The organism is Streptomyces sp. NPDC006385, from assembly GCF_040612485.1.
Classification (GTDB): Bacteria; Actinomycetota; Actinomycetes; order Streptomycetales; family Streptomycetaceae; genus Streptomyces.
The window spans coordinates 1-57,245 of record NZ_JBEXQG010000056.1 but is presented as its reverse complement, the minus strand read 5'-3'; the positions used below and the strand labels follow the sequence as shown (position 1 = coordinate 57,245).

The 57,245-nt window shown below is 70.8% G+C and carries 49 protein-coding genes and 1 pseudogene; 28 read left to right on the top strand and 22 right to left on the bottom strand.

Features of this window, described 5'->3' with window-relative positions; translation table 11 throughout:
* Positions 1-170 precede the first annotated feature (170 nt).
* Together scy and mce are read right to left on the bottom strand one after the other, a co-directional pair.
* The gene (gene scy, locus ABZ078_RS32420; protein ID WP_356581217.1) at positions 171-4,019 is read right to left on the bottom strand and encodes a polarized growth protein Scy; all 3,849 of its coding nucleotides are present in this window, start codon (positions 4,017-4,019) and stop codon (positions 171-173) included.
* 233 nt (positions 4,020-4,252) lie between these two features.
* On the bottom strand, positions 4,253-4,693 hold the full coding sequence (mce, locus tag ABZ078_RS32415) for a methylmalonyl-CoA epimerase (RefSeq protein ID WP_356581215.1): 441 nt from the start codon (positions 4,691-4,693) through the stop codon (positions 4,253-4,255).
* Positions 4,694-4,841: 148 nt separating this feature from the next.
* Here mce and ABZ078_RS32410 point away from each other — a divergent pair, with 148 nt between their 5' ends.
* The 3 genes from ABZ078_RS32410 (at position 4,842) to ABZ078_RS32400 (ending at position 8,469) form a co-directional block, all read left to right on the top strand.
* A complete protein-coding gene (locus ABZ078_RS32410) occupies positions 4,842-6,044 on the top strand; it encodes an acetyl-CoA C-acetyltransferase (protein ID WP_356581213.1) in 1,203 nt (400 codons plus the stop codon).
* Positions 6,045-6,095: 51 nt separating this feature from the next.
* On the top strand, positions 6,096-7,052 hold the full coding sequence (gene meaB / locus ABZ078_RS32405) for a methylmalonyl Co-A mutase-associated GTPase MeaB (protein ID WP_356581235.1): 957 nt from the start codon (positions 6,096-6,098) through the stop codon (positions 7,050-7,052).
* Positions 7,053-7,197: 145 nt separating this feature from the next.
* A complete protein-coding gene (locus tag ABZ078_RS32400; RefSeq protein ID WP_356581211.1) occupies positions 7,198-8,469 on the top strand; it encodes an MFS transporter in 1,272 nt (423 codons plus the stop codon).
* Here ABZ078_RS32400 and ABZ078_RS32395 read toward each other — a convergent pair.
* A complete protein-coding gene (locus ABZ078_RS32395) occupies positions 8,439-9,131 on the bottom strand; it encodes a PepSY domain-containing protein (protein WP_356581209.1) in 693 nt (230 codons plus the stop codon). The genes ABZ078_RS32400 and ABZ078_RS32395 overlap by 31 nt on opposite strands.
* Positions 9,132-9,281: 150 nt before the next feature.
* On the opposite strand from ABZ078_RS32395, the gene ABZ078_RS32390 reads away from it, so the two are divergent.
* On the top strand, positions 9,282-9,950 hold the full coding sequence (locus ABZ078_RS32390) for a response regulator transcription factor (RefSeq protein ID WP_356581207.1): 669 nt from the start codon (positions 9,282-9,284) through the stop codon (positions 9,948-9,950).
* A complete protein-coding gene (locus ABZ078_RS32385) occupies positions 9,947-11,440 on the top strand; it encodes a HAMP domain-containing sensor histidine kinase (protein ID WP_356581205.1) in 1,494 nt (497 codons plus the stop codon). Before ABZ078_RS32390 ends, ABZ078_RS32385 begins: the two co-directional genes overlap by 4 nt.
* Positions 11,441-11,468: 28 nt before the next feature.
* On the opposite strand, the gene ABZ078_RS32380 is transcribed toward ABZ078_RS32385, so the two are convergent.
* The 4 genes from ABZ078_RS32380 to ABZ078_RS32365 all read right to left on the bottom strand — a co-directional run bounded on the left by ABZ078_RS32380 (position 11,469) and on the right by ABZ078_RS32365 (position 14,122).
* Complete coding sequence (locus ABZ078_RS32380) at positions 11,469-11,945, bottom strand: MarR family transcriptional regulator (protein WP_356581203.1); 477 nt, start codon at positions 11,943-11,945, stop codon at positions 11,469-11,471.
* Positions 11,946-12,046: 101 nt separating this feature from the next.
* Positions 12,047-12,841 carry an AIM24 family protein gene (locus ABZ078_RS32375; RefSeq protein ID WP_356581201.1) on the bottom strand — a complete coding sequence of 265 codons (795 nt, stop codon included), beginning with the start codon at positions 12,839-12,841 and terminating at the stop codon, positions 12,047-12,049.
* Positions 12,838-13,488 carry an AIM24 family protein gene (locus ABZ078_RS32370; RefSeq protein ID WP_356581199.1) on the bottom strand — a complete coding sequence of 217 codons (651 nt, stop codon included), beginning with the start codon at positions 13,486-13,488 and terminating at the stop codon, positions 12,838-12,840. The genes ABZ078_RS32375 and ABZ078_RS32370 overlap by 4 nt, the downstream gene beginning before the upstream one ends.
* Position 13,489: 1 nt before the next feature.
* Positions 13,490-14,122, bottom strand: coding sequence for an AIM24 family protein (locus tag ABZ078_RS32365; protein WP_356581233.1), 633 nt, complete (start codon positions 14,120-14,122; stop codon positions 13,490-13,492).
* 381 nt (positions 14,123-14,503) lie between these two features.
* Here ABZ078_RS32365 and ABZ078_RS32360 point away from each other — a divergent pair, with 381 nt between their 5' ends.
* The 9 genes from ABZ078_RS32360 (at position 14,504) to ABZ078_RS32320 (ending at position 20,738) form a co-directional block, all read left to right on the top strand.
* Entirely contained in the window at positions 14,504-14,848 is a 345-nt protein-coding gene (locus ABZ078_RS32360; protein ID WP_356581197.1) for a DUF3817 domain-containing protein, read from the top strand.
* Positions 14,845-15,141 carry an MTH1187 family thiamine-binding protein gene (locus ABZ078_RS32355; RefSeq protein ID WP_356581195.1) on the top strand — a complete coding sequence of 99 codons (297 nt, stop codon included), beginning with the start codon at positions 14,845-14,847 and terminating at the stop codon, positions 15,139-15,141. The genes ABZ078_RS32360 and ABZ078_RS32355 overlap by 4 nt, the downstream gene beginning before the upstream one ends.
* A 343-nt stretch (positions 15,142-15,484) precedes the next feature.
* Entirely contained in the window at positions 15,485-16,594 is a 1,110-nt protein-coding gene (locus ABZ078_RS32350; RefSeq protein WP_356581193.1) for a SchA/CurD-like domain-containing protein, read from the top strand.
* 46 nt (positions 16,595-16,640) lie between these two features.
* On the top strand, positions 16,641-17,105 hold the full coding sequence (locus tag ABZ078_RS32345; RefSeq protein ID WP_356581191.1) for a cupin domain-containing protein: 465 nt from the start codon (positions 16,641-16,643) through the stop codon (positions 17,103-17,105).
* Complete coding sequence (locus ABZ078_RS32340; RefSeq protein WP_356581189.1) at positions 17,102-18,370, top strand: beta-ketoacyl-[acyl-carrier-protein] synthase family protein; 1,269 nt, start codon at positions 17,102-17,104, stop codon at positions 18,368-18,370. Before ABZ078_RS32345 ends, ABZ078_RS32340 begins: the two co-directional genes overlap by 4 nt.
* Positions 18,367-19,620 carry a ketosynthase chain-length factor gene (locus tag ABZ078_RS32335; RefSeq protein WP_356581188.1) on the top strand — a complete coding sequence of 418 codons (1,254 nt, stop codon included), beginning with the start codon at positions 18,367-18,369 and terminating at the stop codon, positions 19,618-19,620. The genes ABZ078_RS32340 and ABZ078_RS32335 overlap by 4 nt, the downstream gene beginning before the upstream one ends.
* 83 nt (positions 19,621-19,703) lie before the next feature.
* Positions 19,704-19,970: an acyl carrier protein gene (locus ABZ078_RS32330; protein ID WP_356581186.1), complete on the top strand. Its 267-nt coding sequence runs from the start codon at positions 19,704-19,706 to the stop codon at positions 19,968-19,970.
* 1 nt (position 19,971) lies between these two features.
* Positions 19,972-20,430 (top strand): SRPBCC family protein, encoded by a 459-nt coding sequence (locus ABZ078_RS32325; RefSeq protein WP_356581184.1) that lies wholly within the window; start codon positions 19,972-19,974, stop codon positions 20,428-20,430.
* The gene (locus ABZ078_RS32320; protein WP_356581182.1) at positions 20,415-20,738 is read left to right on the top strand and encodes a TcmI family type II polyketide cyclase; all 324 of its coding nucleotides are present in this window, start codon (positions 20,415-20,417) and stop codon (positions 20,736-20,738) included. The genes ABZ078_RS32325 and ABZ078_RS32320 overlap by 16 nt, the downstream gene beginning before the upstream one ends.
* A gap of 60 nt (positions 20,739-20,798) precedes the next feature.
* On the opposite strand, the gene ABZ078_RS32315 is transcribed toward ABZ078_RS32320, so the two are convergent.
* Together ABZ078_RS32315 and ABZ078_RS32310 are read right to left on the bottom strand one after the other, a co-directional pair.
* The gene (locus ABZ078_RS32315) at positions 20,799-21,767 is read right to left on the bottom strand and encodes an amidohydrolase family protein (RefSeq protein ID WP_356581180.1); all 969 of its coding nucleotides are present in this window, start codon (positions 21,765-21,767) and stop codon (positions 20,799-20,801) included.
* Between the two features lie 76 nt (positions 21,768-21,843).
* Positions 21,844-23,475: an FAD-dependent monooxygenase gene (locus ABZ078_RS32310; RefSeq protein WP_356581178.1), complete on the bottom strand. Its 1,632-nt coding sequence runs from the start codon at positions 23,473-23,475 to the stop codon at positions 21,844-21,846.
* 159 nt (positions 23,476-23,634) lie between these two features.
* Here ABZ078_RS32310 and ABZ078_RS32305 point away from each other — a divergent pair, with 159 nt between their 5' ends.
* The 5 genes from ABZ078_RS32305 (at position 23,635) to ABZ078_RS32285 (ending at position 27,984) form a co-directional block, all read left to right on the top strand.
* Complete coding sequence (locus ABZ078_RS32305) at positions 23,635-24,903, top strand: cytochrome P450 (RefSeq protein ID WP_356581176.1); 1,269 nt, start codon at positions 23,635-23,637, stop codon at positions 24,901-24,903.
* Positions 24,900-25,226: an antibiotic biosynthesis monooxygenase family protein gene (locus ABZ078_RS32300; protein WP_356581174.1), complete on the top strand. Its 327-nt coding sequence runs from the start codon at positions 24,900-24,902 to the stop codon at positions 25,224-25,226. Before ABZ078_RS32305 ends, ABZ078_RS32300 begins: the two co-directional genes overlap by 4 nt.
* A 63-nt stretch (positions 25,227-25,289) precedes the next feature.
* The gene (locus ABZ078_RS32295; RefSeq protein WP_356581172.1) at positions 25,290-25,799 is read left to right on the top strand and encodes a MarR family transcriptional regulator; all 510 of its coding nucleotides are present in this window, start codon (positions 25,290-25,292) and stop codon (positions 25,797-25,799) included.
* A 78-nt stretch (positions 25,800-25,877) separates the two neighbouring features.
* Positions 25,878-26,210 carry a DUF3817 domain-containing protein gene (locus tag ABZ078_RS32290; RefSeq protein ID WP_356581170.1) on the top strand — a complete coding sequence of 111 codons (333 nt, stop codon included), beginning with the start codon at positions 25,878-25,880 and terminating at the stop codon, positions 26,208-26,210.
* A gap of 73 nt (positions 26,211-26,283) precedes the next feature.
* Complete coding sequence (locus ABZ078_RS32285) at positions 26,284-27,984, top strand: methylmalonyl-CoA mutase family protein (protein WP_356581168.1); 1,701 nt, start codon at positions 26,284-26,286, stop codon at positions 27,982-27,984.
* A 3-nt stretch (positions 27,985-27,987) separates the two neighbouring features.
* Here ABZ078_RS32285 and ABZ078_RS32280 read toward each other — a convergent pair whose 3' ends face one another.
* Entirely contained in the window at positions 27,988-28,611 is a 624-nt protein-coding gene (locus ABZ078_RS32280) for a TetR/AcrR family transcriptional regulator (protein WP_356581166.1), read from the bottom strand.
* A gap of 204 nt (positions 28,612-28,815) precedes the next feature.
* Here ABZ078_RS32280 and ABZ078_RS32275 point away from each other — a divergent pair, with 204 nt between their 5' ends.
* From ABZ078_RS32275 to ABZ078_RS32260, 4 genes are all read left to right on the top strand, one after another.
* On the top strand, positions 28,816-29,793 hold the full coding sequence (locus ABZ078_RS32275) for a tetratricopeptide repeat protein (protein WP_356581164.1): 978 nt from the start codon (positions 28,816-28,818) through the stop codon (positions 29,791-29,793).
* 661 nt (positions 29,794-30,454) lie between these two features.
* Positions 30,455-31,090, top strand: a complete 636-nt coding sequence (locus ABZ078_RS32270) for a DUF6230 family protein (protein WP_356581162.1) — start codon at positions 30,455-30,457, stop codon at positions 31,088-31,090.
* A 139-nt stretch (positions 31,091-31,229) separates the two neighbouring features.
* Entirely contained in the window at positions 31,230-31,802 is a 573-nt protein-coding gene (locus tag ABZ078_RS32265) for a DUF6114 domain-containing protein (RefSeq protein ID WP_356581160.1), read from the top strand.
* The gene (locus ABZ078_RS32260) at positions 31,792-33,204 is read left to right on the top strand and encodes a hypothetical protein (RefSeq protein WP_356581159.1); all 1,413 of its coding nucleotides are present in this window, start codon (positions 31,792-31,794) and stop codon (positions 33,202-33,204) included. Before ABZ078_RS32265 ends, ABZ078_RS32260 begins: the two co-directional genes overlap by 11 nt.
* Before the next feature lie 335 nt (positions 33,205-33,539).
* On the opposite strand, the gene pyk is transcribed toward ABZ078_RS32260, so the two are convergent.
* The 3 genes from pyk to pta form a co-directional block, all read right to left on the bottom strand.
* Positions 33,540-34,970: a pyruvate kinase gene (gene pyk, locus ABZ078_RS32255; protein ID WP_356581157.1), complete on the bottom strand. Its 1,431-nt coding sequence runs from the start codon at positions 34,968-34,970 to the stop codon at positions 33,540-33,542.
* Between the two features lie 86 nt (positions 34,971-35,056).
* Positions 35,057-36,268, bottom strand: coding sequence for an acetate kinase (locus ABZ078_RS32250; RefSeq protein ID WP_356581155.1), 1,212 nt, complete (start codon positions 36,266-36,268; stop codon positions 35,057-35,059).
* Positions 36,265-38,367: a phosphate acetyltransferase gene (gene pta / locus ABZ078_RS32245; protein ID WP_356581153.1), complete on the bottom strand. Its 2,103-nt coding sequence runs from the start codon at positions 38,365-38,367 to the stop codon at positions 36,265-36,267. Before pta ends, ABZ078_RS32250 begins: the two co-directional genes overlap by 4 nt.
* 333 nt (positions 38,368-38,700) lie before the next feature.
* On the opposite strand from pta, the gene ABZ078_RS32240 reads away from it, so the two are divergent.
* Positions 38,701-39,726: an ATP-dependent 6-phosphofructokinase gene (locus tag ABZ078_RS32240; RefSeq protein ID WP_356581151.1), complete on the top strand. Its 1,026-nt coding sequence runs from the start codon at positions 38,701-38,703 to the stop codon at positions 39,724-39,726.
* On the opposite strand, the gene ABZ078_RS32235 is transcribed toward ABZ078_RS32240, so the two are convergent.
* The 6 genes and pseudogenes from ABZ078_RS32235 to ABZ078_RS32210 form a co-directional block, all read right to left on the bottom strand.
* Positions 39,723-40,346 carry an XRE family transcriptional regulator gene (locus tag ABZ078_RS32235; RefSeq protein WP_356581231.1) on the bottom strand — a complete coding sequence of 208 codons (624 nt, stop codon included), beginning with the start codon at positions 40,344-40,346 and terminating at the stop codon, positions 39,723-39,725. The genes ABZ078_RS32240 and ABZ078_RS32235 overlap by 4 nt on opposite strands.
* Positions 40,347-40,898: 552 nt before the next feature.
* Positions 40,899-41,738 (bottom strand): carbohydrate ABC transporter permease, encoded by an 840-nt coding sequence (locus ABZ078_RS32230; protein ID WP_356581149.1) that lies wholly within the window; start codon positions 41,736-41,738, stop codon positions 40,899-40,901.
* 4 nt (positions 41,739-41,742) lie between these two features.
* On the bottom strand, positions 41,743-42,696 hold the full coding sequence (locus ABZ078_RS32225; protein ID WP_356581147.1) for a sugar ABC transporter permease: 954 nt from the start codon (positions 42,694-42,696) through the stop codon (positions 41,743-41,745).
* 79 nt (positions 42,697-42,775) lie between these two features.
* Positions 42,776-44,167, bottom strand: coding sequence for an extracellular solute-binding protein (locus ABZ078_RS32220; RefSeq protein ID WP_356581145.1), 1,392 nt, complete (start codon positions 44,165-44,167; stop codon positions 42,776-42,778).
* 190 nt (positions 44,168-44,357) lie between these two features.
* Entirely contained in the window at positions 44,358-45,059 is a 702-nt protein-coding gene (locus tag ABZ078_RS32215) for a response regulator (RefSeq protein ID WP_356581143.1), read from the bottom strand.
* Between the two features lie 650 nt (positions 45,060-45,709).
* A pseudogene (locus tag ABZ078_RS32210) lies at positions 45,710-47,314 on the bottom strand (sensor histidine kinase); the annotation flags it as partial.
* Positions 47,315-47,496: 182 nt separating this feature from the next.
* Between ABZ078_RS32210 and ABZ078_RS32205 the strand changes: the two are divergent.
* From ABZ078_RS32205 to ABZ078_RS32190, 4 genes are all read left to right on the top strand, one after another.
* Positions 47,497-48,915 carry a cation:dicarboxylase symporter family transporter gene (locus ABZ078_RS32205; RefSeq protein WP_356581229.1) on the top strand — a complete coding sequence of 473 codons (1,419 nt, stop codon included), beginning with the start codon at positions 47,497-47,499 and terminating at the stop codon, positions 48,913-48,915.
* Positions 48,916-49,246: 331 nt separating this feature from the next.
* A complete protein-coding gene (locus ABZ078_RS32200; protein ID WP_356581141.1) occupies positions 49,247-49,633 on the top strand; it encodes a MerR family transcriptional regulator in 387 nt (128 codons plus the stop codon).
* Positions 49,630-49,962, top strand: coding sequence for a thioredoxin (trxA, locus tag ABZ078_RS32195; protein ID WP_356581139.1), 333 nt, complete (start codon positions 49,630-49,632; stop codon positions 49,960-49,962). Before ABZ078_RS32200 ends, trxA begins: the two co-directional genes overlap by 4 nt.
* Positions 49,963-50,131: 169 nt before the next feature.
* Positions 50,132-52,363 carry a UvrD-helicase domain-containing protein gene (locus ABZ078_RS32190; RefSeq protein ID WP_356581227.1) on the top strand — a complete coding sequence of 744 codons (2,232 nt, stop codon included), beginning with the start codon at positions 50,132-50,134 and terminating at the stop codon, positions 52,361-52,363.
* A 76-nt stretch (positions 52,364-52,439) separates the two neighbouring features.
* Here ABZ078_RS32190 and glgB read toward each other — a convergent pair whose 3' ends face one another.
* From glgB to ABZ078_RS32175, 3 genes are all read right to left on the bottom strand, one after another.
* A complete protein-coding gene (glgB, locus tag ABZ078_RS32185) occupies positions 52,440-55,178 on the bottom strand; it encodes a 1,4-alpha-glucan branching enzyme (protein ID WP_356581137.1) in 2,739 nt (912 codons plus the stop codon).
* On the bottom strand, positions 55,175-56,644 hold the full coding sequence (locus ABZ078_RS32180; RefSeq protein ID WP_356581135.1) for a maltokinase: 1,470 nt from the start codon (positions 56,642-56,644) through the stop codon (positions 55,175-55,177). The genes glgB and ABZ078_RS32180 overlap by 4 nt, the downstream gene beginning before the upstream one ends.
* A gap of 85 nt (positions 56,645-56,729) precedes the next feature.
* Positions 56,730-57,245, bottom strand: a 516-nt coding sequence (locus ABZ078_RS32175) for an alpha-glucosidase C-terminal domain-containing protein (protein WP_356581133.1), incomplete at its 5' end; no start/stop codon positions are given.

The following is a 57,245-nucleotide window of genomic DNA, read 5'->3' as shown; positions in this document are numbered from 1 at the left end:
AATGAGACCGGTGAGGTGATAAGTGGAATCCTAGGGGCCGAAGCGGTGTGTCATCGAGCGGATACGTGTTTGATCTGGAGAATGAGACCCCTTTTGAGTGGCTAACCGTCGGACGGCTTGCCAAAAACTAGGTCAAAGGCCCCAGGAGACACCGGAAACCGCCCGCCGCGCTAGCCGTCTGACGACTTGCCACCCGATCGGGGTGCGCCCACCGTCGCGCCGGCCTTGACCCCGCCGTCCTTGCCCGCCGACGGCGCCTCGAAGGACTCCAACGCCTCCAGGACGTCCTGGACACGGGAGATCTCGGCGTTGATGTCCTCGCGACGGCGCACCAGGACCTCCAGCTCGCGCTTGCCCTCCTCGACCGTGCGCCTGGCCTCGCGGATCGCCTCGGCCTTGAGCTCCTCGGCCTCCCTGATCAGCGTGGAGCGCTTCTGCTCGGCCTCCTTCAGGAGCCCCTCGGCCTTCTTCACGGCGGCGATACGGACCTTGCCCGCCTCGGAGTTGGCCTCCGAGACGATCTCCTTGGCCTTCGCCTGCGCCTTGGCCAGCTGCTCCTCGGCGGCCTTGACGAGGGCGTCGCAGCGGTCGCCGGCCGACTTCATCGTCTCGGCGGCCTCACGGCGGGCCCGCTCGTGCAGCTCCTCGACCTCGGTCGTGATGCGGTCGCGCAGCTCCTCGGCGCGCTCCCGGATCGCGGTGGCGTCCCGGCGGGCCCCGACGAGCAGCTCGTCCGCGTCCGTACGGGCCTTCTCCACACGGGAGTTGCCCTCCACCGTCGCCTCGGAGACCAGCCGCTCGGCCTCCTTGCGGGCGGCGCCCACCATGGTGTCGGCCTGCGCCTCGGCGTCCGCGGTCGTCTTGTGCGCCTGTGCCTGCGCCTCGGTGAGCAGCTTGTCCGCCTCGGCCGTGGTCTCGCTGATGAGCTTGTCGACCTGCTCGGCCGCCTCGGAGCGCCGCTTGTTGGCGTCCTTGCGGGCCTCGTCGAGCGTGCGCTCGGCCTCCTCGCGCGCGGAGGCCACCAGCCGCTCGGCCTGAGCCGCCGCCTCGGCCTTGACCCGCTCGGACTCGCTGCGGATCCGCTCGGCGTGCTGCTGCGCCGCCCCGACCGTCTCCGCGGCCTCGGCGCGCAGCCGCTCCGCCTCGGACGTGGCGTCCCCGACCAGCTTGTCGGCCTTGGCGAGCGCCTCGGCGCGCACCCGGTCGGCCTCCGCGACCGTCTCCGACTGGAGCCGCTCCGCCTCGCTGCGCGCCTCGGTGATGAGCGTGTCGGCCTGCGTCGCCGCGTCCGACCGGATCCGGTTGGCGTCCTCGCGGGCGTCCGCCCGGGTGCGCGACGCGGCCTGGTCCGCCTCGGCGATCTTGTCCGACGCCTCGGTACGGATCCGCTGGGCGTACTCGGAGGCGTCCGAGCGCAGCCGCTCCGCCTCGGCGATCGCCTCCGCGACGGTGCGCTCGGCGAGGGACTTGGCGGCCGCGGCCTCCTCGTGCGCCGCGCGCCGGACGCGGCCCGCGTCCTCGCCGGCCCGCTCCCGTTCGGCGTACGCGTCGGTGCGGACCCGGTCCGCCTCCTCCTCGGCCTCGCGGCGGGTGCGGTCCGCCGCGTGCTCGGCGGCACTGCGCAGCCCGGCGATCTCCTCCTGGGCCTGCTCGTGCAGCCCGGCCACGGAGTCGCGGACCTGCTGGGCGTGCTGCTCGGCCGCCGACACCATCTCGGTGGCACGCCGGTCGGCCTCCTCGACCAGCCGCACCGCCTCGGTCTGGGCCTCCTCGACCCGCTTGCGGGCGGAGGCCAGCAGCTCCTCGCTCTGCTCGCGGGCCCGCTCGCGCTCCTGGTCGGCCTCCTGGCGGGCGGAGCCGAGGAGTTCCTCGGCCTCGCGGCGGCGCCGGGCGGCCTCCTCCTGGGCGGCGGCCAGCGTCTCGGACGCCTCCGTGGCGAGCCGCTCGGCGGCGGCCTGCGCCTCCGCACGGACCCGGTCGGCGGTGTCCTGGGCCTCCGCCTTCAGCCGCTCGGCCTCGGCCGCGGCCTCCGAGCGCAGCCGTACGGCGACGGCCTCGCCCTCGGCGCGGGACGCGGACGCGTCCGACGCGGCCTCGGTGCGCAGCCGGTCGGCCTCCTCCTCGGCCTGCTGCTGGAGCGTGCGGATCCGCTCGGCGGCCTCGGTGCGCAGCCGGTCGGTCTCCTCGGCGGCCTCGCGCCGGATGCGGGCGGCCTCCTCGCGGGCGTCGGTCAGCGCCTGCTCGGCGGCCGTGAGCCGCTGCTCGGCCTCGGACTGAAGCCGCGTCAGCTCCTCGGCGGCCTCCGCCCGGCGGGCCTCTATGGCGCGCTCGGTCTCCTCGTGCAGCTCCCGCGCGGCGCGCTCGGCGTCGGACTTGATGCCCTCGGCCTGCTCGACGACCTCCTCGCGGTGCCGCTCGGCCTCCTGACGGGTGCGCTGGAGGGTCTCCTCGGCCTGGCGGCGCAGCGTCGTCGCCCGCTCGATGGCCTCGGTGCGGACCTTCTCGCTGTCCGTCGTGGCCTTCTGGCGCAGCTCGTCCGCGTCGGCCTTCGCCTTGGACAGCAGCTCCTCGGCGGTCTTGGCCGCCTCCTCGATCTGCTGGACGGCCTCCTTGCGGGCCTCCGCGCGGATCTTCTCGCCCTCGGCCACCGCGTCCGAGCGCAGCTGCTCGGCCTCGCCACGCAGCCGGCGGGCCTCCTCCTGGAGCTCGACCGTCTTGGCGCGGTACTCCTTGGTGTCGTCCTTCGCCGCGCCCTTGAGCTGCTCGGCGATGTCGTGCGCCTCGGAGCGCAGCCGGTCCGCCTCGGCCTCGGCCTCCTTGCGGATCCGCTCGGCCTCCTCGGCGGCGGCCTTGGTGGTCTTCTGGGCGTCCTCCTGCGCCTTGTTGAGGACGTCCTCGGCCGTCTTGGCCGCCTTGGACAGCGCGGTCGCGCTCTCCTCGGCGGTGATCGTCCGGGCCTTCTCGGCGGCCTCGGCGAGCAGCTTCTCGGCCTCGGCGCGGGCGTCGGTGATGACCTGCTCGGCGTCGGCCTTGGTGTTCTCGGCCTCCTTGGTGGCCTCCTCGACCAGCCGGGCGACCTGCTCCTTCGCCGTACGCATGCGCTGCTCGTTGGCCGACTCGGCACTGGAGAGCGTCTTCTCGGCGGCCGTCTTCGCCTCGGCGACCAGCTTCTCGGCCTCGGACTGCGCCTTGCGCAGCGCCTCCTCGGCCTGAGCCATGCGCTGCTCGGCGGCCCGGCTGAGCTCGGTGGCCTGACGGCGGGCGGCGTCCGACTCGCTCGCGGTGGAGCTGCGCAGCTGTTCGGCGTGGTCGGTGGCCTCCTGGGCCTGCGTGGAGGCGGCGTTGAGCAGGCGCTCGGCGTCCGTACGCGCGCGGCGCAGGATCTGCTCGGCCTCCGCGCGGGCCTCCTCGGCCGCCGTCTGCAGCCGCTGCCGGGCCTCGGTGGTGAGCCGCTCGGCCTCGGCGCGCGCGGCCGCCATGGCCTGCTCGGCCTCGGCGCGGGACTCGTCGAGCAGCCGGCGGGCCTGCTGCTCACTGCGGGCGCGCAGCTGCTCCGCCCACGCCACGTTCTCGTTGACGTGCGACTCGACGGTCTGGCGCCGCTCGGCCAGCTCCTGGTCCAGCTGCTGGCGGCGCGTCACCGCCTCCTGGTGCAGCTCGGCCTGGAGCCGGGCCGCCTGCTCGGCGTGCTCCTGGAGGATCCGCTGCGTCTGCGCGCGGGCCTGGCTCAGCTCCCGCTCGGCGTCCTGGCGCAGCTGGTCGGCCTGGATCTGGGCGTTGCGCAGCAACTGCTCGGCCTGATAGCCGATGTCACCGCCGTCGAAGGCAGGCCGGGACATGATGGTGCGCCGCGCCTCGTGCAACTTGGCGCGCAGCACCTCGACCTGGTAGCCGAGGTCCTCGGCGTGCTGGATCGCCTTTTCCCGCTCGGTCTTCAGCCGATCCATCTCGGCCTCGAACCGAGAGAGGTGGTCGACGTCAGCCGCCGGCTCTCGCTCCTGGCGTTCGTAGCCCCGCACTGCGCGGTCCCATCCGTCCCCTGGTCGCAAGTCTCTCCATACGGGCACCGTCCATCCGCCGAACGGGGCCCCCGGGGAATGGTGTCAGATCAACGGCGGAGCACGGGCTGTTGCCCCGACCCTCGTCCCCCGAAACCCGGACCCCGGACGGTCCCCCCGTCGGACGGAGGGGCCGGGTCACCCTGGAGTGAGCGGCGACCGCCCCCAACCCTACCGGCCCATATGTACGAGGGTCAGTGCTCAGGTGACTCAACGGGCGCCGAAGTGACCAGTTCTGTCAGTACGCCGTGGCAATCCTTGGGGTGCAGGAACGTGATTCGTGACCCCATGGAGCCGCGCCGGGGCGCTTCGTACAGCACGCGTACGCCCTTGGCGTGGATGTCGTCCGCGTCCGCGTCGACGTCCGCCGTACCGAAAGCGATGTGGTGGACGCCCTCGCCGTTCTTGTCGAGCCACTTCGCGACGGTCGAGTCCGGGCGGGTCGGCTCGAGAAGCTGCAGGTAGGAGGCTCCGCCGTCGGAGGTGTCGTTGATCTTGAGCATGGCCTCGCGGACGCCCTGCTCCTCGTTGACCTCGGAGTGGAACACCTCGAAGCCGTACGTGGCCCGGTAGAACTCGACGGTCTTGTCGAGATCGAAACAGGCGATTCCGATGTGGTCGATTCGCGTCAGCATGGATTCAGTGCAGCGCTCCGAGGATGGTTACGCAACGTGCGCGCGATCACACCGACGGCCCGGTGACGGCACGGAGTGCCACTCAGTACATTCGAAGTAAACCCTCGTTCACTCCTCGGCCGTACAGGCTGGAAGGGGATCGCACCTCATGTCTTCTGGAAACGGCACGACGTCCGTCATCGTCGCGGGTGCCCGCACCCCGATGGGGCGGCTGCTGGGCTCGCTGAAGTCCTTCTCCGGAGCCGACCTCGGCGGCTTCGCGATCAAGGCCGCCCTCGACCGTGCGGGGATCGGTGGCGACCAGGTGCAGTACGTCATCATGGGCCAGGTGCTCCAGGCCGGGGCGGGGCAGATCCCGGCGCGGCAGGCCGCGGTCAAGGCCGGCATTCCGATGAGCGTCCCGGCGCTCACCGTCAACAAGGTCTGTCTGTCGGGCCTCGACGCGATCGCCCTCGCGGACCAGCTGATCCGCGCCGGCGAGTTCGACGTGATCGTCGCGGGCGGCCAGGAGTCCATGACCAACGCCCCCCACCTGCTGCCGAAGTCCCGCGAGGGCTTCAAGTACGGCGCGGTGCAGATGCTCGACTCCATGGCGCACGACGGCCTGACCGACGCCTTCGAGCACATCGCCATGGGCGAGTCGACGGAGAAGCACAACACGCGCCTGGGCATCACCCGCCCGGAGCAGGACGAGATCGCCGCCCTGTCCCACCAGCGTGCCGCCGCCGCGCAGAAGAACGGCGTCTTCGAGGCCGAGATCACCCCGGTGGAGATCCCGCAGCGCAAGGGCGACCCGGTCCTCTTCAGCAAGGACGAGGGCATCCGCGCGGACACCACCGCCGAGTCGCTGGGCAAGCTGCGTCCCGCGTTCTCGAAGGACGGCACGATCACGGCCGGCTCCTCCTCGCAGATCTCGGACGGCGCGGCGGCCGTGGTCGTGATGAGCAAGGCCAAGGCGCAGGAGCTCGGCCTGGACTGGATCGCGGAGATCGGCGCGCACGGCAACGTGGCGGGTCCGGACAACTCGCTGCAGTCCCAGCCCTCCAACGCCGTCCTGCATGCCCTGAAGAAGGAGGGCCTGGAGGTCTCCGACCTCGACCTGATCGAGATCAACGAGGCGTTCGCCGCCGTGGCGGTGCAGTCAATGAAGGACCTCGGAGTGTCCACGGAAAGGGTGAACGTCAACGGCGGAGCCATCGCCCTGGGTCACCCGATCGGTATGTCGGGTGCGCGGCTCGTCCTGCACCTGGCCCTGGAGCTGAAGCGGCGCGGCGGCGGCGTCGGCGCGGCGGCGCTGTGCGGCGGTGGTGGCCAGGGTGACGCGCTGATCGTGCGGGTACCCAAGGCCTGAGTTCTCCTTTTGGCAGGACCGGTGCAGGACCTCTTCGTGAACGGAGCTGTGATGCAGGACGTCTCCACCCTGGTGGCCCAGGCCAGGGAAGGCCGGCCGCGGGCCGTGGCCCGGCTGATCTCCCTGGTGGAGGGGGCGTCCCCGCAGTTGCGGGAGGTCATGGCGGCGCTGGCCCCGTTGACGGGCAACGCGTACGTGGTCGGCCTGACGGGCTCTCCGGGCGTGGGCAAGTCGACGTCCACGTCCGCCCTGGTGACCGCGTACCGCAAGCAGGGCAAGCGGGTCGGCGTCCTGGCCGTCGACCCGTCCTCGCCCTTCTCGGGCGGCGCGCTGCTCGGCGACCGGGTCCGGATGTCGGAGCACGCGTCCGACCCCGGTGTCTACATCCGCTCGATGGCGACCCGGGGCCACCTGGGCGGCCTCGCCTGGGCCGCCCCGCAGGCGATCCGCGTCCTGGACGCGGCGGGCTGCGACGTGATCCTCGTCGAGACGGTCGGCGTCGGCCAGTCGGAGGTCGAGATCGCCTCCCAGGCGGACACCTCCGTCGTCCTCCTCGCCCCCGGCATGGGCGACGGCATCCAGGCGGCCAAGGCGGGCATCCTGGAGATCGGCGACGTGTACGTCGTCAACAAGGCCGACCGCGACGGCGCCGACGCCACCGCCCGCGAGCTCAACCACATGCTCGGCCTCGGCGAGTCCCGCGGCCCCGGCGACTGGCGTCCCCCCATCGTCAAGACGGTCGCCGCCCGCGCCGAGGGCGTCGACGAGGTCCTGGAAGCCCTGGAGAAGCACCGGGCATGGATGGAGGAGCGCGGCGTCCTGGCCGAACGCCGCCTGGCCCGCGCCGCCCGCGAGGTGGAGACCATCGCCGTCACGGCGCTTCGCGAACGCATCGCCGACCTCCACGGCGACCGCCGCCTCGGGACGCTGGCGGAGAAGATCGTCGCCGGGCACCTGGACCCCTACCGGGCCGCGGACGAGCTGGTGGCCGGGCTGACGCGGGCCTGAAGTCTGGTCAACTTCGCGCGACCGCTGATAAGTTGATCGGCATGTTCCTCTCCTTGGCGTAGGGCGCACACCGAGCCACGGTCCGAGCACTCGCTCCCGTGGCTCCTCGGTGTCCCCCTTTCACGCCTCCTTTCGAGGAACTCGCATGTCTGCTTCCTATGCGCAAGTGCTGCGCATTCCGTATGCCCGCCGCACCTTCGTCGCCGCCCTGATCGGCAGGCTGTCGTACGGGATCGTCCCGCTGTCCGTGATGCTCGCCGTGACCCGGGCGTCCGGGTCGTACGCGGTGGCGGGTGTCGTGATGGCGCTGTTCTCCGGGACCAGCGTCTTCCTGTCGCCCGCGCGGGCGACCCTCATCGACCGGCACGGGCCGCGCCGTGCGCTCGTGCCGATGGCCGGGGCCTACATCGCGCTGCTCGGGCTGTTGACGGTGGTCGTCTGGCGCCCGGGCGCCCCCTCACCGCTCGTCCTGGGTGCCGTGACCGCCGCGGCGGGGGCCTGCACCCCACCGCTGGGGCCGACCATGCGGGCCGTGTGGGGCACGCTCGCCCAGGACCGGGCGCTGGTGCAGCGCGCCTACAGCCTGGACGGCGTCGCCGAGGAACTGCTCTTCGTCTCGGGCCCGTTGCTGGTCGGCGTGGTCGTCGGCTTCGCTCCGCCGGCCCTCGGGATCGTCGTCGGAGCGGTACTGATGGCCGCGGGGACGGCGGGGTTCGTGTCCTCGCCCGCGGTGCGGGACGTACCGCCCGGTGACGGGAAGGCGAAGTCGCGCGGCAAGGGCCGGCGTCGGGTGCTGCGCGGGATCCGGCGGCCCGTGATCGCCGCCGCGGGTGTCGGTCTCGCCCTCGGCGTGGCGGATCTGCTCGTCGTGGCGTTCGCCGAGGGGCGCGGGCACGGCGACGACAGCGTGGCCTGGGTGCTCGCCGCCCTGTCGGCCGGAAGCGCCGTCGGCGGGCTGGCCAACGGCGCCGTCGCCTGGCGTGTCCCGGCCGGTGTCCGGCTGCCGCTGCTGGCGGCGGGTCTGGGACTGGCCCTGCTCGGCGCGGGGCTCGCTCCGGGCCTCGGCGCGCTCGCGGCGCTCATGGCGGTCGCCGGGCTGTTCGTGGCCCCGGCCATCACCACGGCGTACCTGATCGCGGACGAGGCCGCGGCGCCCGAGACCCGGGTGCGGGCCGGAGCCTGGGTCAACACGGCCGTCAACGCGGGCGGTACGGCCGGTGCCGCGGTCGCCGGGCTGCTGGTCGGACCGCTGTCGACGGGCTGGTGCTTCGCGGTGACCGGAGCGGTGACGCTGCTCGCGGCGGCGGCAGCGGCGAGGGGCGCCACCCATGACGGGGGCGCCCCTGAGGAGAGGGGGGACGGGGGTGCCGTACCGGCGGCCCGACGTCAGTCGTCGGCGCCGTCGCGGTCGTCCTGACCGTCCTGGTCGTCGTGGTCGTCGTGGTCCTGGGTGACCTTGCCGGTCTTCAGGTCGACCTTCCACTCACCCTTGGTGGTCTCCACGCTCCAGGCCGCGGGACCGTCGTCGTCGAGGTCGACGTCGGTGACGGTGCCCTTCGCCGCCGCGGCCCGGGCGGCCTCGCGGGCGTCCACGCCCGAGCCCTTCAGCGCGGCGAGGTCCTCGCGGCCGTCGTTGTCGTCATCGTCGTCGTCGCGCTGGGCGCCGAGGACCTTGCCGTCGTCCGCGGCGACCCGGACGTCGTACTCGGCGCCGTCGCCCTTGACGACGTTCACCTCCCAGACGTTCGAGCCGTCGTCGTCCAGGTCGGCCGCGACGGCCGTGCCCGGCGTGTGCTTCAGCGCGGCCGCGATCGCCTCGGCGGCGGTGACCTTGGCGGTGCGGGCCTGCGCGCCGGCCTCGGCGGCGTCGTCGTCCCGGTCGTCGGCGGTGTCGTCGTCCCGGTCGTCCGCCCGGTCCTCCGCGGCGTCGTCCGCGTTGTCGTCCCGGTCGTCGGCGACCCGTTCGTGGGACTGGCGCTGCGCGGGCGCGCTGTCGTCACCGGACGCGTAGGCCGCGACGGTGCCGCCGCCGATCAGTGCCGCGGCGGCGACGGTGGCGATGACGATGTTGCGCTTCATGAGGTTCCCTCCCGGGTGGTTGCGGTTCACGTCGTTCCGTGTCGCTTCGTGTCGCTTGGCTGCGACGGGAACCAATCTGCCGAACCGACGCTGAGGGGAACCTGAAGCCCCCTGAAGAGATCTTCAGCTTCGCTTTGCCAGGCTGTACGCATGCGCCTGCTGATCGTGGAGGACGAGAAACGCCTGGCCCAGTCCCTCGCCCGGGGTCTGACGGCCGAGGGCTATGCCGTGGACGTCGTCCACGACGGACGGGAAGGGCTGTACCGGGCCTCGGAGGGGTCGTACGACCTGGTGATCCTCGACATCATGCTGCCCGGCATGAACGGCTACCGCGTCTGCGCCGCCCTGCGCGCCGCCGGCCAGGACGTGCCGATCCTGATGCTCACCGCCAAGGACGGCGAGTACGACGAGGCCGAGGGGCTGGACACCGGCGCCGACGACTACCTCACCAAGCCGTTCTCGTACGTCGTCCTCGTCGCCCGCGTGAAGGCGCTGCTGCGGCGCGGCGGACAGGGCGCCGGCGCCTCGCCCGTGCACGTACACGGCGACCTCAAGGTCGACACCGCCGCCCGCCGGGTCTTCCTCGGCGACGACGAAGTGACCCTCACCGCCAAGGAGTTCGCGGTCCTGGAGCAGTTCGTGCTGCGGGCCGGCGAGGTGGTGTCCAAGGCCGAGATCCTGGAGCACGTCTGGGACTTCGCGTACGAGGGCGATCCGAACATCGTCGAGGTGTACGTCAGCACCCTGCGCCGCAAGCTGCGCGCCGGGCTCATCCGGACGGTCCGGGGCGCCGGTTACCGGCTGGAGGCGACGCCATGAGAGGCCGTCTGCTCGGCTCCGTCCGGTCCCGGGCGACACTGGCCGCCACGCTGGTGGTCGCCGTGGCGCTGGTCCTGGCCGGGACCGCCGTACTGCTGTCGCTGCGGTCCAACCTGATCGGTCAGGCCGACACGGAGGCGGAACGCACCGCACGGGCCGTCGCGACGGACATCGCGATCACGCCGCCGAACAAGCCGCTGTCGGTGGAGAACGACGAACCCGTCCAGGTCGTCGACGAGGACAGGACCCTGATCGCGGCCAGCGAGGACCTGGAGCGGATCAGCGGCACCGGCACCGGCGCGGTGCGGCCGCAGCCGCGGACGTCCCCCACCACGGCCGCGAGCGCGGGCGACGGCGACGCCGACGACGCCAACGACGCGGACGACGCCAACGACGCGGACGACGACACTGCGGCCGCCGACGACTCGGACGACGACGCCTCCCTCGAACCGGGCGAGATCAGCCAGCACCCCACCTTCACCGACGGCACCGCCACGCTCGACGGCGAGACCGACGACTACCGCTTCGCGGCCGTCCAGGTCGAGGTCAAGGGCAGGGGCCTGCTCACCGTGTACGCGGGCGCGCCGCTCTCCGCCGAGCAGGGCGCCGTGCGCACGGCCATGACCGTCATGCTGATCGGCTTCCCGCTGCTGCTCGGTGTCGTCGCCGGCGTCACCTGGCTGGTCACCCGGCGCGCCCTGCGCCCGGTGGAGGGCATCCGCGGCGAGATGGCCGCGATCACCGCCTCCGAGGATCTCGCGCGGCGCGTACCGGTGCCGGACACGCACGACGAGGTCGCCCGTCTCGCCCTGACCACGAACGAGACCCTGGCCGCGCTGCAGAGCTCCGTGGAGCGCCAGCGCCGGTTCGTCGCCGACGCCTCCCACGAGCTGCGCAGCCCCATCGCGTCCCTGCGCACCCAGCTCGAAGTGGGCGCCGCCCACCCCGAGTTGCTCGACCTGGACGGCGCCGTGCAGGACACCGTGCGACTCCAGGACCTCGCGGCCGACCTGCTGCTGCTCGCCCGCCTGGACGCGGGGGAGCGGCCCAAGGACACGCGGTTCGACCTCGCCGCGCTGGCCCGGCGGGAGGCCGAGGGGCGGGACGGCGTGACGGTGGAGGCACAGCCCGTGGAGGTGGCCGGGTCGCGGGGGCAGGTGGGGCGGGTGCTCACCAACCTGCTGGACAACGCCCAGCGGCATGCGCGCTCGGCGGTCACCGTGACCGTCCGCAGGGACGAGGCCGGGCAGGGCGCGTGGGCCGTCGTGGCCGTCGCCGACGACGGGGACGGGGTGCCCGAGGCCGACCGGGAGCGGATCTTCGAGCGGTTCGTGCGGCTCGACGAGGCCCGCAGCCGCGACGACGGCGGTGCCGGGCTGGGCCTGGCCATCGCCCGCGACGTCGCCGTACGGCACGGTGGCACGCTCACCGTGGGCCGGGCACCGATGGGCGGAGCCCTGTTCGAACTCCGCCTCCCGTCGGTTCAGTAGGTACCGGACGGCACCGGGTCCGCCCGGGTCACGGACGCCCGCGCTGACCGCGCAGGTGCTCCGCGATCGGTTTGAGGGCCTTGTCGAGCTCGGTCAGGGAATCGGGGGACAGCAGGTCGATGAAGTGCCTGCGCACGGACGCCACGTGGTACGGCGCGACCCTCCGCATCGTCTCCATGCCGTGCTCGGTGAGCACGGCGTAGAGCCCGCGGCGGTCGGACTCGCAGTTCTCGCGGCGGACCAGGTTCGCGTTCTCCATCCGGGTGATCTGGTGGGAGAGGCGGCTCTTGGACTGGAGGGTGGCGGACGCGAGGTCGCTCATCCGCATCCGTACGTCCTCCGACTCGGAGAGATTCACCAGGATCTCGTAGTCGTTCATTGTCAGGCCGAACGGCTGCAGGTCCTTCTCGAGCTGGTACGTCAACAGCCTGTTGACCTCCAGGTGGGTGCGCCAGGCGCACTGCTCCGCATCGGTCAGCCAGCGGGTGGCCGTCTCGGTCTCCATGAATGAAGTCTACCTAAGAAGTTGAAAGGCGAACTAGTGAGGGTTTTCTGTGACATGGCTGTGTGCGCACACGTTCGATGTCACACTCCGCAGACTACCGCTCACAGCCCGAAGCGACGCTGGAGGTCTCCCAGCTGTCCGGGAAGGCGCGGTGTCCCAGCCAGTTGTGAAGGGCCTGTGTGCGCCCCGCCGCCGGGCACCCCGGCGTCGGGCGGAACCGACCCCGTGGCCTGCTCGGTCATGAGGGTCTCGGACGACTGGAGCAGTACGGTGCCGGCTCCGACGAACTCGAACTGATGCTCCTCTCCGGAGGCCCCTCCGAGGCCCGTCAGTGCACGTAGACCGCCCATCAGGCCGGTCATGTAGCCATGGTCGTAGTGGTGGCACGGCGACGGGCAGTCGGCCCAGCCGACGAGGGCCTGTGGGTCCACCCGGATCGGGGGTTCCATGAACACCACCGGACCGTTAGATGCGGCCACGAACTTGCCGGTTCCGATGAGTGTCAGAAAACCCGGCACGATTGATTGCTTGAGGGCCAGACTTGGCTGAAAAGCGAGCAGGTTGCCCGAGCGAATGGTCAGATTGCCGTCTTCGAGGTCGTACGAGTTCACGTCGAAGGCCCGGTCAGCCAGCAGCATCTTGCCCGAGCCCTCCGCCACGACCCAGTCGCTCGCGTGCAGAGGCGAATGAAAGGACGTACGGACAAGGCGGTCCAGTCGGCCGTGCCCGATGCCGTTGAACTCCATCGAGCCGTAGTAGGCGATCATCTTCCCCTTCTGCAGGAACCACTGGCTCCCCTTGAGCTCCACGCAGAAGGTGTAGGCGTCGACGTTGTCGTCGGACGGCAGCGTCATGGGGTCGTGGATCGTGGGCCCCGCGCCCGGGTAGTGACTCACAGCTTCTCCTCCGACGCCTGGACGTACACCGCACCGTTGCCGCTGAGCTCCAGCTGGAAGCCCTCGCCGGAGCCGCGGCCGACCATGTCGCGCCAGCCGAGTGCGGTGGACAGCTTGTTGCGGACGTCGCCGTGGTGGGCGACGTAGGCCTGGGGGTCGACGTGGACGGGGCGCTGCGGGGTGATCGGGATCTCGAAGACGCCGCCGTGCGCCATGACCGCCACCGCCCCGTGCCCCTTCAGCGTGGTGGTGAACAGCCCCTGCCCGCTGACCTGCCCCCGGACCATGCCCATGACGCCGCCCTGTGAGCCCAGGAACATCGTGCCCTGCTGGAGGGTCCCCTCGAAGGCGAGCAGACGGTCCGCCTCGACGCACAGGGTGTCCCCGGCGAGGTTGATCACCTGGACGTGGTGGCCGCCGTGCCCGAAGAGGACCGTGCCGCTGCCCTCGACGGTCATCAGCGGGGTGTCCTCGTTCGCGACCCGGCGCCCGATCATCGACATGATCCCGCCCTGGCCGCCTGCCGTGTTGGGCGTGAAGGACACCTCGCCCTTGTAGGCGAGCATGGCCCCGCGCTGACTGAACAGCCGCTGCCCCGGCATGACGGTCGCCTCGACCATCTTGGAGTTGATCTCGCGGAAGCCCATGTCAGACGTCCCCCGCGATCGTGTTCCGCTCGCTCGGCTGTACGTACACCAGGCCGTCTCCCTCGAACCGGATCTGGAACGCCTCGCCGCCGCCCTCGCCCATGAGCGTGCGGAAGGTCACGCCGGACTGGAAGGACTGCCGCAGATCCCCCTGGTGGGCCACGTACGCCCCCGGGTCCACGGTCAGCGGGTACTGCGCACTGACCCGCAGCACCACGGCCGGCCCGTCCGACATGATCGCCGCCTGTCCGTGCCCCTCGACGGTGGTCGTGAACAGACCGTTGCCCTGCGAGGCGCCGCGCAGGCCCGTGAAGCTCGTGCCGGTCCTGAGCCCCGCGTCGGTCGCGAGCAGGTTGCTCGACTCCACGTACAGCTTGTCGCCCTGGAGACTCACCAGGTTGATCTCGGAGGCGCGGTCCGCGAACCAGCACGTCCCGTGCCCCTTCACCTCCATCATCGTCATCTGCTCGCCGGTGAGCTGCCGGGTGACCATCCCCCGGATGCCCTCACCGCCGCCGCTCATCTTCTTGAAGGCCATCTGCCCGTCGTACGCGACCATCGAGCCGTTCTTCGCCTTCACGGCGTCTCCGGTCATGTCGACGGCGAGCACCTTGCTGCCCTGAAGTCGGAACATCGCCACGCAGCGAAGGTAACCGCAGGCGCCCCGCCGCCGACAGATCCCAAGGGTGGACTTCACCCCCGATGGCACCCTCAGGGAGTCCGACGCCAGGCTCAGGGCCTGTCCGGCGATTCCCGCCTGCCCCGCGCCGTCCGGCCCGCGCTCTCCCCGAGCGGGGGCACCCCATCGCGCGCTCCCCCTGCCCAGGCCGGCCGTCGACCCCGGCGGCGCCCCGTCCTCCTCCTCGTCGTCCCCCAGTTCACTCGGCGCCGGCCCCCTCCCGTCCCGACCCCGGGCCCGACCCGGTGTCCGGCGTTTGCCACAATGGGCCGAAGTGCTTGTGCTTGCGTTCACAAGACGATCCGAGCCGACCTACGTCTCTCCCGAAGGTGACCCGTGGACATCAAGACCGCCACCGCCCTCCGCCGCCTCCGTCTCGTCTCGGCCCCCGAGGCGGTGTCGTTCCTGCTCCTGCTCGTCTGCTCGGTGCTGAAGCGGACCACCGACTTCAACGCGGTGCCCGTGATGGGCATGGTCCACGGCGTTCTGTTCATCCTGTACGTGATCTTCTGGGCGGACGCCTGGAACCGCACCAAGTGGCCCCTGAAGACCGCGGCGCTCTACTTCGTCCTCTCCGTCCTCCCGGCCGGTGGCTTCTTCGCGGAGCGCAAGCTCAAGCGCGAGGCGGAGGACGCGGTCATCGCCTCCCGCGCCCGCAAGGAAGGCATCGTCAACGCATGATCGTCGCGTTCTCCGTGACCCCGCTCGGCGTCGGCGAGGACGTGGGGGAGTACGTCGCCGACGCCGTCCGCGTCGTCCGGGAGTCGGGTCTGCCCCACCGCACCGACGCGATGTTCACCTCCATCGAGGGTGACGACTGGGACGAGGTCATGGACGTCGTCAAGCGCGCCGTGGCCGCCGTCGAGGCACGGGCGCCGCGCGTGTCCCTGGTGCTCAAGGCGGACATCAGGCCCGGCGTGACGGACGGTCTCACCTCCAAGGTGGAGACGGTGGAGCGGTATCTGGCCCGATAGGCCGCAGCGCGCCGCGGCGCACGTACGGGAGCCGTACGCCGCGGCGCGTCGTGCTGCCGTGACCAACTCCCGTCGGCGGACGGGCACTCGGGCGTGCCCCTCCGCCGCGGCTCGGCGCACGACCCCCGCCCGGGTCCCGGCCCGCCAGGCGCCTGACGTGGTGTCGGCGGGCTCCGCGTACCCGCATCCGGGCGTGCTCGGCGGGCAGTTCCCTCAATTGGCCCGCGCGGCTCGCGGACCCCGTGGCCCTGACCCACGATGAAGGCTCAGGGCCGAAACCCGCGTTCGCGCAGGTGGAACACGGACGGCCGCCGCTTGCTCCCGCGAAGGAAGGGTCTGCCGGATGACCACTTCGCCCTACACATCCCAGTCGGCATTCGACGGCTCCAGGATGCGCGTCACCCTCCTGGTCGACCTCCACGAAGGCGCCCAGCAGGAGTTCCTCGACGCGTACGAGCAGATGCGCGACCGAGTCGCGTCGGTTCCCGGTCACCTCGGTGACCAGTTGTGCCAGTCCCTGGAGAACCCGTCCCAGTGGCTCATCACGAGCGAATGGGCGACCGCCCCGCCGTACCTCGCCTGGGTGAACAGTGAAGAGCACCTCAAGACGGTCGAGCCCCTGCAGAACTGCGTCCGTGAACTGCGGTCGATGCGCTACGGCATCGTCCGCGAGACCGGCGGCGCCCGCCCGGGCATCGGCGGGCTCCAGTCGGCCCCACGACTCGGCGACGGCGTCGCGCGCCACGCCCTGACCTTCACCGTCAAGCCCGGCTCCGAGTCCAAGGTCGCGGAGATCCTCGCCGGCTACGCGCCGCCCGAGTCCCGCGTCGACGACTCCACGCGGCTGCGCCGCACCACCCTCTTCCTGCACGGCAACCGGGTCGTCCGCACGGTCGAGGTGGAGGGCGACCTGACGGCGGCGCTGCGGCACGTCTCGCGGCAACCCCAGGTGCGGGCCGTCGAGGAGGCCCTCAACCCGCACCTGGAGCAGCAGCGGGACCTGGCCGACCCCGAGTCCGCGCGGGCCTTCTTCGTCCGCGCCGCCATGCCGGCCGTCCACCATGTGGCGCGCGGCGGCCCCGAACCGGACGACATCACCCGCCACGCCCTGTACTACCCGGCGCGGGCGGGCTGCGGGATGGCCCTGGCCAGGCTGCTCTCCCGGCAGGACGAGGCCGCGGCGGCCGACCCGGCGAGCCCCGTGCACCGCAGCACCGTCTTCCAGCGCGAGGACATCGTGGTCCGCCTCATCGACGTACGCGGCGACCCCGAGACCGATCCGGTCCGGGCGCTCGGTGTCCAGGGCCCGCGGAAGGCCGCCGTACTGGCCCGGCTGCTCGACGGCGCCGCACTGGGCGTGACCGAAGCGCCCACGGGCGAGCGGGAGGCGACCCGTCTCCTGACGCACGCCGACATGAAGCTGATCACCGACCGCAGGGCTGCGCAGTCCTGACCGCGCAGGGACCGACACCCCCACCGACCGACCTGGAGACAGAAGCATGGACAAGATGCGCCCGCGCGTCGTGGACGTGAGAGAGATCGAGCCCAACCGCAAGCGCGGCGGTGACCTGCGCACCCTGCTCACCCCTGTCACGGTGGGTGCCACGAGCGGGTTCATGGGCCTGGCCATCATGCGTCCGGGCGAACGCATCAGCGAGCACTACCACCCGTACTCCGAGGAGTTCGTGTACGTCGTCGAGGGCCGACTGGAGGTCGACCTGGATGGCGAAACGTTTCCTCTCCGCTCCGACCAGGGCCTCATGATCCCCATCGACATGCGGCACCGCTTCCGCAACGTCGGTGACGAGGAAGCCCGCATGGTCTTCCACCTGAGCCCGCTCGCACCGAAGCCGAGCCTCGGCCACGTCGACACGGAGGCCCCGGAGATCAGCGACGACGTCAAGCCGTACCCCCTCGTCCAGGAGGAGGGCGGGCAGCCCGAGCGACCCGGGGTCCTGTCGTGACCCGGCGGGTGGCGGTCACCGGCATAGGTGTGGTCGCTCCGGGAGGAATCGGGGTGTCCGCGTTCTGGGACCTCCTCTCGAGCGGCCGTACCGCGACACGTGGCATCACCCTGTTCGACCCCGAGGGACTGCGCTCCCGCATCGCCGCCGAGTGCGACTTCGACCCCCTCGCCCACGGACTCGACCCCGAACTGGTCGCACGCTCCGACCGGTACATCCAGTTCGCCCAGGTGGCCGCCGCCGAGGCCGTGGCCGACAGCGGCGTCGACTTCGGCGCGGAGAACCCCTGGCGCGTGGCCGTGTCCCTGGGCAGCGCGGTGGGCGGCACGACCCGCCTGGAGCACGACTACGTCCTGGTCAGCGAAAGGGGCCGGCGCTGGGACGTCGACCACCGCGCCGCCGAGCCGCATCTGCACCGGGCCTTCTCGCCCAGCACGCTCGCGGCGGACGTCGCGGAGCGGTTCGGCGCCCAGGGGCCGGTGCAGACCGTCTCCACCGGCTGCACCTCCGGGCTCGACGCGGTGGGCTACGCCTTCCACACCATCGAGGAGGGCCGCGCCGACCTCTGCATCGCCGGGGCCTCGGACTCCCCGATCTCCCCGATCACCATGGCCTGCTTCGACGCCATCAAGGCCACCTCGCCCAACAACGACGACCCCGAGCACGCCTCCCGGCCCTTCGACGCCCACCGCGACGGGTTCGTCATGGGCGAGGGCGCCGCCGTCCTCGTCCTGGAGGAACTGGAGCACGCACGGGCGCGCGGCGCCCACGTCTACTGCGAGATCGGCGGCTACGCCACCTTCGGCAACGCCTACCACATGACCGGTCTGACCAGTGAGGGCCTGGAGATGGCCCGGGCCATCGACGAGGTGCTGGCCCACGCGCGCGTGGACCCCACCGAGATCGACTACGTCAACGCGCACGGCTCGGGCACCCGCCAGAACGACCGTCACGAGACCGCCGCGGTCAAGAAGTCCCTGGGCGCCCACGCCTACGACACGCCCATGAGCTCGATCAAGTCCATGGTGGGTCACTCGCTGGGCGCGATCGGCGCGATCGAGGTCGTCGCCTGCGTACTCGCCCTGGCCCGGCAGGTGGTGCCGCCGACGGCGAACTACGAGACCCCTGACCCCGAGTGCGACCTGGACTACGTCCCGCGCACCGCCCGCCCGCGCAGGCTCGACAACGTGCTCTCCGTGGGCAGCGGCTTCGGCGGGTTCCAGTCCGCGGTCCTTCTGAGGGGACCGGCTGGGAGGAAACGATGAGTGGTAGTGGCATACGCACCCGACAGACCGCCGTCACCGGCATCGGTGTGGTCGCGCCCAACGGCCTGCACCCGGACACCTACTGGAAGTCCGTCAAGGAGGGCGCGAGCGTACTGGACCGAATAACCAGGGAGGGCTGCGAGCACCTCCCCCTCCGCGTCGCCGGCGAGGTCCGGGGATTCGACCCGTCGGCGCTCATCGAGGAGACCTTCCTCGTCCAGACCGACCGCTTCACCCACTACGCGCTGGCCGCCGCCGACGCCGCCCTGAAGGACGCGGGGCTGAGCACCACCGCCGCCGACTCGCCGTACTCCGTCGGCGTGGTCACCGCGGCCGGGTCCGGCGGCGGCGAGTTCGGCCAGCGGGAACTGCAGAAACTGTGGGGGCAGGGGTCCCGGTTCGTCGGGCCCTACCAGTCCATCGCCTGGTTCTACGCGGCCAGCACCGGACAGATATCCATACGCAGCGGCTTCAAGGGCCCCTGCTCAGTGGTGGCCAGCGACGAGGCGGGCGGCCTGGACGCCGTCGCACACGCCGCCCGGGCCGTGCAGCGGGGCACGGACCTGGTCGTCGTCGGGGCCGCCGAGGCACCGCTCGCCCCGTACTCGGGGGTCTGCCAGCTCGGGTACGCCGAACTCAGCACGGTCGAGGACCCGGCCCGCGCCTACCGCCCCTTCACCACCGCGGCCTGCGGCTTCGTGCCCGCCGAGGGCGGTGCCGTCCTGATCGTCGAGGACCTGGACCGGGCACGGCGCCGCTCCGCGACCGTCCGGGCCACCGTGGCGGGACACGCCGCCACCTTCACCGGCGCCTCCCGCTGGGACCGGTCGCGGGAGGGTCTCGCGCAGGCCATCCGGGGCGCCCTCGACGAGGCCGGCTGCGCGCCCGAGGAGATCGACGTGGTCTTCGCCGACGCGCTGGGCGTACCCGAGGCGGACCGCGCCGAGGCGCTCGCCCTCGCCGACGCCCTCGGCCCGCACGGCACCCGCGTGCCCGTCACGGCCCCCAAGACCGGTATCGGACGGTCCTACTGCGGGGCACCCCTGCTGGACATCGTGGCCGCGGCGCTGGCCATGGAGCACGGGCAGATCCCCCCGACGCCGGGCGTCTTCGACATCTGCCACGACATCGACCTGGTGACCGCCACCGCCCGCGCGGCCGAACTGCGCACCGCCCTGATCCTCAGCCGGGGCCTCATGGGCTCCAACGCGGCGCTGATCCTGCGCAAGGGCCCCGGAACCTCCGTCTAGAACGGCGGCCGCCCGGCCGGCGCCGTGGACGAGCGCCGGCCCGGCGGCACCGACCCCGCACCCGTACGACAAGGAGAACGCACATGACCACCGAAGTGACCCGACTGACCGTCGAGGAACTGGCCGCGCTGATGAAGAAGGCCGCCGGCGTGACCGTCGACCCGCAGGACCTCCAAGCCCGTGCGGACGCCCCCTTCGCCGAGTTCGGGCTGGACTCGCTCGGCCTCCTCGGCATCGTGGGCGAGCTGGAGAACCGGCACGGCCGGGCGCTGCCCACCGACGCGGAGCGCTGCAAGAGCCCCCGCGCCTTCCTCGACCTCGTCAACGGCACACTCACGACGGGAGCCTGACATGCCTGGACACACCGAGAACGAGATCACCATCGCCGCGCCCCTCGACCTCGTCTGGGACATGACGAACGACCTGGAGAGATGGCCGCAGCTGTTCAGCGAGTACGCCTCCTGCGAGGTGCTGTCCCGCGAGGGCGACACGGTGACCTTCCGCCTGACCATGCACCCCGACGAGAACGGCAAGGTGTGGAGCTGGGTCTCGGAGCGGGTCGCCGACCGCGAGAAGCGCGTCGTCCGAGCCCGCCGGGTCGAGACCGGCCCGTTCGAGTACATGAACATCGTGTGGGAGTACGAGGAGACTCCCGACGGCACCCGGATGCACTGGACGCAGGACTTCGCCATGAAGCCCGACGCCCCGGTCGACGACGCCGGGATGACCGACATCATCAACCGCAACTCGCCCATCCAGATGGCCCTCATCCGCGACCGCATCGAGGAGGTCTCGTGCACCACGCTCTGATCGTCGCCAGGATGGCCCCGCAGTCGGCCCAGGACATCGCCGGCGTCTTCGCGGACTCCGACCGCGGCGAACTCCCGCACCTCGTCGGCGTGACCCAGCGCTCCCTGTTCCAGTTCGGTGATGTGTACATGCACTTCATCGAAGCCGAGCAGGACCCCGGCCCCGCCATCGCGAAGGTGACCGGGCACCCCGAGTTCGTCGACATCAGCAGGCGGCTCGAAGCGTTCGTCAGCCCGTACGACCCGCAGACCTGGCGGAGTCCGAAGGACGCGATGGCGCGGTGCTTCTACCACTGGGAGAGGGACTGAACGACGAAAGCCGCCGCCCGCGCGGAGCAAGCGCGGGCGGCGGCCCTTGTGCGCGGTGCGCTACGGACGGGCGAGTCCCGGCAGCAGCCGCAGCGCGTTCTCCCGGTTGATGTCCCGCAACTGCCGCTCCGACAGGAAGGGGTCGCTGTCCAGCGCGGGCGCCACGCTGTCGGCGATGACATGGGCCGGGGTGGGCGGCCAGTCCGTGCCGAAGAGGATGCGGCCCGGGTCCACCGTGGCCAGCAGGGTGGGCGTGGCCGAGGGGGACATGGGACCGGCCGTGTCGAAGTAGAACCGGTGCAGGTAGTCACGGACCCGGCCGGGCTCGATCGCGGGGGTGAGACGCCCGCCGAAGAGTTCGAGCCGGGTGGCCATGTACGGCAGGAAGCCGCCCCCGTGCGGAAGGATGAAGCTGAGGTTCGGATAGCGGTCCAGGGTGCCGTTCCTGATGAGGTTGATGGCCGCCCGGGTGGTGTCCATGAGGAAGTCGCACACGAAGGGCGGCATCCCCGGCAGTCCCGAACCGCCGTCCTTCCCGCCGGCCGGCACCTCCATGGGGTGCGTGCTGATGACCGCGGACCGGTCGTTCAGCTCCCGCAGGAGACGGTCGTGCGACGCGTCCCCGAGGACCGCGCCGTCCACGCTCGTCCGCGTGCTCACCCCGATGGCACCGAGCTCGTCGAGGCCGTGCCGGACGCTCCACGAGGAGAGCTCCAGGTCGTCGAGGAAGACGGGTGTGAAGAAGGCGAAGCGGCGGGGGTGGCTCTCGACGACGTCGGCCGCCGCCCGCAGGGCGATGCGCGCGCTCTCCTGGCGCTCGGCACGCTCACGGAACCGGCCGAGCATCGCTACGGTCATCACGGACGTCTCGATGCCCGTCTTGTCCATGACCTCCAGTGCCGTGTCCAGGTCCCAGCGGGTCCACCAGGGCAGCTTCTCGCGGTTGACCACGCCTCGTTCCTCGGCCCAGTCCAGCCAGTCCGGGGCGGTGAAGTGGTGGTGGACGTCGACGCGTCCGGCAAGGGTCATAACAACGTCCTCCGTGGGGGTCGGTCGGCGGAAGGCAGGAGAGGTCCAGCCGGGTGGGACGGGGTCGGGCGAGTGGTCAGTCGCGGCAGAGCACGGTCCGCAGCACCTGGGCCAGGACGCGGTCGGCGTCCGGCATCGCCGCGTCCGCCCGCCAGGCGACGAAACCGTCCGGGCGTACGAGGACGGCACCGTCCTCGGCCGTGCCGTGCAGCTCCGCCCAGTCGGCGTCGGCGTCGGGGGCGAGGTCGTGATCGCGTCCCGTTCCCACGAGGTACACCTCGATCGGGACGCCCAGGGTCGAGGCGGCCTTCTCCGCCGCGGTCCGCCACTTCTGCCCCCCGGACCCGGCGAGCAGCACGAAGGAACGCTCGTACAGATCGAGCGTGGAGATCCGGTCGGCGCCTCTCATGACCCACATGTGGGGCGCCCGGCTCCCGGGCTCGCCGCCCAGGTGGAAGGCGTCGGGGACGATCGGCTGCTCCGGCGGGGCGCCCACCACGGCGTTCGACGCGTACCGGTAGCACAGGGCGACGGTCATCAGGTCCGCCGGGTCGTTGTTGCGTCCCGCGGCCGGGCTGAACCCCGGGTGCTGCTCGTCGGCTGCCTGGACGCACGCGCGCGTGCCGGTCGCGAGGGCGACGGGGCGCCGTTCACTCCCGTAGGAGTCCAGCAACGGCAGGCCGGCCCAGCCGCGGAGCACCGCGGCCAGCTTCCAGGCGAGGTTGTGGGCGTCCTGGATGCCGGTGTTGGAGCCGAACGCCCCGGTGGGCGGCATCTCGTGGGCCGAGTCGCCGGCCAGGAAGACCCGGCCCTCGCCGTAGCTGTCGGCGACCCGCTTCGAGGCGTGCCAGGGCGCCTTGCCGGTGACCTCGACGTCGAGGTCGGCGACGCCGACGGCGGCGCGGATGTGTGCCGTCAGCCTCTCGTCGGTGAAGTCCTCCAGGGTCTCGTTCCGGTCGGGATACCAGGGAACGTGGATCACCCATCGCTCCTCGTTGTCCACCGGCAGCAAGGCCCCCTCACCCCGGGGGTCGGTGACGTAGCAGACGACGAATCGTTTCGCCCCGACGTACTCCTTCAGCGCCCGGCTCCGGAAGGTGACGCTGACGTTGTGGAACAGCTCGCCCGGTCCCGACTGGCCGATCCCCAGATGACCGCGGACGGGGCTTCTGGGACCGTCGGCGGCCACCAGGAAGCCGGCGTTCACGGTGTACGTCCCACCGGTGTCCCGGCGCATGATCCGGGCCCGCACCCCGCTCCCGTCATGTGTGAAGGAGAGCATCTCCGAACCGAAGCGGATGTCGGCGCCCTGCTGACGGGCGTACCTCAGCAGCACGGGCTCCAGGTCGTTCTGGCTGCACAGGCACCAGTCCGAGGAGCTGACCCGGGAGACGTCCATGCCGCCGGCGATGTCCCCGATGATCCAGCGGCGCTGCTTTCCGGTGAGGGTGTCCACCTGGAGAATTCCGTCGTTTCCGGCGAGAACGCCGGCCGCCTCCCGAATACGTGACTCCAGGCCGGCGGTCCGGTAGATCTCCATGGTGCGCACGTTGTTGCCACGGCCGCGCGGGTGTGTCGATGTCGCGGCATGCCGCTCCACGAGCATGTGCTCAATTCCGAGGCGCCCCAGGAAAACCGAAGTGGAAAGACCCACCAGGGATCCACCGACGATGAGAACTGGTACAGATTCCGCTTCGTGTCCACTCACGTCGACGATGTTTACCAGGTCGGACTGTCGCCCACACGTCGAGCGGCGACCCGACCCGTATGGCGCAGTGCTGTTTGCGGCGCGGTGCCGTCCGGGAAACCGTGGCATGACCGGCGGAATCCGACCGCCGGAATCCACGCCTACCCCCGGGACCAGTCAATGACGCAAGCGTTCGCATCCGAGGAATCCGAGGCCCTGTCGCCCGAAGAGGCCGCGGCCGCGGCCTCGTCCTGCAGCCGGGAGTTCCGCGCCAATCCGCACCCCGTGTACGCCGCGCTCAGGGAAAAGGCGCCCGTATGCCCGCTGTCGCCGCCCCACGGCGTCGAGACGTACCTCATCACGCGGTACGACGACGCGCGCGCCGCCCTGGCCGACCCCCGGCTCAGCAAGGACATGTACGGTGCCATCGACGCCTACCACCGCATTTTCGGTGACTCGTCGATCGCGCTGGACGACAACATGCTCTTCTCGGATCCGCCGAAACACACCAGGCTCCGGAGGATCGTCGGCAGCACGTTCACGCCGAAAAGGGTGGAATCGCTGCGCACGCGTATCCAGCAGATCACCGACGAGCTTCTTGACCAATGCCCGGCGTCGGGCTCGGTGAACCTGCTCCCGGAGTTCTGCTTCCCGCTTCCGCTCCATGTGATCTGTGAACTCCTGGGCGTCCCGGAAAACGAACGCAAGCAAGCCCAGGAATGGTCCGCCACCGTCGCGCAGACCGGCTTCGGACCGGAGGCGAGAAAGGCGCTGGAAATCGCGGAGGGAAACCTGCGCGACTATCTGGTGGACCTGTGCGCGCGCAAGCGGAACGAGCCGGACGGCGGCCTGCTCAGCGCGCTCGTCACGGCCCAGGACCAGGAGGGCGCCCTCACCGACCACGAACTCGTCTCGACCGCGTGGGTGCTCCTGTTCGCGGGCCACAAGTCGACGGCGTACCAGATCGGCAACGCCGTCTACCACCTGCTCACCCGCCCGGACCAGAGGCAGCTGGCGCTCCGCGACGCGACGTCCCTGACCTCGGCGGTCGAGGAGATCTTCCGCTTCGAGACCTCCGTGGAGAACTCCACCTTCCGCTACGCGAAGGAGGACATCGTGATCCGCGACCAGCTCATCCCCAAGGGCGCGCTCGTCCAGATCTCGATCACCGGGGCCAACCGCGACCCGGAGATGTTCGCCGCGCCCGACGAGATGGACGTCCAGCGCCCGAACGTCCAGGCCACGCACCTCGCCTTCGGCTACGGCCCGCACTACTGCATCGGCGCCCCCCTGGCACGGCTGGAGATGCACACCGCCCTCGCCTCGCTGTTCGGGCGCTTCCCCCGCATGGCCCTGGACGTGGCGCCGGAGGACGCGCGCTGGCTGACCGTGCCGTTCCCCGCCTTCCGCGGGCTGGCGGAACTGCCGGTCGTCCTCGACCCGTCATGACGGGCGCCGCCCAGGCCCCGGAGCGGGTGCGCGTGATCCGGCTGCTGCGCGTACGAGAGGGGATGGAAGCGGACTTCGTCGAGTCCTACAAGGGCGTGCTCGCCGGGGCCGCACGGTTTCCCGGACACCTCGGCGAGCAGCTGTGCCGCTCACTGGACGACCCCGCCCAATGGCTGCTCACCAGCGAGTGGGACAGCCTGGAGGCCATCCAGCGCTGGCGCACCGGTCCCGAGCACCGGACGCTGGTCGAGCCGATGAACGCCTGCCTGCACGACGACCGGTGGACGGCGGTCTTCGAGGTCCGGGAGACGGTGCCCGAGTAAGCGGTCCGACCGAAAGGCGAGACGGGGCTGACCACCATGTGACCGGCCGGTAAGGTCAGTCCCGTGCCGAAGCCGCTCAGTCTTCCCTTCGACCCCATCGCCCGCGCCGACGAACTCTGGAAGCAGCGCTGGGGCAACGTGCCGTCCATGGCCGCCATCACCTCGATCATGCGCGCCCAGCAGATCCTGCTCGCCGAGGTGGACGCGGTGGTCAAGCCGTACGGGCTGACGTTCGCGCGGTACGAGGCGCTGGTGCTGCTCAACTTCTCGAAGGCCGGCGAACTGCCGATGTCCAAGATCGGCGAGCGGCTCATGGTGCACCCCACCTCCGTGACGAACACCGTCGACCGGCTGGTCAGGTCGGGCCTGGTCGCCAAGCGGCCCAACCCCGACGACGGGCGCGGAACCCTCGCCTGCATCACCGACAAGGGCCGCGAGGTCGTCGAGGCGGCCACCCGCGATCTGATGGCGATGGACTTCGGGCTCGGGGTCTACGACGCCGAGGAGTGCGCGGAGATCTTCGCGATGCTGCGACCGCTGCGGATCGCGGCACACGACTTCGAGGAGAGCTGACCCGGGGCCCGAGGCCCGAGGCCCGGGTCCCGGGACCCGGCGCAAGATCTCCCGGAACGGGTGGTTACGCTCGTACGCATGAAGAAGAGCGTCCTGACCCGCTACCGGGTGATGGCCTACGTCACCGCCGTCATGCTGCTCGTGCTGTGCACCTGCATGGTGTTCAAGTACGGCTTCGGCAAGGGCGAGGACGTCACCTTCGCCGTCTCCCAGGTCCACGGCTTCCTCTACATCATCTACCTGATCTTCGCCTTCGACCTCGGTTCCAAGGCCAAGTGGTCGTTCGGCAAGCTGCTGTGGCTGCTGCTCTCCGGGACGATTCCCTTCGCCGCCTTCTTCGTCGAGCGCAAGGTCACGCGCACCGTGGAACCCCTGATTGGCGAGCCGGCGCCGGTCGCCGCCAAGGCCTGACGAACCGCCGTACGCATGCGTACGGCGGTTCTCCCATCGACATTTACTTGGACGTCCTAGTAAATTCGAGGGTATGGACGCTGACGCCATCGAAGAGGGCCGCCGTCGCTGGCAGGCCCGGTACGACGCCGCACGCAAGCGCAACGCGGACTTCACCACGCTCTCCGGCGATCCCGTGGAGCCGGTGTACGGACCCCGGCCCGGGGACAGGTACGAGGGCTTCGAGCGGATCGGGTGGCCCGGCGAGTACCCCTACACCCGCGGGCTGTATGCGACCGGCTACCGAGGGCGGACGTGGACCATCCGGCAGTTCGCCGGATTCGGGAACGCCGAGCAGACCAATGAGCGCTACAAGATGATCCTGCGCAACGGCGGGGGCGGTCTCTCGGTCGCCTTCGACATGCCGACGCTCATGGGCCGCGACTCCGACGACCCGCGCTCGCTCGGCGAGGTCGGGCACTGCGGGGTCGCCATCGACTCGGCCGCCGACATGGAGGTCCTGTTCAAGGACATCCCGCTGGGCGACGTGACGACGTCCATGACCATCAGCGGCCCGGCCGTGCCCGTCTTCTGCATGTACCTGGTGACGGCGGAGCGCCAGGGGGTCGACCCGGCCGTGCTCAACGGCACGCTCCAGACCGACATCTTCAAGGAGTACATCGCCCAGAAGGAGTGGATCTTCCAGCCCGAGCCGCACCTGCGCCTGATCGGCGACCTCATGGAGTACTGCGCGGCCGGCATCCCCGCCTACAAGCCGCTGTCCGTCTCCGGCTACCACATCCGCGAGGCCGGCTCGACGGCGGCGCAGGAGTTGGCGTACACGCTGGCGGACGGGTTCGGGTACGTCGAGCTGGGGCTGTCGCGCGGGCTGGACGTGGACGTCTTCGCGCCCGGCCTGTCCTTCTTCTTCGACGCGCACGTCGACTTCTTCGAGGAGATCGCCAAGTTCCGTGCCGCGCGCAGGATCTGGGCGCGCTGGATGCGGGACGTGTACGGGGCGCGGAGCGAGAAGGCGCAGTGGCTGCGCTTCCACACCCAGACCGCGGGTGTCTCGCTCACCGCCCAGCAGCCGTACAACAACGTGGTGCGTACGGCCGTGGAGGCGCTGGCCGCCGTGCTGGGCGGGACGAACTCGCTGCACACCAACGCCCTCGACGAGACCCTCGCGCTCCCCTCCGAGCAGGCCGCCGAGATCGCGCTGCGGACGCAGCAGGTCCTCATGGAGGAGACCGGGGTCGCCAACGTGGCCGATCCGCTGGGTGGTTCCTGGTACGTCGAGCAGCTGACGGACCGGATCGAGGCCGACGCCGAGAAGATCTTCGAGCGGATAAAGGAGCGGGGCCTCAGGGCCCACCCGGACGGGCGGCACCCCATCGGGCCGATCACGTCCGGGATCCTGCGCGGGATCGAGGACGGCTGGTTCACCGGGGAGATCGCCGAGTCCGCGTTCCGCTACCAGCAGGCGCTGGAGAAGGGCGACAAGAAGGTCGTGGGGGTCAACGCCCACACCGGCTCCGTCACCGGCGACCTGGAGATCCTGCGGGTCAGCCACGAGGTGGAGCGCGAGCAGGTACGGGTGCTGGACGCCCGTAAGGCCGCGCGGGACGACCGTGCCGTGCGAGCCGCGCTCGACGCGATGCTGGTCGCCGCGCGGGAGGGCGCCAACATGATCGAGCCGATGCTGGACGCGGTACGCGCCGAGGCGACGCTGGGCGAGATCTGCGGGGTGCTGCGCGAGGAGTGGGGGGTCTACACGGAGCCCGCAGGGTTCTGACCGCTACGCGGCCGCGCCGATGAGGCCCAGGAGCAGCAAGCGTGTGAAGCCGCGCACCCACTCCTCGTCGGCCGGCTCCGCGCTCACCAGGGTGCGGTGGACCACCGCACCCGCCACCACGTCGAAGATCAGGTCGACCGTGCGCGCGGCTTCCTCCGGATCCGACTCCACGGGCAGCTCGCCGCGCAGCTGGGCGCGCGCCCGGCCCTCCAGGACCAGGCGCTTCTGCCGATCCACGATCGAGGCGCGGATGCGTTCGCGCAGGACGTCGTCGCGGGTCGACTCCGCGATGACCGCCATCAGGCCGCTTTTCGCCTCCGGGCGGGCCAGGATCGCCGCGAACTGGAGGACCACACCCTCGATGTCGGCGGCCAGGGTGCCCCGGTCGGGCAGTTCCAGCGCGTCGAAGAGTTCCGCCACCGCGTCGACGACCAGCTCGTTCTTGCCGGCCCAGCGGCGGTAGAGCGTCGTCTTCGCAACCCCGGCCCGTGTCGCCACGTCTCCCAGGGTGAGCCTGGACCAGCCCAGCTCCACCAGCGCCTGGCGCGTGGCCGCGAGGATCGCCGCGTTGGCCGCGGTGCTGCGGGGGCGTCCTGTGGCCCGTGGGAGCGGCGTGCTGCTCTGCATCCCCTGACCATAAAGCGGCGGTTCCTGTGGGGCCGTGAGGGAGATCACCGGAGAGTGGTGTTCCGGAGGCACCCGGTGCCATTACGCTACGACTCGTAGCGAAACCACTGGCGTGGGGTGGGGACCCGGCGTCGCACCGTGCGGAGCCCGACCAGCTCGCACATCGCTTTTCATTCAGGCGCGCGGACGGGGGAGGATAGACGCATGCAGCCACGGAACATGTCCATGAGCGGAGTCGTCGACCTCGCCGCGGTGAAGGCGGCCCAGGAGGCCAAGGCGAAGGCGGAGCAGGCGCGCGCCGAAGCGGCCCGGCACGGCGGCGGCACCGGAGCCGTCTCCCCGGCCGATCTCGTCATCGACGTCGATGAGGCCGGGTTCGAGCAGGAGGTCCTTCAGCGGTCCGCCGAGGTGCCCGTCGTCATCGACTTCTGGGCCGAGTGGTGCCAGCCCTGCAAGCAGCTGAGCCCCGTCCTGGAGCGGCTGGCCGTCGAGTACAACGGCCGGTTCCTCCTCGCCAAGATCGACGTCGACGCCAACCAGATGCTGATGCAGCAGTTCGGCGTGCAGGGCATTCCCGCCGTGTTCGCCGTCGTCGCCGGGCAGGCGCTGCCGCTCTTCCAGGGGGCGGCGAGCGAGGCACAGATCCGTCAGACGCTCGACCAACTCGTCACCGTCGCCGAGCAGCGCTTCGGCCTGACCGGCCTCACCGTCGACGCCGACGCCGAGCCGGGGGGCGGCCAGGCCGCTCCCGCCGCGCCGGCCGGTCCGTACGACGCGCTCCTGGAGGCCGCCGTACAGGCCCTGGACGCGGGCGACTTGGGCGGTGCCGTCCAGGCGTACAAGAACGTACTGAGCGAGGACCCGGCGAACATGGAGGCCAAACTCGGGCTCGCCCAGGCCGAGTTGCTCCAGCGCGTGCAGGGGGTGGACCCCCAACGGGTGCGCAAGGACGCCGCCGACAAGCCCGGTGATGTGCAGGCGCAGATCGCGGCCGCCGACCTGGATCTGGTGGGCGGCCATGTCGAGGACGCCTTCGGGCGCCTCATCGACACCGTGCAGCGCACGGCGGGTGACGACCGGGACACCGTACGACTTCGGCTGCTGGAGCTGTTCGAGGTCGTCGGCGCCGAGGATCCGCGCGTGACGGCGGCGCGCAGGGCGCTGGCACGTGCCCTGTTCTGACCTGGTTCGCGAACGGGGTGGGACCCCCGTTCTGACCAGTCACTAAACGCGCTCGGGCGTGTTGTCTGAGTGAAGGATTTGCTGACAGAACGTCACTGCGGCCGCGCTTTGCCAAAACTTGGTAATCGCGGCCGCAGTTACTGGGGGTAAGTCATGGGGCTTGTTCTGTCGGATTCTGTCCGGTGATTCCTGGATTTGTCCGGTCGCTTGACGCCACACTGCGTCGCTGACCGAGACCGGCGGGTCGTTGTTCGGTTATCCGCCCGTTACTACCGAGTAACGAAGCCCCTTGTGCGGGCGGCGAGAATGCACCACGATCGGCCACGCTCGGTCCTTTCCCGTACCCCGACAGCCGGTCGGGTCACGGGAGTTCCTGGGTCCCCACCGAGCAGAGCCGGCGGCAGTGGCGCCGGCTCTTGGACAGGGGGGTCTTCGCCCATCCGGCGAAGCCTGTCCAGCAGGGTTGTGCGTGATGCGTGTCAGGCGCGACCAGTGGTTGTCGCTCGGGGGTGATCGCCGGTGATTCGGGCGCGTTGGCGCCGCCGAGCGCGGGCGCTCTCCTTCCCGAGGACGTAGCACTTCTCCCATCCCTGCCCGGCTGAGCCGTCGAGCCGACAGCGGCAGCCAGGGCCAGGAGATGTACGTCCGAGAAGGAGGAAATATGGAGTCCCAGGTGCGTGGTGGGACCAGATGGAAGCGGTTCGCTGTGGTGATGGTGCCCAGCGTCGCCGCCACGGCTGCGATAGGTGTCGCCCTCGCGCAGGGCGCTCTCGCCGCGTCGTTCAGTGTCTCCGGTCAGTCGTTCAAGGTCACGACCGACAAACTCGTCGGTACGGGTTTCTCGCAGTACGGCGCTCTTGACGAGGGCTACACGCTCACCGGCAAGAAGACGGTTCACCCCGTCGCCGTCTCGGCGTTCAAGTCCGCGACCATCAACAACCTGTGCCAGTCCGTGGTCACCCCGGACGTCCCGATCCTCGGGAACGTCAGCCTGATCCTGCGGGCGGGCGGGGGCGACACGCCGGTCCAGGCCAAGAACCTGTACATCGACGTCGCCGACCTGAACGCGGACGCGACGTTCGAGAACATCGACATCGGTGTGGCCGCCAAGGACGCCAGCAAGGGTCCGGGCATGAAGGGCGGCGGCGAGCAGGCCAACCCCTTCGGCTTCGCCCAGCAGGCCGACAAGGCCACGCTGACCGACGTGAAGCAGACGGCGTGGGCGACCACCGCCGGAACCTTCAAGCTCAGCGGTCTGAAGATGTCGCTGTCGACGGGTGTCAAGGAGTGCTACTGAGCACTCTGTGACGGGCGGGGGAGCCGATGGCGCCCCCGCCCGTCCCTCTCCGTCCGCTTTCTTCACAAGCGGCCACACTCTCCGACTCACCACCACCGCACCACCACCACAGCAACGCCGTACCAGGGAGCTGTTTTCCATGAGCGCCGAGACTCCTGCCGTACCCGGCCAGTTCAGCCGCCGGAGGCTGCAGTTCCGCGCCTGGCGGGGTACGAGGCCGTTCTGGGCCGGTCTGTTTGTCATGCTCGGCGGACTCCCCATTGCCTACTTCCCGTACGCGAATCTCCAGATCGGTCACCTGACACTGGCGATGCAGACCGCCGGGGGCTCCAGCTCCCTGATCATCGGTGTGCTGCTCGTCGTCCTGGGCTTCACCCTCTGGTTCCAGAAGCACGTCCGCACCTTCGCGGGGGTCGCGGCGATCCTGCTCGGGCTGGTGTCCATCCCGCTGGCCAACCTCGGTGGCTTCCTCATCGGCTTCCTCTTCGCCCTCATCGGCGGGGCGATGGCCGTGTCGTGGGCCGAGGGCGCGCCGCCCGAGTCGCAGCCGGCGCGGCAGGACATGACGGGAACGGGTGACGCCCCCGGGGGCACGGACCCGGACACCACGATCCTCAATCCCGTCCAGAACACGACCGAGCTGGGCAAGTCGAACGATCTGTCAGGAACGAGCCCGGCGAACGGGGCGAACGGGAGGCACAGTGCCGGCTGACGAGGTGACCCACGGGGCTGATGTGGAGGCGTCCCGTGTGAGAACCGGGCCGCGCCACGCGGCACCCAAGAAGCCGCTGTTCACCAGGTTCCACATGCCGGCCGGCAAGGCGATAGCCCTGGCGGCGATGCCCACCGCGGTCCTCATGGGGATGGGCTTCACGTCGACGCTCGCGCAGGCCGACAGCAACGACGCGTCGAAGCTGACGTCCAACAGCCTGAAGGCCAACGAGTACGACGAGTTCGCGGACGAGTACAAGCAATGCGTGGCGGCCCTGGACGACTCCGAGGGCGGGTCGGCCTCGCCGTCGCCGTCCTCGACGAGCGCCGATGACTCCGCGCAGCAGGACGACACGCCGGAGCCGAAGCCGTCGGCCACCGCCGACCAGGGCTCCTCGGACTCCTCGGACTCCTCGGACACGTCGGGTTCTTCCGGTTCCTCGGGCGACTCCTCTTCGTCGGATTCAGGTTCCGACGACGCGGCCGAGCCCACGCCGGCGCCCTCCCCGAGCAAGTCGAGCGAGGCCCAGTCCGGTGACACGGCCACACCGTCCCCCTCGCCGTCCGAGAGCGGCGGCAACCTGCTGGAGGACATCGGCGACGCCATCACCGGCGTCTTCACGGGTGGTGCCGGCTCCGAGGGGACCGCGAGCCCGACGCCGACGCCGACGCCCTCCCCGAGCGCGGGCGAGGAGACGTCGTCCGGCTCCTCGGGCTCCTCCGGTTCCTCCGACTCGTCCGGTGGCAAGGACACCTCGGCGGCATCCGACCCCGTCAAGGAGACCACCGAGAAGGTCACCGACACGGTGAAGGACACCGTCGAGGGCGCCACCGGCAAGGTGTCCGAGGCGGCGCAGGACGCCACCGGGGCGGCCGGCGAGGCAGGCGCCACGCCCAGCCCCTCCGCGAGCCCCACCAAGGACCCCGAGGACTGCCCCGCCGCCACCGACGACGAGAGCGGTGTCGACAATAAGGTGCCGGTGGCGGACGACCCCTGGTACCTCCACGCCAGCTCGCTGCTGCTGAAGGGCGCCGACTACCAGGGCGTCGTCGAGGTGAAGACGGCCAACGGCACCACGAAGAAGGTGCTGAAGTACGTCATCTCCGACGGCACCGACATCGGCGACCTGCACCAGTTGGTGAAGGACAAGCAGTCCGGCAAGACCTACCACGTGCAGGCCGCCAAGGGCTCGACGTCCACCATCCGCAACGGTGACACGGTGATGTACACCGAGAGCATCTCCGGCAACCTGCTCGGTCTGATCCCGGTGACGTTCGACCCGGAGCACCCGCCGCCCCTGAACATCCCGTTGATCTACTTCACCAACGTGAAGGTCACTCAGGCGGCCCAGTTCGGCGGCACGCTGCACGTGCCCGGGATGCACATGTTCACCACCGACTGAGCGCGCACCGGCCCTTCGGGAGCCGCACAGCGGGTCGGTGGCCCGGTCCCCGCAGGCGGGGGCCGGGCCTCGGCGTCCGGAAGGAAAGACGGTTGAGAACCCGGCTGAGACCGTGACACGGAGCTGACCCTGTTGGTCGGCGCGGGGCGGGAGGCGGTCGACGCGCTTGTGGAACGCCACAGCGCCACCGTGTTCTGCGAGCGAGGTGGCCTCTTCGTGCAGGAGCCGCTCCACATCCGCGCAAGTCCCTGAGCGCGCGACAGGACGACGAGGGCGCCCCCTGCTCCAGGGGGCGCCCTCGGTGCCGTACAGCCGCCTCGCGGCGGCTCGTGCGGTCAGTCCCGCGCGCCGCCGCCGAGGTGGTGGACACGGACCATGTTGGTGGTGCCGGGAACCCCGGGCGGGGAGCCGGCGGTGATCACGACGATGTCGCCCTCGCTGAACAGGCCGAGCTCGACGATCTTCTGGTCCACCAGGTCGACCATCTCGTCGGTGCTGTTCACGAACGGCACGACATGCGGCTCGACGCCCCAGCTGAGCGTCATCTGGTTGCGCGTGTCCTCGTCCGTGGTGAACGCGATGATCGGCTGGACGGCGCGGTAGCGGCACAGCCGGCGGGCGGTGTCGCCGGACTGGGTGAAGGCGACCAGGCCCTTGCCGCCGAGGAAGTCGGCGATCTCGCAGGCCGCACGGGCCACCGAACCACCCTGCGTACGGGGCTTCTTGCCCGGCACCAGCGGCTGCAGGCCCTTGGACAGCAGCTCCTGCTCGGCCGCGGCGACGATCTTCGACATCGTCTTGACGGTCTCGATCGGGTAGGCGCCGACCGAGGACTCCGCCGACAGCATGACCGCGTCGGCGCCGTCCAGGATCGCGTTGGCCACGTCGGAGGCCTCGGCGCGGGTCGGACGGGAGTTGGTGATCATCGACTCCATCATCTGGGTCGCCACGATCACCGGCTTGGCGTTGCGGCGGCACAGCTCGATGAGCCGCTTCTGCACCATCGGGACCTTCTCGAGCGGGTACTCGACGGCCAGGTCGCCACGGGCGACCATCACGCCGTCGAACGCCATCACGACGTCCTCCATGTTCGCCACCGCCTGCGGCTTCTCCACCTTGGCGATGACCGGGACGCGGCGGCCGACCTCGTCCATGACCTTGTGCACGTCCTGCACGTCGTTGGCGTCCCGCACAAAGGACAGGGCGACCAGGTCGCAGCCCATGCGCAGCGCGAAGCGGAGGTCCTCGACGTCCTTCTCGCTCAGCGCCGGGACGTTCACGGCCGCGCCGGGCAGGTTGATGCCCTTGTGGTCGGAGACGACGCCGCCCTCGATGACGATCGTCTTCACCCGCGGGCCTTCGACGTCCAGGACCTTCAGCTCGACGTTGCCGTCGTTGATGAGGATCTGGTCGCCGCGCGAGACGTCGCCCGGCAGCCCCTTGTAGGTCGTCCCGCAGATGGACTTGTCACCCGGGACGTCCTCGGTCGTGATGACGAACTCGTCACCGCGCTCCAGCTCCACCGGGCCCTCGGCGAAGGTCTCCAGCCGGATCTTCGGCCCCTGGAGGTCGGCGAGCACACCGATGGCCCGGCCGGTCTCCGTGGAGGCGGCCCGCAGGCGCTCGTACCGCCCCTGGTGGTCTTCGTGGGTGCCGTGGCTGAAGTTGAAGCGGGCCACATTCATGCCCGCCTCGATCAGCGCGACGAGCTGTTCATGGGAGTCGACCGCGGGGCCGAGAGTACAGACGATTTTCGAACGGCGCATGGGACGATCCTATCGGTTTGTTTCGCTACGGAATATTCCGTCTGGCGGAAGAGACAAATGAGCCGCGCTTTGCTCAGCCGTGTTACTCAGGCGTTCTCTTCGACCAGTGCGTAGGTCTGCGTCGCGATCTCCAGTTCTTCATCCGTGGGCACCACGGCGACCGCCACCCGCGCGCCCGCGGGTGAGATCAGCCGCGGCTCGTCGGCGCGTACGGCGTTCAGTTCGGCGTCGACCACGAGGCCCAGCTGTTCCAGGCCCGCCAGGGCGGCCTCCCGTACGGGCGCCGCGTTCTCGCCGACCCCGGCCGTGAACGCGACCGCGTCCACCGTGCCGAGCACGGCGTAATAGGCGCCGATGTACTTCTTCAGCCGATGAATGTAGATGTCGAAGGCCAATTGGGCCCGCTCGTCACCTTCGTCGATCCGTCGGCGGATCTCCCGCATGTCGTTGTCGCCGCACAGGCCGATCAATCCGCTCTTCTTGTTGAGAAGAGTGTCGATTTCGTCGATGGACATTCCTCCAACACGCGCCAAATGGAAGATGACGGCCGGATCCATGTCACCGGATCGCGTACCCATCACGAGCCCCTCCAAAGGCGTCAGCCCCATGGAGGTGTCCACGCACCGACCGCCCCGCACGGCGGACGCGGACGCGCCGTTGCCCAGGTGCAGCACGATGACGTTCACGTCCTGCGGCGCCTTGTCCAGCAGCTTCGCGGTGGCCCGGGAGACGTACGCGTGCGAGGTGCCGTGGAAGCCGTAGCGGCGGATGCGGTGCCGGTCGGCGGTCTCCACGTCGATGGCGTAGCGGGCGGCCGACTCCGGCATCGTCGTGTGGAACGCGGTGTCGAAGACGGCGACCTGCGGCAGGTCCGGGCGCAGCGCCTGGGCCGTGCGGATGCCGGTGAGGTTGGCCGGGTTGTGCAGCGGGGCCACCGGGATCAGCCGCTCGATCTCGGCGAGGACGGCGTCGTCGACGACGGTCGGCTCGGTGAAGTGCTTGCCGCCGTGCACCACCCGGTGACCGATCGCGGCCAGCTCGGGCGAGTCGAGCCCGAGGCCGTCCCTGGTGAGCTCCGCCGACACGGCCTTCAGGGCGGCCTCGTGGTCGGCGATCGCCCCGGTCCACTCACGGGTCTCGTCCCCGCTCGCGAGCGGCGTGTGCTTGAGCCGGGAGGTCTCCTCGCCGATGCGCTCGACGAGCCCCACGGCCAGCCGGCTGCTGTCCCGCATGTCGAGGAGCTGGTACTTCACCGACGAGGAGCCGGAGTTGAGGACGAGGACGCGGGACGGGCTCACTGGGCGGTTGCCTTCTCGTTCGGGGACAGGGCGGGGGACTGGGCCTGGATCGCCGTGATGGCGACGGTGTTGACGATGTCCTGGACGAGGGCGCCCCGGGACAGGTCGTTGACCGGCTTGCGCAGGCCCTGCAGCACCGGGCCGACGGCGATCGCGCCGGCCGAGCGCTGCACGGCCTTGTAGGTGTTGTTCCCGGTGTTGAGGTCCGGGAAGATCAGAACCGTCGCCTGCCCGGCGACGTCCGACTCCGGCAGCTTGGTCGCGGCGACGGACGGCTCCACGGCGGCGTCGTACTGGATGGGCCCCTCGATCTTCAGATCCGGCCGCCGCACGCGCACCAGCTCGGTCGCCTCCCGCACCTTGTCGACGTCGGCGCCCGAACCGGACGTGCCCGTCGAGTACGACAGCATCGCGATCCGGGGCTCCACCCCGAACTGCGCGGCGGTCGCCGCCGACTGGATGGCGATGTCGGCGAGCTGCTCGGCGTTCGGGTCGGGGTTCACGGCGCAGTCGCCGTAGACGAGGACCCTGTCGGTGAGGCACATGAAGAAGACGGACGACACGATGGAGGCGTCCGGCTTGGTCTTGATGATCTCGAAGCCGGGCCGGATGGTCGCGGCGGTGGAGTGGACGGAGCCGGACACCATGCCGTCGGCGAGCCCCTCCTGCACCATCAGCGTGCCGAAGTAGTTCACGTCGGAGACGACGTCGTACGCCAGCTCCACCGTGACCCCCTTGTGGGCGCGCAGCTTCGCGTACTTCTCGGCGAAGGAGTCGCGCAGCTCGCTGGTCGCCGGGTCGATCAACTCACAGTCGCCCAGGTCGATACCGAGGTCGGCCGCCTGCTTGCGGATCCGGTCGACCGGGCCGAGCAGCGTGAGGTCGCAGACGTTGCGGCGCAGCAGCACCTCGGTGGCGTGCAGGACGCGGGGCTCGGTCCCCTCGGGCAGCACGATGCGGCGCATGTTCGAGCGGGCCCGCTCCAGGAGCTTGTGCTCGAACATCATCGGCGTGATCCGGTCCGAGCTCGGCGCGGAGACCCGGTTCAGCAGGTCGCCGGTGTCGACGTACCGTTCGAACAGGCCGAGGGCGGTCTCCGCCTTGCGCGGGGTGGCCGCGTTCAACTTCCCCTCCAGGGAGAAGAGTTGCTCGGCGGTGGGGAAGCTGTAGCCCGGCACCGAGAGCACCGGCGTGCCCGGCGCGAGACGGGCGGCGAGGGTGAGGATCTCGTCGCCGGGGCGCTCGTCCAGGGTGAGCAGCACACCGGCGATCGGCGGGGTGCCGGCGCTGTGCGCGGCCAGTGCGCCGACGACCAGGTCGGCGCGGTCGCCCGGGGTGACGACCAGGCAGCCCGGGGTCAGGGCGGTGAGGAAGTTCGGCAGCATGGCACCGCCGAAGACGAAGCCCAGGGCGTCGCGCGCGAGCCCCGAGTCGTCGCCGAGCAGGACCTCGGCGTCGAGGGACTGGGCGATCTGCGCGACGGTCGGCGAGGACAGGGCGGGCTCGTCGGGGACGACGTAGCAGGGCACGGGCAGCCGCGACCGGAGCGCCTCGGCCATCTCGTCCCGGTCCTCCCGGGCGACCCGGTTGGCGACCATGGCGAGCACGTCGCAGCCCAGCCCCTCGTACGCCCGGTAGGCGTTGCGGGTCTCGGCCAGCACGGACTCGGCCGTCTGCTTGCGGCCGCCCACGACCGGTATCACGGAGGCGCCGAACTCGTTGGCGAGCCGGGCGTTGAGGGACAGCTCGTCCGGGAGTTGGGTGTCGGCGTAGTCGGTGCCGAGGACGAGGACGACGTCGTAGTCACGGGCGACGAGGAGGAACCGGTCGACCAGGGTGGACACCAGCTCGTCGGTCCCGCGCTCGGCCTGGAGGGCGGACGCCTCGTGGTAGTCCATGCCGTAGACCGTGGCCGGGTCCTGGGACAGGCGGTAGCGGGCGCGCAGCAGCTCGAACAGGCGGTCGGGGGAGTGGTGCACCAGCGGCCGGAACACCCCCACCCGGTCGACCTGCCGGGTCAGCAGCTCCATGACCCCCAGTTCGACGATCTGGCGGCCGTCGCCGCGGTCGATGCCGGTCACGTACACGCTGCGCGTCACGCGTGCTCTCCGTTTCGTCTGTCAGCTTCGTCCGTCTGTCAGCTTCGTCTGTCAGCGGCTTGGCGGAATCTTTGGAGTGGTCCGATCCGATTCCAGGGTCGCGAAATCACCCACAGTGGTGAGCGAAACCCTCTTGACAATACCCTTTCCGATGGATAAGGCGCCCGTCAGGGCCAAGGGTCGGACAGGGGTGGCGTGAGCCCTCACACGGCCGCAATCACGGGCCGAACAGGGCAGACGGGGGCGAAGCATACGGAAGCGACATCGCCTCTCGGGACGTGAAACAATCGGATTGGCTCACCGGTATCAACAGCGAGCAGGAGACACAGCGCGATGCGTATCGGAGTTCTCACCGCAGGCGGCGACTGCCCCGGCCTGAACGCCGTGATCCGGTCGGTCGTGCACCGGGCGGTCGACAACTACGACGACGAGGTCATCGGCTTCGAGGACGGTTACTCGGGCCTGCTGGACGGCCGCTACCGTGCCCTCGACCTGGACAGCGTGAGCGGCATCCTGGCCCGCGGCGGCACCATCCTCGGCTCCTCCCGGCTGGAGCGCGACCGCCTGCGCGAGGCCTGCGACCGGGCCGGCGACATGGTCGAGGACTTCGGCATCGACGCGCTGATCCCGATCGGCGGCGAGGGCACCCTGACGGCGGCGCGCATGCTGTCCGACGCGGGCCTGCCGGTGGTGGGCGTCCCGAAGACGATCGACAACGACATCTCGTCGACGGACCGTACGTTCGGCTTCGACACCGCGGTCGGTGTCGCCACGGAGGCCATGGACCGCCTGAAGACGACGGCCGAGTCCCACCAGCGCGTGATGGTGGTGGAGGTCATGGGCCGCCACGCGGGCTGGATCGCGCTGGAGTCCGGCATGGCGGCGGGCGCCCACGGAATCTGCCTCCCGGAGCGCCCGTTCGACCCCGCCGACCTTGTGAAGATGGTCGAGGAGCGCTTCGCGCGCGGCAAGAAGTTCGCGGTGATCTGCGTCGCCGAGGGTGCCCACCCCGCCGACGGCACCATGGACTACGGCAAGGGCGAGATCGACCAGTACGGCCACGAACGCTTCCGGGGCATCGGCACTGCACTGGCGTTCGAGCTGGAGCGCCGCCTCGGCAAGGAGGCCAAGCCGGTCATCCTCGGCCACGTCCAGCGCGGCGGCGTGCCGACGGCGTACGACCGCGTCCTCGCCACCCGCTTCGGCTGGCACGCGGTGGAGGCCGCGCACCGGGGCGAGTTCGGCAAGATGACCGCGCTGCGGGGGACCGACGTGGTGACGGTGCCGCTGGCGGAGGCGGTCACCGAGCTGAAGACGGTGCCGAAGGACCGGATGGACGAGGCGGAGTCGGTCTTCTAGCCGGTGCCGTGCCGGACCCTGCTCCAGAAGAGTTCCACGATCCCGTCGAGGAAGTCCCGCCCGGCCTCGCCGGCGTCGCTGGTGCCGCCGCCCCAGCTCAGGGTGGCGGTCATCTGCCCCTGGTAGTCCTGGTGCAGCCCCTGCAGGGCGTCCTCCAGGATGCGCCGGTCCAGGGGCACCATCTTGCCGACCGGGCGTACGTACGCCTGCCAGCGCGTCGTCACGGCACTGCGCAACAGCTCGGCGAGCTTCCCGTCCCGGCCCGTGACGGTGATGAAGTCCGGGGTCGACAGGCCGAGCATCTCGGCGAGGGCGGCGGACTGGCGGTCGTTGCCGCGCCAGTCGTCGTTCTCCTCCATCCGCAGGTACGCCGCCAGGTCGTGTCCGACGACACGGGCCACGTCCTCGGGCGCCAGGCCGCGGGCGATGCGGTGCTCACGCAGGGTCCTGGGCTTGCCGAGGAGCTCGCTGGGCGAGCACCACAGCACGCCGGCGAGAGCGGTGAGCTCGCCGCTGGTCGGCGAGGCGACCTCGCGTTCCCACGCGATGACCAGGTCTTGGGTGACGTAGGGCAGTCCGTACGAGGCCCGCATGCCGTAGGCGACATGCTCGGGCCCCATGTTGAGCGCGGCGCGCAGTCTGCGGGCGGCGGACGCGTTGAAGGGTGGCGTGGGCGGGATCCGGTGACCGGACCGGCCGGAGCGGTGGGGCGGGTTCGGTTGGGCAGGGGGTCGGCGCACGGGCCACACCGTAGGCCGAGCGGCATGGGGTGACTACGGTCTGTTCGGCCAGGATCACGGATTGTAGGAAGCTACGGCTACTCGCCGGTTCACCAGCGGGGGAGACCGTCCAAGGTGATCGGCGGGATGGGCGCGAGACCGGCGCCGGGCGGCGGGAGACGGCCCCGGCGGGTGGTGACGGTCGGTGAAGGGCAAGGTCACTGAGCATATTCGCGAGATCGCCCCATTCCGGTCCCGTCATGGCTCGTGAGGGCGGACTCCGAACGGCTGTCGCAGTGGTCGCCCGTATTGCCGGTCGTCGAAGACGGGTACGGCCTCGTCCACGCGCCGACCGGCCCTGTGCGGGCGGGCGGGGTGCGGCTCGATCCCGACGTTCCGCCCTCGCCGGAGCGGATGCGGCCGCCGGAGCCGGCACCGCGGCGGACGAGACCCTCACCCCTTGACCGCCCCGCCCAACGCGAACCCCCCGCCCAGCCGCCGAGCCACCAGCACGTACAGCAGGATCACCGGCGTCGAGTAGATGATCGAGAACGCCGCCAGCTGCCCGTACACCACCGTCCCCCGGTTCCCGAAGAACTCGTTGATGCTCACGGCCGCCGGCATCTGATCCGGTGTCAGCAGCAGCATGAACGGGACGAAGAAGTTCCCCCACATCATGACGAACGAGAACACCGTCACCACCGCCACCCCCGGCCCCATCAGCGGCAGCACGATCCGCGCCAGTGACTGGAGCGACGACGCCCCGTCCGTCCAGGCCGCCTCCTCCAGCTCCTTCGGCACCCCGTCCATGAAGTTCTTCATCAGCCAGATCGCGAACGGCAGTTGGGAGGCGGCGAAGAAGAAGATCGTGCCCTGCATGGTGTCGATCAGGTTCACCCGCACGAACAGCGCGTACACCGGCACCATGATCGCCGTGATCGGCAGGCACGTCGCGAAGAGGATCGTGAGGAGGAACGGGCGGTTGAAGCGCGACCGGAACCGCGACAGCGGATACGCGGCCAGCGCCGCGCACACCACCGTCAGAGCCGTCCCGCCGCCGCACAGCAGGAGGCTGTTGAGCAGCGGCGTGAAGGTGATCTCCGGGGTCAGGACCGCGTCGAAGTTGTCCAGGGTCACGCCCTCGGGGAGCTTCACCTGGAGGTTCGCGTTCGTGTCCAGCGAGGACAGGATCACCCACGCCAGCGGCAGCACGAACGCGGCGGCCACCGCCAGCAGACCCGCGTCCGCGGCCAGGCGGTGCGTGGTCCTGCGGGACGAGAGCGTCCGGGGCATGGCGTCAGACCTCCGTTCGCAGGAGCCGTAGGTACACCACCGAGAACAGCGAGCCCACCACCAGGAGCAGCAGGGCGACCGCCGTGCCGTAGCCGATCATGCTCTTCTGGAACGCCTCCTCGTACATGAACAGTGGCAGCGTCTGGCTCCGGCCGCCCGGGCCGCCTCGCGTCATCACCCAGATCAGGCCGAAGACGGACAGGGTCTGGAGGGTGATCAGCATGAGGTTGGTGCCGATGGAACGGCGGATCATCGGGAGCGTGATGTGCCACATACGGCGCCAGCCGCCCGCGCCGTCGACCTGGGCCGCCTCCGTGATCTCCTTCGGGATCTCGTTCAGGGCCGCCGAGTAGACCAGCATCGAGAACGCCGTGCCCCGCCACACGTTCGCGAAGGACACCGCCAGGATCGGGAGGGTGAACAGCCAGTTCTGGGTGGGCAGGTGCAGCCAGTCCAGGAGGGCGTTCAGGGTGCCCTCGCGGCGGAAGAAGGCGTAGAGGAGGAAGCCGGCGACGACCTCCGGCAGGACCCACGCCGTGATGACGATGCCGCCCACCAGCGTGCGTACGGTCCTCGACGCGCGCTGCATCATCGCGGCCAGGGCCAGGCCCAGGGTGTTCTGGCCGACCAGGGCCGAGATGACGGTGAAGACGAGGGTGAGCCAGACCGCGTTGCGGAACGCCTCGTCGGCGAAGGCCGTACGGAAGTTGTCGAAGCCGACGAACGACTCCTCGGCCTGTCCGGTCAATTGGAGGTCGGTGAAGGCGATGGAGGCGCAGTACGCGATCGGACCGGCGAGGAAGAGGAGCAGCAGGACCAGGGCGGGGGAGACGGGGAGGGCCCGGACGAGGGTGCGGTGCAGGGGGGTGCGCGGGCGGGGTGCGGGGCGCGAAGTGGGCGGTCCCGAGGGGGATTCGACAGGTGCCGGGTCCGCCGCGTGCGGTGCTTCGGCGGTCATGGGCGGTCCTCGCCGCCGTTCACCGCGCTCGTCGCTTCTCGACGCGCTTCTCGATGTGTCTGGCGATGCGCTTCCCGGCTCACTTCTCGATCACCTGGTCGTCCGTCGCCGTTCTCAGCTCCTCGTCGTAGCCCTTGGCGGCCTCCTCGACCGACATGTCACCCGTCGTCACGCCCTCCATCGCCTCCTGGATCGCGGTGGAGACCTTCGGGTACGCCGGGTAGGCGGGGCGGTAGTGGGTGCTCGCGACGAGGTCCGTGAAGAACCTGATGCCGGGCTGGGCCTCGATGTACGCGGGGTCGGCGGCCACGTCCTCGCGGACCGCGATGCCGGAGTTGGCGATGTACCACTTCTGGGCGTTCGCCTTCGTCTGCATCGTCTTGATGAACTCGAAGGCCAGGTCGGGGTTGGCCGCCTTGGCCGGGATCGACCAGGTCCAGCCGCCGGACATGCTCACCTTGCCGGGGGCCTGGCCGTTCTGGGTGGGCATGGCGGCGAGGCCCAGCTCCTTCGACCACTCGGGCCACGCGTGGCCGCTGCCCGGCAGCCAGTCCTGCGGGAGCCAGGAGCCGTCGAGGGCGATGGCGAGCTTGCCCTGCGGCAGCCACTCGCCGCGGACGCGGGTCATGACGTTGGGGTCGAGGGCGTCGGAGACGTCCGGGCCGAGTTTCTCCTGGTAGACGGTCTCCACGAAGGTCAGGGCGTCCTTGAAGCCCTGACCGCCGGCGATCCACTTCTTGCTGCTCTTGTCGTACAGGGGGTCGGAGGTGCCGTCGTTCGTGCCGTACAGCAGCATCTCGAAGGTCTGCATGGTGGCGGCCTCGCCGACGGGCTTGCCCGTGTAGACGTTCAGGGGGATGACGCCGGGGACCTTCTCCTTGACGGCGCGGGCGGCGTCGAGGACGTCCTCCCAGGTCTTCGGCTGCCAGTCGGCCGGGAGGCCCGCTTTCTTGAGGATGCCCTTGTTGAACCACAGGCCGCGCGTGTCGGTGCCGTCCGGGACGCCGTACGTCTTGCCGTCCTCGCCCTTGGCCGCGGTCTTCGCCGTGTCGATGAACCGCCCCCAGTCCTTCCACTCGGCGAGATACGGGTCGAGGGGCTTCAAGTACCCGCTGGTGATGTCCGAGTTGATGAGGAAGGTGTCCTCGTAGACGATGTCGGGGGCGGTCTTGGGGGAGCGGAGCATCTGCTGGAGCTTGGTGTAGTACTCCGAGTCCGGGGCCTTGATGGGGACGAACTCGACCTTCTTGCCGGGGTTCGCCTTCTCGAACTGCCTCTTGATGTCCGCGAGGTAGGTGTCCATCACCTTGATGGAGTTGTCCGTGGACTGCTTGAAGGAGACCTTGACGGTGTCCGGGTCGCTGCCGGAGCCGCTGCCGCAGGCGGTGAGGGTGCCTGCGGCGGTGAGGGCGGTGAGGGCGGCGAGAAGAACGGTCGGGTGGAGCCGGGATGCGGTGGGGCGCACGGGCATGACCTCCTGCGGGCGCACTTCGTCGTGGCGCGGGGACGGCTGCCTGGTGAACGTAGGTTGAGTGGTCTAGTCAGGTCAATGCGTCTGCGGAGGATTGGGCCGGTCAGGTCAATGCGCCCGCGCGGGAGCGGGCTTCGGCGGTTGAAGGTACGCCCCGTCAGGCCGAGGTGGCCCGCGGCCACCGGCCTTGCTACCGGCCCGCCCCCGCTCCCGGAACCCACCGGTACACCAGCTCCGGCCTGCCCACCTGCCCGTAGACCGGCTTGCGCTCAGCCCGCCCCGCCTCCACCAGGTGCTCCAGATAGCGCCGAGCCGTGATCCGGGAAATCCCCACCGCCTCGGCGACCCCGGCCGCCGTGAGCCCCTCCTCGGCCTCCCGCACGGCCCCGGTCACCCGCTCCAGCGTCGGTGCGCTGAGCCCTTTCGGCAGCGCCGCGGGTCCCGGCGCGCGCAACGCGGCGAGCGCCCGGTCCACCTCGTCCTGCCCGCTCGCCTCTCCCACCGCCGCGTGGAACTCGGCGTACCGCACCAGCCGGTCGCGGAGCGTCGCGAAGGTGAACGGCTTCAGCACGTACTGCACGACCCCCAGCGACACGCCCTCCCGCACCACGGCCAGGTCCCGCGCCGACGTCACCGCTATCACGTCCGCGTGATGCCCGGCCGCCCGCAACGACCGCGCGAGCTGGAGGCCGTGCACGTCGGGCAGATGCAGATCGAGCAGCAGCAGATCCACCGGCGTCCGCTCCAGCGCGCGCCGCGCCTCCGCGCCCGTGTGCGCCTTGCCGACCGCGACGAACCCGGGCACCCGTCCCACGTACATCACGTGCGCGTCGGCCGCGACCGGGTCGTCCTCCACGACCAGGACACGAATCGCCTGCTCGGCCGCCGTCATACGTCACCTCTCGAAACCACCGCACCCTCGGAACCCCCCGAGGACCCGGTCCGTCGCGAACCCTTGCCCTCGGACAACGGCTCGCCTTCAGGCAAGGGCCCGCCTGCCGGCGAGCACGCGGCACCCTCCCCAGCCGACGGCCCTTCACGCACAGGGCCCTCGCCAACAGCACCGTCCCCATCAGGGCACTCACGGAGGGCGCCGTCCCTCACTGCGCTGTCCCGCCGTGTGTCGTCGCTCGCAGGGCTCTCGCCCGCTGGGCCGCGCTGCTCGGCGCCGTCGTGCAGCGTGCGGTCGCGTGCGGGCCCCTCGCTCACTGTGCCGTCCCCATCAGGGCCGTCGCGGAGGGCGCCGTCCCTCATTGCGCCGTCCCGCAGTGTGTCGTCGCTCGCAGGGCTCTCGCCCGCCGGCCCGCACCGCTCGGCGCCGTCGTGCACCGTGCCGTCGCGTACAGGCCCCTCGCTCACCGTGCCGTCCCCATCAGGGCTCTCACGGAGGGCGCCGTCCCTCACAGGGCCGTCCCCATCAGCGCCGTCCCTCACAGCGCCCTCATGCACAGCGCCCTCACTCACCGCGCCGTCCCGCCCACGCCCCTCGCCCACCGCGTCGTACCCCTCCGTGCCCCCGCCCTCGGCACCGTCGCCTCCGCCCCCCTCGCCCAGCGGCAACCGCGCCTCGAACTCCGCCCCGCCGCCGGCGGCCCGCGCCACCGACAGGGCCCCGTCGTGCCGGTGCACCGCCTGCCGTACCAGTGCCAGGCCCAGCCCGCGTCCGCCCGGGCCCGCCGGCTTCGTGGTGAAGCCGCGCTCGAAGACCGCGTCCGCGTGAGCGGGATCCACGCCGGCCCCCGTGTCCGAGACCCGCAGCACCAGCTCCGCACCCTCCGTGTACACCGTCACCGTCACCCTCGCCCGCACGCTCCCCTGCGCCGCGTCCACCGCGTTGTCGATCAGGTTGCCGAGGATCGTCACCAGGTCACGGGCCGGCAGCGACGGCGGGAGCAGTCGGTCGTCCAGCCGGCTGTCCTCCGACACGACGAGCTCCACACCCCGCTCATTGGCCTGGGCCGTCTTCCCCAGCAGCAGCGCCGCCAGCACCGGCTCGCTGACCGCCGCGACGACCTGGTCCATCAGGGCCTGCGCCAGCTCCAGCTCGGCTGTCGCGAACTCCACCGCCTCCTCGGCCCGGTCGAGCTCGATCAGCGAGACCACCGTGTGCAGGCGGTTCGCCGCCTCGTGCGCCTGGGACCGCAGCGCCTGGGTGAAACCCCGCTCCGAGTCCAACTCGCCCATCAGGGACTGGAGTTCGGTCACGTCCCGCAGTGTCGCCACCGTGCCGCGCCGCTCCCCGCCCGAGACCGGCGAGGTGTTCACCACCAGCACCCGTTCCGCCGCCAGATGCACCTCGTCGACCCTGGGCTCGGACGCCAGCAGGGCCCCCGTCAGCGGCGCGGGCAGGCCGAGCTCCGCCACCGACCGCCCCACCACATCGCCGGGCACCCCTAGAAGCTCGCGCCCGCCATCGTTGATCAACGCCACCCGGTACTGCCCGTCCAGCATCAGCAGCCCCTCACGCACCGCGTGCAACGCGGCCTGGTGGTAGTCGTGCATCCGGCTCAGCTCGGCCGCGTTCATGCCGTGGGTGTGCCGGCGCAGCCGGGCGTTGATGACGTACGTGCCGACCGCACCCAGCGCCAGCGCGCCCGCCGCCACCCCGAGCAGGGCCGTCAGCTGGTCCTGCACCCGCTTGCTGATCTCCTCGACCCGGATGCCCGCGCTGACCAGCCCGACGATGTCCTTCGGGGCCCTCCCGCCGTCGTAGACCGGCACGACCGCGCGGACGGACGGGCCGAGCGTGCCGGTGTACGTCTCGGTGAAGGGCTCCCCGCGCAGGGCGCGCTCCGTGTGCCCGCGGAAGTGCTGGCCGATCTGCTTCGGGTCGGGGTGCGTCCAGCGGATGCCCTCCGGGTTCATGATCGTGACGAAGTCGACCTTGGCGTCCCGCTGGACGCGGAGCGCGTACGGCTGGAGCTCGGCCGTCGGGTCGGACGTACGGATCGCCTCCCGCACGGACGGGGCGTCGGCGATCGACTGGGCCACCGCCATGGCCTGCCGGCCCGCGGAGTCCTCGGCCTGGCCGCGGTCACTGACGTAGGTGAACATCGCGTACCCGGCGACGAGCACCGCTATCAGCACCGCCTGCATGGCAAAGAGCTGCCCGGCCAGGCTGCGGGGTCTCGGGACGGGGATGCGCATGTCGTCAGTCTGCCTCCCTGGCCGATTGTGAACTAAATGAACGGAAGGGTGACCGCCCTCACACGGCAGGAGATAGTCACCGCATCGCTGAATACGACCCCCGTCCCCTGGGCGTCGTCCCCGCCCGGGGCGCGGCACCCGCTCAGCGAACCCCCACCCCGGACGTGAGCCGCACGCCGGTGATGCCGACGAAGACGTCAAGGAGGGCAGCCGTGGCCGCCGCCAGTTCCCCCGATACGGCACCTGCCGCACCCGTCGCGAAGCGGGACCGCACGCACTACCTCTACATCGCGGTGATCATCGCGGTCGCCCTCGGTATCGCCGTGGGTCTGGCCGCGCCCGACTTCGCGGTCGGGCTGAAGCCCATCGGAACGGGCTTCGTGAACCTGATCAAGATGATGATCTCGCCGATCATCTTCTGCACGATCGTGCTGGGCATCGGCTCGGTACGCAAGGCCACGAAGGTCGGCGCCGTCGGCGGTATCGCGCTCGGCTACTTCCTGGTGATGTCGCTGGTCGCGCTCGGTATCGGGCTCGTCGTCGGCAACATCCTGGAGCCGGGCACCGGGCTCGCCGTGACGGACGCCGTCAAGGAGGCCGGTCACGCGCAGGTCGACGCGGAGGCCAAGGACACGACCGAGTTCCTGCTCGGCATCATCCCGACCACGATCGTCTCCGCCTTCACCTCGGAATCGGTCCTGCAGACCCTGCTCATCGCCCTGCTCGCCGGCTTCGCGCTCCAGGCCATGGGCTCGGCCGGTGACCCGATCCTGCGCGGTGTGGAGCACATCCAGCGCCTCGTCTTCCGCATCCTCGCCATGGTGATGTGGGCCGCCCCGATCGGTGCCTTCGGCGCCATCGCCGCCGTCACCGGTTCCGCCGGTGTGGACGCCCTCAAGAGCCTCGCCGTGCTGATGCTCGGCTTCTACGTCACCTGCTTCCTCTTCGTCTTCCTCGTGCTCGGCGCGCTGCTGCGGATCGTCGCCGGCCTGAACATCTTCACGTTCTTCAAGTACCTGGGCCGTGAGTTCCTGCTGATCCTGTCGACCTCCTCCTCCGAGTCCGCGCTGCCGCGCCTCATCGCGAAGATGGAGCACCTCGGCGTCAGCAAGCCGGTGGTCGGCATCACCGTCCCGACCGGCTACTCCTTCAACCTCGACGGCACCATGATCTACATGACCATGGCGTCCCTGTTCATCGCCGACGCCATGGGTACGCCGATGTCGGTGGGCGAGCAGATCCCGCTGCTGCTGTTCCTGCTGGTCGCCTCGAAGGGCGCGGCCGGTGTGACGGGCGCGGGCCTGGCCACCCTCGCGGGCGGCCTCCAGTCGCACAAGCCCGCCCTGGTGGACGGCATCGGCCTCATCGTCGGCATCGACCGCTTCATGAGCGAGGCCCGCGCCCTGACGAACTTCGCGGGTAACGCCGTGGCCACGGTCCTGATCGGCACGTGGACGAAGGAGATCGACAGGGAGAAGGTCGACCAGGTGCTCGCCGGCCGGCTCCCGTTCGACGAGAAGACCCTCCTGGACGACCACGGCCACGGCGCCCCCGCCGAGGTGCCGGAACAGGGCGGCGAGAAGGAACTCGCCAAGGCCTGACCTTCCGGCCCGGTCCCCGCTCCGGGTGTCCGGCCCCGCCTGAACCGGGGCCGGGCGCCCGGCCCTCACGCTCCGGGCGGCTGAGTTGCTCCCCCGTCGCTCAGCCGCCCGGTCGGCGGCTTCCGGACAGGAGATCTCCGGTCCCCGCCTCAGGCGCACGGCAACCGCCGTGCGCCTGACGGCGTTCCGGAGGCCGCACCGCAGGCAGGTCGGCAAGCGCTCCGTGCCCGGACGCGTCAGCTCGCACCACCACGTCGATCGTCCTTGCCTCCCCGGTGGAGCGCGCACCGCTGTTGCCTTGACGTCGGCGTCAAGGACTACGTTCGTACGCATGCGAATCGGCGAGCTGGCCGCACGGGCCGGGACCACGACGCGGACGCTGCGGTACTACGAGTCGCGGGGGCTGCTGCCCGCGCGGCGCAACGACAACGGGTATCGGACGTACGACGAGAGCGACCTGAAGCTGCTCCGCCAGATCCGGACGCTCCAGGACTTCGGGTTCGACCTGGAGGAGACCCGGCCGTTCGTGGAGTGTCTGCGCGCCGGGCACCCGGAGGGCGACTCCTGCCCGGCGTCGCTCGCCGTCTACCGGCGCAAGCTGGACGAACTCGACGGGCTGATCGGGGAGTTGCAGGCCGTGCGGGCGAAGATCGGCCTGCGGCTGGCGATGGCCGAGGGCGAACCACCGTTGTGTGAACTGGGAGGGCAGGAGCTGTGATCAAGGCGGCGGGCGTGGCCGAGGTGACGGACGCGGACTTCGAGGCGGAGGTGATCGGGTCGGAACTGCCGGTCCTGGTGCAGTTCACGGCCGAGTGGTGCGGGCCGTGCCGGCAACTCGCGCCGGTGCTGGGCAGCATCGCCGCCGAGGAGGGGGAGCGGCTGCGGATCGTCCAACTGGACGTGGACCGGAACCCGAACACCACCATCGCGTACGGCGTGCTGTCGACGCCCACGCTGATGGTGTTCCAGGGCGGTGAGCCCGTGAAGTCGATGGTGGGGGCACGGCCCAAGCGCAGGCTCCTGGAGGAGCTCGCCGACGTGCTGTAATCCATGGCTGGCAACCCGGTCCCGCAACGAGAAATCCCCCGAGCAATTGCGCTCGGGGGATTTTCTTGCGTATATTCAATGGTTCGCGACTTCATGGGCATTGAGTCGCAATCAAGTTCAGTGAGCACACTATATCGGCGCGGGAGTGGAATTGTCAAACAGCGATGAAATTCGTGGTGAGCAGGAATTCATCGACGCCATGTACGCGCGCGTGGACGCCCTGCGCGGCGACACCGAGGCCGGTGTCACGGACGCGCTCGCCCAGGGCGACACGCCCATGCAGGCCCGGCTGGAGCGCGACATCCTCGTCGCCGAGCGCTCCGGGCTGCTCGCCGCGCTGAACGCCGTGGACGGTTCGCTCTGCTTCGGCCGGATCGACCTGTCCTCGGGTGTCCGCCACCACATCGGCCGTATCGGCCTGCGCACCGACGACGCCGAGCGCACGCCCGTCCTGATCGACTGGCGGGCCGACGTCGCCCGCCCCTTCTACCTGGCCACCGGCCACACCCCGATGGGCATCAGGCGCAGGCGGCACATCACCACCAGCGGCCGGACGGTCACCGCCCTGCACGACGAGATCCTCGACCTCGGCGACGCGACCCGGACCGGCCACGAGGACCCGACCGGCGACGCCGTCCTGCTCGCCGCGCTCAACTCCGCGCGCACCGGCCGGATGAGCGACATCGTGCAGACCATCCAGGCCGAGCAGGACGAGATCATCCGGGCGCCGCATCGTGGGGTCCTCGTCGTCGAGGGCGGCCCCGGCACCGGCAAGACGGCCGTCGCCCTGCACCGCGCCGCCTACCTCCTGTACGAGCACCGCGAACTGCTCGCCAAGCGGGCGGTCCTGATCGTCGGCCCCAACCCCGCCTTCCTCGGCTACATCGGCGAGGTGCTGCCCTCCCTGGGCGAGACCGGCGTGCTGCTGGCCACGGTCGGCGAGCTGTTCCCCGGCGTCCGGGCGACGGCGACCGACACCCGCGAGGCGGCCGCGGTGAAGGGCCGCGCCGGCATGGCGGACGTCCTCGCCCAGGTCGTACGGGACCGGCAGGCGCTGCCCGACCCGGTGATCGCGATCGAGCACGACCGCGAGGTCCTGATGCTCGACGACGACCTGGTACGGGTGGCCCGCGAGCGCACGCGCGCCGCGAAGCTGCCGCACAACGTCGCGCGCGAGTACTTCGAGGGCCACATCCTCAACACGCTCACCGAGCTGTACGCCGAACGCGTCGGCACCGACCCCTACGACGGCACGAGTCTGCTGGACGCCAGTGACATCACCCAGATCCGCGACGAACTCGCCGAGAACCCGGAGGTCTGGGCCGCGATCGACCAGTTGTGGCCGCGCCTGACGCCCCAGCGGCTGGTCGCGGACTTCCTCGCCGACCCCGCGGCCCACCTCCCGGACGAGGACGCGGCCGCCATCCACCGTCCGGTCACGCGGGCGTGGACCGTGGCGGACGTGCCGCTGCTCGACGAGGCCGCCGAACTGCTCGGCGAGGACGACCGGTCCGCGCGGGCGCGGGCCGAACGCGAGCGGGAGACGCAGGTCGCCTACGCGCAGGGCGTGCTGGACGTGTCGTACGCGTCCCGGACGTACGAGTTCGACGACAAGGGCGAGGAGGACTCCGAGGTCCTCGGCGCGCACGACATCATCGACGCCGAGCGCTTCGCCGAACGGCAGGAGGAGGACGACCACCGCAGCGCCGCCGAGCGCGCGGCGGCCGACCGGACCTGGGCGTTCGGGCACATCATCGTCGACGAGGCGCAGGAACTGTCACCGATGGCCTGGCGGCTGCTGATGCGGCGCAGCCCGACCCGCTCGATGACGCTGGTCGGCGACCCGGCGCAGACGGCGGAGGCGGCGGGCGTCGGCTCGTGGGCGAAGATCCTGGAGCCGTACGTCGAGGACCGCTGGGAGCACACCCGCCTCGGCGTGAACTACCGCACACCGGCCGAGATCATGGACCTGGCGGCGGCCGTCGTACGCGCCGAGAACCCCGGCTTCGAACCGCCGAGCTCGGTCCGCTCGACGGGCGTACGGCCGTGGATCCGGGCCACCGACGACCTGCCCGGCGCCGTCGCCGAGGCGGTCGAGGAGCTGACCCCTGCCGAGGGACGCCTCGCGGTCATCGCGCCGCGCCATCTGCACCGCAGGCTGGCCGCACGGCTGGACGGGGTGACGGCGGGCGCCGAGCCCGACCTGACGCGGTCCGTCGTCCTCCTCGACCCCCGCCAGTCGAAGGGGCTGGAATTCGACTCGGTGCTGGTGGTGGAGCCGGGGCTGTACGGCACCAGCGACCTGTACGTGGCGCTGACGCGGGCCACGCAGAGGCTGGGTGTGCTGCACACCGGTTCGCTGCCGCCGGGCCTGGCCGAGGGCCTGCCGGCGTCGGCTTGACCGTGCCTGGGGCCCGCGGCCCCCAGAAACGCCGGACGGGCTGGTAGGTCAGCCCGTCCGGCGTTCGAGCGGCGCACTACGCCGGACGCAGCCACACCGTTGCCAGCGGCGGCAACGTCAGCCGGATGCTCGCCGGGCGGCCGTGCCATGGCTGGCCCTCCGGCTTGACCGGGTCGGGGTTGGTGACGTTACTGCCGCCGTACTTCGCCGCGTCCGTGTTCACCGTCTCGTGCCACGCCGGTACGTCCTCCGGCACCCCGAGCCGGTACTCGTGCCGCACCACCGGCGACAGGTTCGACACCGCCAGCAGCGGAGCGCCCTCGGCGTCGAAGCGCAGGAACGCGAAGACGTTGTCGTCGGCCGCGTCCCCGACCACCCACTGGAAACCGGACGCGTCGGTGTCCCGCTGCCAGAGGGCAGGCGTGTGCCGGTAGACCGTGTTCAGGTCGCGGACCAGGTCCCGCACCCCCCGGTGGTCGGACTCCGCTCCGTACGCCGGGTCCAGCAGCCACCAGTCCGGTCCGTGCGCCTCCGACCACTCGGCGCCCTGCGCGAACTCCTGGCCCATGAACAGCAGTTGCTTGCCCGGATGCGCCCACATGAAGCCCAGGTACGCGCGGTGGTTGGCGCGCTGCTGCCACCAGTCGCCCGGCATCTTCGACACCAGGGAACGCTTGCCGTGCACGACCTCGTCGTGGGAGATCGGGAGCACGTAGTTCTCGCTGTAGGCGTACACCATCGAGAAGGTCATCTCGTTGTGGTGGTACTTGCGATGGATCGGCTCCTTGGCCATGTACTCCAGCGAGTCGTGCATCCAGCCCATGTTCCACTTCAGCCCGAAGCCCAGGCCCCCGAAGCCGCCCGGGCCGGCCACATGCGTCGGCCGTGTCACGCCGTCCCAGGCCGTGGACTCCTCCGCGATCGTCACGACCCCCGGCACGCGCCGGTACACCGTCGCGTTCATCTCCTGCAGGAACGCCACCGCGTCCAGGTTCTCCCGCCCGCCGTGCTCGTTGGGGACCCATTGGCCCGGCTCGCGCGAGTAGTCCAGGTAGAGCATGGAGGCGACCGCGTCCACACGCAGGCCGTCGATGTGGAACTCCTCGCACCAGTAGACGGCGTTGGCGACAAGGAAGTTGCGCACCTCGGGACGGCCGAAGTCGAACTCCAGCGTGCCCCAGTCGGGGTGCGCGGACCGCAGCGGATCCTCGTGCTCGTACAGCGGCCGCCCGTCGAACTCGGCCAGCGCCCAGTCGTCGCGCGGGAAGTGCGCCGGCACCCAGTCCATCAGGACGCCGATGCCGGCCTGGTGGAGGGAGTCGACCAGGTACTTGAAGTCGTCGGGCGTGCCGAGGCGGGCCGTGGGCGCGTAGAAGCCGGTGACCTGGTAACCCCAGGAGCCGCCGAAGGGGTGCTCGGCGACCGGCATCAGCTCGACGTGGGTGAAGCCCAGGTCCCTGACGTACGCGGGCAACTGCTCGGCGAGTTGGCGGTACGTCAGCCCCGGCCGCCAGGACGGCAGGTGCACCTCGTAGACCGAGAACGGCGCCTCGTGCGTCGGGATCTCCCCGCGTCGCGCCAGCCACTCGGCGTCCCCCCACTCGTGGTGCGAGGCGTGCACGATGGACGACGTGTCGGGCGGGGACTGCGTGCGGCGGGCCAGCGGGTCGGCGCGCAGCGTCTTCGAACCGTCCGGCCGGGTGATCTCGAACTTGTACAGCTCGCCCTCGCCGATGCCCGGCACGAACAGCTCCCAGACGCCGGCGCCGCCCAGCGAGCGCATCGGGAACCCCGTGCCGTCCCAGTAGTTGAAGGTGCCGGCCAGGGACACGCCGCGCGCGTTCGGCGCCCACACCGTGAAGCGGGTCCCGGTCACGCCCTGGTGCGTCATCGGCTCGGCGCCGAGCGCCCGCCACAGCTGCTCGTGCCGGCCCTCGCCGATCAGATGCAGGTCGAGTTCACCCAGCGCGGGCAGGAAACGGTACGCGTCCTCGGTGTCCTGGACCGAACCCTCGTACGCCACGAGGAGCCGATAGCCCTCCGGCACGTCCCGCAGCGGCAACAGGCCCGAGAAGAACCCGTCCCCGTCGTCGTGCAGTTCCGCCCGCAGGGTCCCGGCGACGACCGTCACCGCCAGGGCGTACGGCCGGAAGGCCCGGAAGGCGACACCGCCGGGCACCGGATGCGCGCCGAGGACGGAGTGCGGGTCGTGGTGCGTGCCGCTGAGGAGACGGTCCCGGTCGTAGGCGTCGAGGGCGGCGGAGACGGCCACGGGCGCCTTCGCCGGCGGGGCGGAGCGCGGTGCGGCGACCTGCTCGGCGGCGCCCTTGTCCGCCGCCGGCTTCCGGGCGGGCGCCTTCTGTGCCGGGATCTTCTTGGCGGTGGCTTTCTGCGCGGGGATCTTCTTCGCGGCGGCCTTGCTCGCGGGGGCGCCCTTCGCCGCCGTGCTCTTGTCTGCCGTGCCCTTCGCGACGGCCTTCTTGGCGGCTGCCTTCTTCGCCGTGGCCTTCTCGGCGGTGGTCTTCTTCGCGGCCGTCTTCTTGGCGGCCGTCTTTTTGGCAGGGGCCTTCTTGGCGGCCGTCTTCTTGGCGGCGGTCGTCTTCTGTGCGGCGGTCTTCGTCGCCGCCTTCTTCGTCGTCCCCTTCTTCACGGCCTCCGCGGCCTTCTCGGCGGCCTTCGTCGTCGCCTTCTTCGCGGCGCTCGCCTTTTTCGCGACGCTCGTCTTCTCGGCCTTCTCCTCGGTCGTCTCCACGGCCGGCGTCTCGGCCGTCAGCTTCGGATCCGAACCGCTGGAGGGAGTGGTGCGGGGAGTCACGGGCGGGGCCTCCTAGGCGAGGGTGGGAATGCGGGTGCGGGAGCTGGTGCGGGTGTGGAAGTGGTGGGGGACGGGGTGCCGTCGTCCGTGGCGAGGCGGCGTATCGCGGACAGCGGTACCGGGAGCCAGTCGGGGCGGTGGCGGGCCTCGTAGACGACCTCGTAGATCGCCTTGTCGGTCTCGTACGCGCGCAGCAGCACCGGATCGGTCCGCGGATCGACGCCGCTGACCTGCGCGTACCCGGAGCAGTACGCGGCCCGGCACGACTCCTCCCAGCCCGGCACCGGCGGGTCGGCCGAGTGGGCGGCGTAGTCGAAGGAGCGCAGCATCCCGGCGACGTCCCGCACCGGCGGCTGCGGCATCCGCCGCTCGGCCAGCGGCTTGGACGGCTCGCCCTCGAAGTCGATCAGCCACCACTGCCCGGCGGGCGAGCGCAGGCACTGCCCGAGGTGCAGGTCGCCGTGGATGCGCTGAGCGGTCCAGGTGCACCCCTCGGCGGCCAGGTCGGCCAGCGCCTCGAAGGCGGAGCGCAGCCCGGGCGCGTACGGCCTGAGCGCGGGCACCGCCTGCGCGGCCGCGTCCAGCCGCTCGACCATGCCGTCGACGAGCTGCTGCACCTGCGCGTGCCCCAGCGTCGCCGTCGGCAGCGTCCGGGCCAGGGCCGTGTGCACCTCGGCGGTCGCGCGCCCGAGCGCCCGCGCCGCGGCGGCGAAGTCCTCACCCTTGGCCAGCTCGCGCAGCGCCAGCTCCCAGCCGTCGGTAGCGCCCTGCACGAACGGCTGGAGGACTCCCAGCACGTACGGCTCGCCGGCCAGCTCGGCCCGGATCCACGCCGTCGGCGCGGGCACCCGGTCACAGCCCTCGCGGGCCAGCGCCAGCGGCAGTTCCAGGTCGGGATTGACGCCGGGCACGACGCGGCGCAACAGCTTCAGGATGAACGTATCGCCGTAGACGACCGACGAGTTCGACTGCTCGGAGGTGACCAGGCGCGGCACCAGACCGGACCGGATCTCCTGGCTCCCGTCCCGTTCGAACCGCAGCCCGCCGATCCGGGCCCCGGTGCGCAGCGCCTCAAGGAGCAGCTCGGTGGGGCGGGGGTCGTACAGGGCGTCGTACACCGTGCGTCCGGTGAGCGGGCCCTCGGTCACATGTCCGATCAGCGCGGGCGCCAGCCGCGGCGGCAGCGCCTCGCGCTCGCCTATGAGGAGCTGGTAGCAGTCCGCGGGCTGCTCGGCGGCGCCCGGCACGGGCGCGAGTGGCTGATGGGCGCGCACCAGCAGGTGGTACAGGCCCAGCTTGCCGCCGGGCGGCAGCAGCTCGGTGGCCGCCACCAGGGAGAACCCGGTGACCGGGCGTCCCTTGCCCGCGAACCAGCGTTGCCGCGGCAGCCATTCCCGCAGCAGTGGGTCCAGCGACGGAAGGAGACCGGGAGAGGTCGTAAAGGTGCGGGTGACGGCTTCCGACATGGCGTCGCGTCCTTTCCCCGGGCTGGTCGGGGGGTTACTGATGCGTGCCCCGGGCGGGGCGGGGGAAACCGCCCCGCCCGGGGTCTCAGGCGGCTTCCTTGCGCAGCCGGAACCAGTAGAAGCCGTGTCCGCCCAACGTCAGCAGGTACGGCAACTCACCAATGGCCGGGAATCGCACCCCGCCGAACAGCTCGACCGGATGCCGCCCGGTGAACCGCCGCAGATCCAGTTCCGTCGGCTGCGCGAAACGGGAGAAGTTGTTCACGCAGAGGACGAGATCGTCCTCGTATTCACGCAGGAAGGCGATCACGGCCGGATTCGACGACTGGAGTTCCGTGTAGGAGCCGAGTCCGAAGGCGGGGTTCTGCTTGCGGATCTCGATCATGCGGCGGGTCCAGTGCAGCAGCGAGGACGGCGAGGACATCGACGCCTCGACGTTCGTCACCTGGTAGCCGTAGACCGGGTCCATGATCGTGGGAAGGAACAGCCGCCCGGGATCACTGGACGAGAACCCGGCGTTGCGGTCGGGGGTCCACTGCATGGGTGTGCGGACGGCGTCGCGGTCGCCGAGCCAGATGTTGTCGCCCATGCCGATCTCGTC

Bases quoted from the DNA above. Each gene is read 5' to 3' on its own strand.
- mce (WP_356581215.1), bottom strand. From the start codon at position 4,693: ATGCTGACGCGAATCGACCACATCGGAATCGCCTGTTTCGATCTCGAC.
- ABZ078_RS32410 (WP_356581213.1), top strand. From the start codon at position 4,842: ATGTCTTCTGGAAACGGCACGACGTCCGTCATCGTCGCGGGTGCCCGC.
- meaB (WP_356581235.1), top strand. From the start codon at position 6,096: ATGCAGGACGTCTCCACCCTGGTGGCCCAGGCCAGGGAAGGCCGGCCG.
- ABZ078_RS32400 (WP_356581211.1), top strand. From the start codon at position 7,198: ATGTCTGCTTCCTATGCGCAAGTGCTGCGCATTCCGTATGCCCGCCGC.
- ABZ078_RS32395 (WP_356581209.1), bottom strand. From the start codon at position 9,131: ATGAAGCGCAACATCGTCATCGCCACCGTCGCCGCCGCGGCACTGATC.
- ABZ078_RS32390 (WP_356581207.1), top strand. From the start codon at position 9,282: ATGCGCCTGCTGATCGTGGAGGACGAGAAACGCCTGGCCCAGTCCCTC.
- ABZ078_RS32385 (WP_356581205.1), top strand. From the start codon at position 9,947: ATGAGAGGCCGTCTGCTCGGCTCCGTCCGGTCCCGGGCGACACTGGCC.
- ABZ078_RS32380 (WP_356581203.1), bottom strand. From the start codon at position 11,945: ATGGAGACCGAGACGGCCACCCGCTGGCTGACCGATGCGGAGCAGTGC.
- ABZ078_RS32370 (WP_356581199.1), bottom strand. From the start codon at position 13,488: ATGGGCTTCCGCGAGATCAACTCCAAGATGGTCGAGGCGACCGTCATG.
- ABZ078_RS32365 (WP_356581233.1), bottom strand. From the start codon at position 14,122: ATGTTCCGACTTCAGGGCAGCAAGGTGCTCGCCGTCGACATGACCGGA.
- ABZ078_RS32355 (WP_356581195.1), top strand. From the start codon at position 14,845: ATGATCGTCGCGTTCTCCGTGACCCCGCTCGGCGTCGGCGAGGACGTG.
- ABZ078_RS32350 (WP_356581193.1), top strand. From the start codon at position 15,485: ATGACCACTTCGCCCTACACATCCCAGTCGGCATTCGACGGCTCCAGG.
- ABZ078_RS32345 (WP_356581191.1), top strand. From the start codon at position 16,641: ATGGACAAGATGCGCCCGCGCGTCGTGGACGTGAGAGAGATCGAGCCC.
- ABZ078_RS32335 (WP_356581188.1), top strand. From the start codon at position 18,367: ATGAGTGGTAGTGGCATACGCACCCGACAGACCGCCGTCACCGGCATC.
- ABZ078_RS32330 (WP_356581186.1), top strand. From the start codon at position 19,704: ATGACCACCGAAGTGACCCGACTGACCGTCGAGGAACTGGCCGCGCTG.
- ABZ078_RS32325 (WP_356581184.1), top strand. From the start codon at position 19,972: ATGCCTGGACACACCGAGAACGAGATCACCATCGCCGCGCCCCTCGAC.
- ABZ078_RS32315 (WP_356581180.1), bottom strand. From the start codon at position 21,767: ATGACCCTTGCCGGACGCGTCGACGTCCACCACCACTTCACCGCCCCG.
- ABZ078_RS32305 (WP_356581176.1), top strand. From the start codon at position 23,635: ATGACGCAAGCGTTCGCATCCGAGGAATCCGAGGCCCTGTCGCCCGAA.
- ABZ078_RS32300 (WP_356581174.1), top strand. From the start codon at position 24,900: ATGACGGGCGCCGCCCAGGCCCCGGAGCGGGTGCGCGTGATCCGGCTG.
- ABZ078_RS32290 (WP_356581170.1), top strand. From the start codon at position 25,878: ATGAAGAAGAGCGTCCTGACCCGCTACCGGGTGATGGCCTACGTCACC.
- ABZ078_RS32285 (WP_356581168.1), top strand. From the start codon at position 26,284: ATGGACGCTGACGCCATCGAAGAGGGCCGCCGTCGCTGGCAGGCCCGG.
- ABZ078_RS32280 (WP_356581166.1), bottom strand. From the start codon at position 28,611: ATGCAGAGCAGCACGCCGCTCCCACGGGCCACAGGACGCCCCCGCAGC.
- ABZ078_RS32275 (WP_356581164.1), top strand. From the start codon at position 28,816: ATGCAGCCACGGAACATGTCCATGAGCGGAGTCGTCGACCTCGCCGCG.
- ABZ078_RS32270 (WP_356581162.1), top strand. From the start codon at position 30,455: ATGGAGTCCCAGGTGCGTGGTGGGACCAGATGGAAGCGGTTCGCTGTG.
- ABZ078_RS32265 (WP_356581160.1), top strand. From the start codon at position 31,230: ATGAGCGCCGAGACTCCTGCCGTACCCGGCCAGTTCAGCCGCCGGAGG.
- pyk (WP_356581157.1), bottom strand. From the start codon at position 34,970: ATGCGCCGTTCGAAAATCGTCTGTACTCTCGGCCCCGCGGTCGACTCC.
- ABZ078_RS32240 (WP_356581151.1), top strand. From the start codon at position 38,701: ATGCGTATCGGAGTTCTCACCGCAGGCGGCGACTGCCCCGGCCTGAAC.
- ABZ078_RS32235 (WP_356581231.1), bottom strand. From the start codon at position 40,346: ATGGGGCCCGAGCATGTCGCCTACGGCATGCGGGCCTCGTACGGACTG.
- ABZ078_RS32230 (WP_356581149.1), bottom strand. From the start codon at position 41,738: ATGCCCCGGACGCTCTCGTCCCGCAGGACCACGCACCGCCTGGCCGCG.
- ABZ078_RS32225 (WP_356581147.1), bottom strand. From the start codon at position 42,696: ATGACCGCCGAAGCACCGCACGCGGCGGACCCGGCACCTGTCGAATCC.
- ABZ078_RS32220 (WP_356581145.1), bottom strand. From the start codon at position 44,167: ATGCCCGTGCGCCCCACCGCATCCCGGCTCCACCCGACCGTTCTTCTC.
- ABZ078_RS32215 (WP_356581143.1), bottom strand. From the start codon at position 45,059: ATGACGGCGGCCGAGCAGGCGATTCGTGTCCTGGTCGTGGAGGACGAC.
- ABZ078_RS32205 (WP_356581229.1), top strand. From the start codon at position 47,497: ATGCCGACGAAGACGTCAAGGAGGGCAGCCGTGGCCGCCGCCAGTTCC.
- ABZ078_RS32200 (WP_356581141.1), top strand. From the start codon at position 49,247: ATGCGAATCGGCGAGCTGGCCGCACGGGCCGGGACCACGACGCGGACG.
- ABZ078_RS32180 (WP_356581135.1), bottom strand. From the start codon at position 56,644: ATGTCGGAAGCCGTCACCCGCACCTTTACGACCTCTCCCGGTCTCCTT.